General features: G+C 68.2%; 41 protein-coding genes and 4 tRNA genes (1 of these 45 running past the window's edge). 25 read left to right on the top strand and 20 right to left on the bottom strand.

Features of this window, described 5'->3' with window-relative positions; all coding sequences use genetic code 11:
- A protein-coding gene (locus ON37_RS30480; protein WP_245553583.1) for an MFS transporter crosses the window boundary here: on the top strand, nucleotides 1–289 show its final stretch. The gene continues 1,088 nt to the left of window position 1, outside the view; only the last 289 of its 1,377 coding nucleotides appear in the window; the start codon falls outside the window, past its left edge; its stop codon occupies nucleotides 287–289.
- A gap of 112 nt (nucleotides 290–401) precedes the next feature.
- Here ON37_RS30480 and ON37_RS30485 read toward each other — a convergent pair whose 3' ends face one another.
- The 7 genes from ON37_RS30485 to ON37_RS30515 form a co-directional block, all read right to left on the bottom strand.
- Complete coding sequence (locus tag ON37_RS30485; RefSeq protein ID WP_040724509.1) at nucleotides 402–1,742, bottom strand: APC family permease; 1,341 nt, start codon at nucleotides 1,740–1,742, stop codon at nucleotides 402–404.
- Between the two features lie 119 nt (nucleotides 1,743–1,861).
- Nucleotides 1,862–2,251, bottom strand: coding sequence for a DUF4186 domain-containing protein (locus ON37_RS30490; protein WP_040724513.1), 390 nt, complete (start codon nucleotides 2,249–2,251; stop codon nucleotides 1,862–1,864).
- Nucleotides 2,252–2,320: 69 nt separating this feature from the next.
- The gene (locus tag ON37_RS31415) at nucleotides 2,321–4,816 is read right to left on the bottom strand and encodes an ABC transporter substrate-binding protein (RefSeq protein ID WP_051032338.1); all 2,496 of its coding nucleotides are present in this window, start codon (nucleotides 4,814–4,816) and stop codon (nucleotides 2,321–2,323) included.
- On the bottom strand, nucleotides 4,809–5,162 hold the full coding sequence (locus ON37_RS30500; RefSeq protein WP_040724514.1) for a hypothetical protein: 354 nt from the start codon (nucleotides 5,160–5,162) through the stop codon (nucleotides 4,809–4,811). Before ON37_RS30500 ends, ON37_RS31415 begins: the two co-directional genes overlap by 8 nt.
- A gap of 173 nt (nucleotides 5,163–5,335) precedes the next feature.
- Nucleotides 5,336–5,914 carry a hemerythrin domain-containing protein gene (locus ON37_RS30505; RefSeq protein ID WP_040724516.1) on the bottom strand — a complete coding sequence of 193 codons (579 nt, stop codon included), beginning with the start codon at nucleotides 5,912–5,914 and terminating at the stop codon, nucleotides 5,336–5,338.
- 153 nt (nucleotides 5,915–6,067) lie between these two features.
- Nucleotides 6,068–6,388 carry a DMT family transporter gene (locus ON37_RS30510; protein WP_040724519.1) on the bottom strand — a complete coding sequence of 107 codons (321 nt, stop codon included), beginning with the start codon at nucleotides 6,386–6,388 and terminating at the stop codon, nucleotides 6,068–6,070.
- 1 nt (nucleotide 6,389) lies between these two features.
- Nucleotides 6,390–7,037, bottom strand: a complete 648-nt coding sequence (locus tag ON37_RS30515; RefSeq protein ID WP_040724521.1) for an FMN-dependent NADH-azoreductase — start codon at nucleotides 7,035–7,037, stop codon at nucleotides 6,390–6,392.
- Between the two features lie 94 nt (nucleotides 7,038–7,131).
- Here ON37_RS30515 and ON37_RS30520 point away from each other — a divergent pair, with 94 nt between their 5' ends.
- The gene (locus ON37_RS30520) at nucleotides 7,132–7,734 is read left to right on the top strand and encodes a TetR/AcrR family transcriptional regulator (protein ID WP_051032339.1); all 603 of its coding nucleotides are present in this window, start codon (nucleotides 7,132–7,134) and stop codon (nucleotides 7,732–7,734) included.
- 57 nt (nucleotides 7,735–7,791) lie between these two features.
- On the opposite strand, the gene ON37_RS30525 is transcribed toward ON37_RS30520, so the two are convergent.
- A complete protein-coding gene (locus ON37_RS30525) occupies nucleotides 7,792–9,171 on the bottom strand; it encodes a lipase family protein (RefSeq protein ID WP_051032348.1) in 1,380 nt (459 codons plus the stop codon).
- Nucleotides 9,172–9,330: 159 nt separating this feature from the next.
- Nucleotides 9,331–10,485: a PucR family transcriptional regulator gene (locus ON37_RS30530; protein WP_157171713.1), complete on the bottom strand. Its 1,155-nt coding sequence runs from the start codon at nucleotides 10,483–10,485 to the stop codon at nucleotides 9,331–9,333.
- A gap of 190 nt (nucleotides 10,486–10,675) precedes the next feature.
- Here ON37_RS30530 and ON37_RS30535 point away from each other — a divergent pair, with 190 nt between their 5' ends.
- Nucleotides 10,676–11,014 (top strand): DUF3140 domain-containing protein, encoded by a 339-nt coding sequence (locus ON37_RS30535; protein ID WP_040724616.1) that lies wholly within the window; start codon nucleotides 10,676–10,678, stop codon nucleotides 11,012–11,014.
- A gap of 67 nt (nucleotides 11,015–11,081) precedes the next feature.
- Nucleotides 11,082–11,906 carry an SDR family oxidoreductase gene (locus tag ON37_RS30540; protein WP_051032340.1) on the top strand — a complete coding sequence of 275 codons (825 nt, stop codon included), beginning with the start codon at nucleotides 11,082–11,084 and terminating at the stop codon, nucleotides 11,904–11,906.
- Nucleotides 11,907–11,922: 16 nt separating this feature from the next.
- On the opposite strand, the gene ON37_RS30545 is transcribed toward ON37_RS30540, so the two are convergent.
- The gene (locus tag ON37_RS30545) at nucleotides 11,923–13,050 is read right to left on the bottom strand and encodes an NADH:flavin oxidoreductase (protein WP_040724525.1); all 1,128 of its coding nucleotides are present in this window, start codon (nucleotides 13,048–13,050) and stop codon (nucleotides 11,923–11,925) included.
- Between the two features lie 102 nt (nucleotides 13,051–13,152).
- Between ON37_RS30545 and ON37_RS30550 the strand changes: the two genes are divergently transcribed.
- Nucleotides 13,153–13,587 carry a MarR family winged helix-turn-helix transcriptional regulator gene (locus tag ON37_RS30550; RefSeq protein WP_245553584.1) on the top strand — a complete coding sequence of 145 codons (435 nt, stop codon included), beginning with the start codon at nucleotides 13,153–13,155 and terminating at the stop codon, nucleotides 13,585–13,587.
- Nucleotides 13,588–13,644: 57 nt separating this feature from the next.
- Here the strand turns inward: ON37_RS30550 and ON37_RS30555 are convergent, their stop codons facing one another.
- The gene (locus ON37_RS30555; RefSeq protein ID WP_040724529.1) at nucleotides 13,645–14,400 is read right to left on the bottom strand and encodes a metalloregulator ArsR/SmtB family transcription factor; all 756 of its coding nucleotides are present in this window, start codon (nucleotides 14,398–14,400) and stop codon (nucleotides 13,645–13,647) included.
- A 64-nt stretch (nucleotides 14,401–14,464) separates the two neighbouring features.
- Here ON37_RS30555 and ON37_RS30560 point away from each other — a divergent pair, with 64 nt between their 5' ends.
- Nucleotides 14,465–14,938, top strand: coding sequence for an SRPBCC family protein (locus tag ON37_RS30560; RefSeq protein WP_040724533.1), 474 nt, complete (start codon nucleotides 14,465–14,467; stop codon nucleotides 14,936–14,938).
- A gap of 174 nt (nucleotides 14,939–15,112) precedes the next feature.
- Here ON37_RS30560 and ON37_RS30565 read toward each other — a convergent pair whose 3' ends face one another.
- Nucleotides 15,113–15,793, bottom strand: a complete 681-nt coding sequence (locus ON37_RS30565; protein ID WP_051032341.1) for a TetR/AcrR family transcriptional regulator — start codon at nucleotides 15,791–15,793, stop codon at nucleotides 15,113–15,115.
- Between the two features lie 81 nt (nucleotides 15,794–15,874).
- Here ON37_RS30565 and ON37_RS30570 point away from each other — a divergent pair, with 81 nt between their 5' ends.
- The 5 genes from ON37_RS30570 to ON37_RS30590 all read left to right on the top strand — a co-directional run bounded on the left by ON37_RS30570 (nucleotide 15,875) and on the right by ON37_RS30590 (nucleotide 21,067).
- The gene (locus ON37_RS30570) at nucleotides 15,875–17,296 is read left to right on the top strand and encodes an amidase (protein WP_040724535.1); all 1,422 of its coding nucleotides are present in this window, start codon (nucleotides 15,875–15,877) and stop codon (nucleotides 17,294–17,296) included.
- Between the two features lie 105 nt (nucleotides 17,297–17,401).
- Nucleotides 17,402–17,836: a hypothetical protein gene (locus tag ON37_RS30575; RefSeq protein WP_157171714.1), complete on the top strand. Its 435-nt coding sequence runs from the start codon at nucleotides 17,402–17,404 to the stop codon at nucleotides 17,834–17,836.
- Nucleotides 17,837–17,974: 138 nt separating this feature from the next.
- Nucleotides 17,975–19,165 carry a cytochrome P450 gene (locus tag ON37_RS30580; RefSeq protein WP_040724538.1) on the top strand — a complete coding sequence of 397 codons (1,191 nt, stop codon included), beginning with the start codon at nucleotides 17,975–17,977 and terminating at the stop codon, nucleotides 19,163–19,165.
- Nucleotides 19,166–19,299: 134 nt separating this feature from the next.
- Nucleotides 19,300–20,352: an ArsR/SmtB family transcription factor gene (locus tag ON37_RS30585; protein ID WP_245553585.1), complete on the top strand. Its 1,053-nt coding sequence runs from the start codon at nucleotides 19,300–19,302 to the stop codon at nucleotides 20,350–20,352.
- 349 nt (nucleotides 20,353–20,701) lie between these two features.
- Nucleotides 20,702–21,067, top strand: coding sequence for a hypothetical protein (locus ON37_RS30590; RefSeq protein ID WP_040724541.1), 366 nt, complete (start codon nucleotides 20,702–20,704; stop codon nucleotides 21,065–21,067).
- Nucleotides 21,068–21,410: 343 nt separating this feature from the next.
- Here ON37_RS30590 and ON37_RS30595 read toward each other — a convergent pair whose 3' ends face one another.
- Nucleotides 21,411–22,793, bottom strand: coding sequence for a hypothetical protein (locus tag ON37_RS30595; RefSeq protein WP_051032342.1), 1,383 nt, complete (start codon nucleotides 22,791–22,793; stop codon nucleotides 21,411–21,413).
- A 488-nt stretch (nucleotides 22,794–23,281) separates the two neighbouring features.
- Between ON37_RS30595 and ON37_RS30600 the strand changes: the two genes are divergently transcribed.
- A complete protein-coding gene (locus ON37_RS30600; protein WP_040724543.1) occupies nucleotides 23,282–25,117 on the top strand; it encodes a glycoside hydrolase family 15 protein in 1,836 nt (611 codons plus the stop codon).
- A 4-nt stretch (nucleotides 25,118–25,121) separates the two neighbouring features.
- A complete protein-coding gene (locus ON37_RS30605) occupies nucleotides 25,122–26,510 on the top strand; it encodes an MFS transporter (RefSeq protein WP_040724544.1) in 1,389 nt (462 codons plus the stop codon).
- A 46-nt stretch (nucleotides 26,511–26,556) separates the two neighbouring features.
- Here ON37_RS30605 and ON37_RS30610 read toward each other — a convergent pair whose 3' ends face one another.
- Entirely contained in the window at nucleotides 26,557–26,991 is a 435-nt protein-coding gene (locus tag ON37_RS30610; RefSeq protein WP_040724546.1) for a hypothetical protein, read from the bottom strand.
- Between the two features lie 150 nt (nucleotides 26,992–27,141).
- Here ON37_RS30610 and ON37_RS30615 point away from each other — a divergent pair, with 150 nt between their 5' ends.
- From ON37_RS30615 to ON37_RS30625, 3 genes are all read left to right on the top strand, one after another.
- Entirely contained in the window at nucleotides 27,142–28,239 is a 1,098-nt protein-coding gene (locus ON37_RS30615) for an AAA family ATPase (RefSeq protein WP_040724547.1), read from the top strand.
- Between the two features lie 116 nt (nucleotides 28,240–28,355).
- The gene (locus ON37_RS30620) at nucleotides 28,356–29,207 is read left to right on the top strand and encodes an SDR family NAD(P)-dependent oxidoreductase (RefSeq protein ID WP_040724550.1); all 852 of its coding nucleotides are present in this window, start codon (nucleotides 28,356–28,358) and stop codon (nucleotides 29,205–29,207) included.
- A gap of 5 nt (nucleotides 29,208–29,212) precedes the next feature.
- Nucleotides 29,213–29,707 carry a MerR family transcriptional regulator gene (locus tag ON37_RS30625; protein WP_051032343.1) on the top strand — a complete coding sequence of 165 codons (495 nt, stop codon included), beginning with the start codon at nucleotides 29,213–29,215 and terminating at the stop codon, nucleotides 29,705–29,707.
- 16 nt (nucleotides 29,708–29,723) lie between these two features.
- Here the strand turns inward: ON37_RS30625 and ON37_RS30630 are convergent, their stop codons facing one another.
- The gene (locus ON37_RS30630) at nucleotides 29,724–30,419 is read right to left on the bottom strand and encodes a DUF6875 domain-containing protein (protein ID WP_040724551.1); all 696 of its coding nucleotides are present in this window, start codon (nucleotides 30,417–30,419) and stop codon (nucleotides 29,724–29,726) included.
- Nucleotides 30,416–37,441: a non-ribosomal peptide synthetase gene (locus tag ON37_RS30635; RefSeq protein ID WP_168441291.1), complete on the bottom strand. Its 7,026-nt coding sequence runs from the start codon at nucleotides 37,439–37,441 to the stop codon at nucleotides 30,416–30,418. Before ON37_RS30635 ends, ON37_RS30630 begins: the two co-directional genes overlap by 4 nt.
- 194 nt (nucleotides 37,442–37,635) lie before the next feature.
- Between ON37_RS30635 and ON37_RS30640 the strand changes: the two genes are divergently transcribed.
- Nucleotides 37,636–38,454 carry a class I SAM-dependent methyltransferase gene (locus tag ON37_RS30640; protein WP_040724552.1) on the top strand — a complete coding sequence of 273 codons (819 nt, stop codon included), beginning with the start codon at nucleotides 37,636–37,638 and terminating at the stop codon, nucleotides 38,452–38,454.
- A gap of 315 nt (nucleotides 38,455–38,769) precedes the next feature.
- Here the strand turns inward: ON37_RS30640 and ON37_RS30645 are convergent, their stop codons facing one another.
- Nucleotides 38,770–41,394, bottom strand: a complete 2,625-nt coding sequence (locus tag ON37_RS30645) for a helix-turn-helix transcriptional regulator (protein WP_051032345.1) — start codon at nucleotides 41,392–41,394, stop codon at nucleotides 38,770–38,772.
- A gap of 563 nt (nucleotides 41,395–41,957) precedes the next feature.
- Between ON37_RS30645 and ON37_RS30650 the strand changes: the two genes are divergently transcribed.
- The 3 genes from ON37_RS30650 to ON37_RS30660 all read left to right on the top strand — a co-directional run bounded on the left by ON37_RS30650 (nucleotide 41,958) and on the right by ON37_RS30660 (nucleotide 44,438).
- Nucleotides 41,958–42,560, top strand: coding sequence for a hypothetical protein (locus tag ON37_RS30650; RefSeq protein WP_040724553.1), 603 nt, complete (start codon nucleotides 41,958–41,960; stop codon nucleotides 42,558–42,560).
- A 72-nt stretch (nucleotides 42,561–42,632) separates the two neighbouring features.
- A complete protein-coding gene (locus ON37_RS30655; protein ID WP_247609580.1) occupies nucleotides 42,633–43,106 on the top strand; it encodes an RrF2 family transcriptional regulator in 474 nt (157 codons plus the stop codon).
- Between the two features lie 81 nt (nucleotides 43,107–43,187).
- A complete protein-coding gene (locus tag ON37_RS30660) occupies nucleotides 43,188–44,438 on the top strand; it encodes an NAD(P)/FAD-dependent oxidoreductase (protein WP_051032346.1) in 1,251 nt (416 codons plus the stop codon).
- Here ON37_RS30660 and ON37_RS30665 read toward each other — a convergent pair.
- Both ON37_RS30665 and ON37_RS30670 read right to left on the bottom strand, forming a co-directional pair.
- A complete protein-coding gene (locus ON37_RS30665) occupies nucleotides 44,422–44,976 on the bottom strand; it encodes a hypothetical protein (protein WP_040724556.1) in 555 nt (184 codons plus the stop codon). The two genes, ON37_RS30660 and ON37_RS30665, sit on opposite strands and share 17 nt — an antisense overlap.
- A gap of 142 nt (nucleotides 44,977–45,118) precedes the next feature.
- Nucleotides 45,119–45,841, bottom strand: coding sequence for an SDR family oxidoreductase (locus tag ON37_RS30670; protein ID WP_040724558.1), 723 nt, complete (start codon nucleotides 45,839–45,841; stop codon nucleotides 45,119–45,121).
- A gap of 176 nt (nucleotides 45,842–46,017) precedes the next feature.
- Between ON37_RS30670 and ON37_RS30675 the strand changes: the two genes are divergently transcribed.
- Nucleotides 46,018–47,430, top strand: coding sequence for an outer membrane protein assembly factor BamB family protein (locus tag ON37_RS30675; RefSeq protein ID WP_040724559.1), 1,413 nt, complete (start codon nucleotides 46,018–46,020; stop codon nucleotides 47,428–47,430).
- 551 nt (nucleotides 47,431–47,981) lie between these two features.
- On the opposite strand, the gene ON37_RS30680 is transcribed toward ON37_RS30675, so the two are convergent.
- A tRNA-Val gene (locus ON37_RS30680) sits at nucleotides 47,982–48,053 on the bottom strand.
- 517 nt (nucleotides 48,054–48,570) lie between these two features.
- Between ON37_RS30680 and ON37_RS30685 the strand changes: the two genes are divergently transcribed.
- The 4 genes from ON37_RS30685 to ON37_RS30700 all read left to right on the top strand — a co-directional run.
- Nucleotides 48,571–48,643 (top strand) — tRNA-Gly (locus ON37_RS30685).
- Between the two features lie 23 nt (nucleotides 48,644–48,666).
- A tRNA-Cys gene (locus ON37_RS30690) sits at nucleotides 48,667–48,737 on the top strand.
- A gap of 17 nt (nucleotides 48,738–48,754) precedes the next feature.
- A tRNA-Val gene (locus tag ON37_RS30695) sits at nucleotides 48,755–48,829 on the top strand.
- A 66-nt stretch (nucleotides 48,830–48,895) separates the two neighbouring features.
- The coding region (locus tag ON37_RS30700; protein ID WP_085997425.1) for an SRPBCC family protein at nucleotides 48,896–49,349 on the top strand (454 nt) is incomplete at its 3' end.

The raw sequence follows: 49,349 nt of genomic DNA on the forward strand, positions 1-49,349 counted from the left end.
GACCGACCCGACCATGCGCGGCCGGGTGATGTCGCTGTACATGATGGTGTTCACCGGAGGCACCCCGATCGGCGGCCCGATCGTGGGCTGGCTCACCGAACAGTTCGGTCCCCGGTTCGGATTGTTCGCCTGTGGGGCGGTCTCCGCGGCGGCCGCCGCACTGATCGGTCTCATACTCGCCCGAGCGGCCGGGCTGCGAGTGCGGCTCCGCGGCGGCAGGATCTCGCTGGTCGCCCGCGAGGAACCGACGACATCCGACCGGAAGGTGACCGCCGCCGTCGCACAGTAGCCGGGGCGCCCTGGGTGGCGGCGCGACAAGCATGGCACCTGATGACGCCCGGCTCAGCCTGGAGCACCATCCCGAGGGCGAGGCGAGGACCGCGGGTGCCCGAGCGGCGATATCAGCTCGGATCGAGGACGTCCGCGCCCCGGGATCGGTCGTGCGATTGCCGGTCGGCGGAGCGCCGGGAGCGCAGGGTGTTCACGACCGCGAGCCCGACGCCCAACCCGACCAGGATCAGCCCGCGCGCCCAGATCGCGGCCTCGATCCGCGTGAACAGGTACAGACACGAGGCGAGGGCGAGCCACGGAACGACAGTGGGCGCGCGGAAGTGGTCGGTATCGACCGGGTGCCGGCGCTCGAGCAGCACCGAACAGTTCACCGCGGTGAAGACGACCAGCAGCAGCAACACCAGCGTCTCGGCCAGGACGGCGACCTCGCCGGTGAGCGCGAGCGCGATCGACACCGACGTCGTGACCACCACCGCGACCCATGGTGTGCGGCGGCCGGGGAGCAACCGGGTCAGCACCGCCGGCAGGAGTCCGTCGCGGGCCATACCGTAGGCGAGCCGGGAGGCCATGATTCCGGTGAGCAAGGCCCCGTTGGCCACCGCGACCAGCGCGATCACACTGAACAACCGTTCGGGCACCCCACCGGCCCGCCGCACCACTTCGAGCAACGGGCCGCTCGACCGGGCCAGCTCGTCGGTCGGCACCGCGGCGGCGGCGACCACGCCGACCGACACGTACACCACGCCGGCGGTGAGCAGCGCGCCGAACAGGGCGGCCGGGTACGAACGCCGCGGATCACGCACTTCCTCGGCCAGGTTCACCGACGTCTCGAAGCCCACGAAGGAGTAGAAGGCCAGCACCGTACCGGCCAGGACGGCCAGGACCGGACCGTGCTGCGGTGTGCCGATGTCGGTGAGCCGCCCGGGATCGGCGTCGCCCCGCAGCAGCAACCACGCGCCGAGCCCGATGATCAGCACCAGCCCACCGAGTTCGATCAGGCTCGCCGCGACATTCGCGGTCAGCGATTCCTTGATCCCCCGGATGTTCAGCAGCGCCAGCGCGACCAGGAAGACGATGATCACCACCGCGGTCGGCGCCGAGACCAGCGCCTGCAGATAATCACCGGCGAAGGCGCGGGCCAGCGCTCCCACCGACACCACTCCCGCCGCCAGCATGCAGAAGCCGACCAGGGACCCCGCCGCCGGGCCGAGCGCCCGGGTCGCGTAGTGCGCGGAACCGCCCGCTCGCGGATACTTCGTCGCCAGTTCGGCATAGGATGCGGCCGTCAGCGTGGCCAAGCCCAGGGCGACGGCCAACGGCAGCCACACCGCACCCCCCGACGCCTCGGCCACGGATCCGACCAGCACATAGACCCCGGCTCCGAGCACGTCACCGAGAATGAAGAAATACAGCAGCGGCGTGCTCACGGTGCGTTTCAGGGAACGAGGCATACCGGCCAGATACCCGCCGCGGGCTCGGCGAAGCGGTTATGTCGGTCTCGCCACCCCGAGGATCCGCGGCCGTGCGTCCGGCCCGGCCGCCGCCGAACCGGTACGGGTATTGCTCGTCGCTACCCGCGCACCGGCGCGTCGGTTCGACGGGCGCACTCCAATTCCACCCAGCGGCAGATGATTTCGACGACATACTCCCGTTCGCGGTCGGTCAGGTCGTGCCCCTTGGCGATGCCGTGCGTGCGCTGCAGGCAGCCGCGGCAGCACGTGCCGGTGGCATGTTGCGCGCGGAAAACCGGATGGCCACCCCAGGGTGTCTGTTTTCCGTCTCGGGCGGGATGTGCCGGTGCGAGTCGCCGGCCGATGAGATCGACCGCGTGCTCCCGCACGACCTTCATCCCGCGCAGCGCGACGAACTCGACCTCGGGTGCGCGCAGGTGGAACTTCGCCCGGAACGGGTGCCGGGCGATCTCGTTCAGGCGAGCATCGAGCTCCGCGCGATCCGACATCACGCTTCCAGCCTAGATCGGGGGTCCGACCCGGCCGGTGTACCGGACCGGCGCCGGGCCGGCCTGCCGTCAACGTGGCGGGGTCGGCGGGTTCTCGTCCGCGTCCGGAGGGCACCACGGCTCCGGGCTGCGGCGGCGACCGGGAAGTTCACCGCAGTAGGCCTGGATCTCGGGATCGACGTCGCCGTGCCGCACTCGCATGACGGTGACGGGTTTGTGCCTGGGCACATTGGGCCGGTTGGCGTCGCCGTAGTCGAAGGTGCCGGTCACCCCTTGAAAGCTCCCGAGCTTGGTGATCTGTCTGGACAGCGCGGCCGCGCTGATCTCACGCCCGTTCCGGTGCAGCTGGGTCACGGCCGCGACGTAGACCTGGGTGGCATCGAAGGTGAGCGCGGCATGCCCGTCGAGCGAGCGCTGACCGTCCTTTTCGAACGGAAACAGCGTGTTCAACCGGGCATGGAAATCGCGTGCCGGTCCCGGCTCGGGATCCGTTTCCGGAACGGGCGTGAAGGACATGAAATAGTAAGGCACGCTGGGTGTTCGGTAACGGGCCGCGGGGTCGGCCACGTGGCGGGTGACGTCGTCGCCGCCGATGACTGTCGCGTCGGTGCCGCCACAGGACGCCACCCCGTCGAGGAACGTGCCGAAGTCCGGAACCCCGCGTGCGGCGAAGAACGCGATGCCGTCGATCGAGCAGTTGTCGGCCCCCGCAGCCGCGGCATCGCCGATCAGCCGGTCGCCCGGCCGGGGCTGCTGCGCGTCGGTGCCCTGCCCGGCCGGCGTGAAAGCCGTTGTCTGCACGGTGAATCCGAACTTCTCGAACCAGTAGGCGGCGTCGTCGCGCAAGTTCGCGCTGTACAGGTCGTTGGGATCACCGGAGTAGTAGATGCGCACTCGCTTCGAGGTGCCGAGCTGGGCGGCGAATCCGGCGGCGGTCGCGGCCTCGCTCCGATCCTGCGGCGCGACCTGGACGAACAGCGGGATCCAGTCGGCGAGGTAGTCGAACGACAGCGTCGTCGCGACGGTCGGAATCCGGGCGTCGTTCAGTACGGCCACGGTGTTCTTGGTCGCCTGGTTGCTCAGATTCAAGCCGATCACGCCCACGATGCTCGGGTCTTTCCGTGCGCTGTCGGCGATCTGGGCGGCGAGCCGCGGGCCCGACTGCATGTCCCGCCCCGCGTTCCCGATCAGGACCCGGATCAACGGCGCCCCGGCTTCCTCGGCATCGAGTTGCAGATTCTGCGCGACGGCCAAGCCCTCCAGGCTCTCTCGCTCCGCGGTGAGCCCGGCCGCCGTACCGCCCTCGGGGGCGGTCAGCGCCTCGAGGTCGACGAGGGTGACGTACGGCCGGTCCGGATGTTCTCGATGCCGCTGCTCGGCCAGCCGGTTCTGCGCGGCGATGGTGTTTTCCACCGACCTGATCCGGTTCTCCACCGCCTCGTCGCGGTCGACCGGCTGGAACAGGTCGAAGGAGCCGTCGGTCAGGCCGATACATTCGGCGCCGACGCTGATCAGAGTGGTGATCTCGGTGCCGCAGTGCCCCCGCAGGTAGCCGGGATCGTGACCGGCGAAACGCGCACCGCCGCCGGTCGAGATACCGACCGCCGCCAGGACCGCGACCGCCACGGCGGCGCGCGTCAGTTGCCGTTGCCGCCGTCGTCGCTCGACTCCGGGCAGCGGTCGCGGCGGTCCGGCGGGATTGGGGAACAGCGGCGCATCGGCGAGATCGCGGCCGCCGTCCTGTTCCGGCGAATGTACTTGGGGCGCGGGCGCATCCCTGATCGACTCGAGCCGGGCCGCGATGAGCCCGCAGATCTGGCGCAAGCTCATCGGTCCCGGCCGGTGCCGGTCGCCCACCTCCAGGACGTCGATCAGGGCCCGACCGAACAGCGTGAACGAACCCTTGCCGGCCAATCGGGCGGGGTCGCGCGAACTCGAGGCGCACAGCAGGGCGACGCCGCTCGCGCTGTCGTAGCCGAGGATCCGTTCGATCTGCCCGGCCGATTCCCGTGCCCGGCGATCGAGTCTGGCTTCCTGCTCGACGATTTCGTCGACCTTGGCCGCGGCGACCTCTTCCACGGCGCCTTGGAAATCGTTGGCGGCGTGGCCGGCGAAGCAGGAATCGAGGATGACGATGCGCGCGCTCCGGGGTGCGGTACTGCGCAGGGTGTGGGCGAGTACCGTCACGCGCATACTGCTCTCCACCGGAGCCGGTTCGTGCGTTTCGCGCAGCAGCAGACAGTAGAACCGCTGGCCCTCGAAGAAGGCGCCGTGCCCGATGTAGGCCACCAGCACCAGCATTCCCCGCCCGTCCCGGCTGTGTAACCGATCCATATGGCCGAGCAGAAACGCTCTGATCCGGTCGAAGTGTTCGACCGCGGAGATCGTGCTGTCGAACAGATTCAGGATATTGCTTGCGGCCAAACCCATTCCGGCCCGGCCGGCCAGATACTGTTCGACCCCTTTCGCGGTGTTCCGGAACGCCGCATCCCCGGCGAAGCGATTCAGGTGCGGCCACTGGCTCGCACCGCAGATGATCGCGACCGTCTTGTCGGGATCATGCACGATCGTCGCCGTCGAGGAACATCCGGACCATGCGCTCGTGGCGCTGACTCAGGGGTCCTTTGATCTCGATCGTCGCCTCGGTGCCGGTCCGGCTCAATCGCAGGGCGGCGTCGTGCCGCCGTGCCGCCCACCGGGACAGTTCCCGCACGACCAGCCCCACCGTCGGCGAGGTCAGCACGATCGTCAGGACCGTGCCCAGATCCTGGTTCAACTCGTTCTGCCGGACCCGATCCGTCGAAACCTCGGGAACACTCCGGTCGAGGCTGTCGGAGAGGTCGGCGCACAGATCGTCCGCGGTCGCCAGGTCCACATCCGGGAACGAACACCGCACCAGGATCTCAGTCATCGTCGATCACTCTTGCCCCTCCCACCCGCGACCGGACAATCGAATCCCGCGACCCGCGAGTCGCCGGTACCGCACTGTATACCCGAAAACGTCGCTCGCGGAACGTCGATGGGCGACGAAGGTCGCGACCGCCGGCGGCAGATACCCGAGCCGGCGATCCGCGACGCCGGCGATCAGCTCGGCGGCGTCGGCTTGAGACTGCCGACCCCGAGCGAGCCGGGCACGCGTGGGCGCAGTCCCGCCTCCGCCGCGCGAACGTAGCCGGCCGGGTCCTTGTCGACGGACTCCACGCCCGCGTAGTTACGCGCCTCGTAGGCCGCGAAGGCAACAGCGAGCTGATGGCGTCGCGTCAATCCGACCAGCCGGCGGAAGTCGGTGAGCCCCTCGCGCTCCTCCTCGGCCATGTGATCGCTGTTGGCCAGATTGGCGGCCGCCACCGCCGCATACCATTCGTCGGTGCCGACCCGATGCCGCCCGACTTCGGCGACCGCGTCCCGGATCTCGTTGTGGTCGTGGATGGCGTCGAGCGTCTCGTCCTCCGTGCCGCTCGCCTGCCGAGCCGCCATCCCCGCCTGTAGCAACGCGGGATAGAAGATCTCCTCCTCTGCCTGGGCGTGAAGCTCGAGGAAGGCCGCCAACCGGCCCCAGATCGCGGACAACACGGCGGTCTCCCCGCGATCGATCTGCTCCAGGATCGCGAACAGCCGCCGCTGCTCGTGGTGGTCGTCGAGGATCAGCTCGGTAATGTCCACAATTCCTCCCTGACACGACATTTCAGGTAAGTACCGGACCCGGCGGCCCCGCGGCGGGACCGCGGCGCCGGATCCCGACCATAGCCCACGGCCCGGCCCGGGGCCGCGATCGAATCAACACGAGCCGGCCGCGCCGTACCGGCCCACGTCGGTCTATTGCGAGCCGGTGACCCGAGCGAGCACGATGCCGCCGACGATCATCGACAGTGCGAGTATCCGGCCGACGCTGAGCGGATCCTTGTCGACGACGACGCCGAGACCGACGGCTCCGACCGCACCGATCCCCGTGAATACCGCATAGGCGGTTCCGACCGGCAGGGTCCGCATCGCGTGCGAGAGCAGGTACACCGCGAGCGCTGCGAGGACGAAACACAGCAGCGTGGGCAGCGGCCGGGTGAAGTTGTGTGTCGGTTTGATGCTCTGTGACCAGGCGATCTCGACCACTCCCGCCAGGGTGAGAACGAGCCAGCTCATCTCAGTACCTCCCGCCCAGCTCGCGGGCGGTGGCGAGGGCGAGCGCATACGACGCGTCGTGCTCGCCGCGCCGCCGCGCGAGCGCGGGATCCTGACGCGAGTTGGCCAGCTCGGTGGTGACGAAAACCGTGTCGGTGACGCCGAAATGGCCCGCGAAGAAGTCCCGGAGATAGCGCTCCTGGTAATCGAACGCCGCCTTCGGCGTTCCGGGCGAGTAGGCGCCACCGCGGGCGCTGGCCACCACGAAACGGCGTGGCGCCAACGACATTCGCGGGAAGGTCACCTGATCGAGCCACGCCTTCAGCGCCGCCGGGATGGAGTAGTTGTACATCGGGGTGACGATCATCACGACGTCGGCCGCGAGCAGCTCGGTCAGGAGCGGTTCGACGATCCGCCACGCAGCGGCCTGCGCGGGCGTTCGCGCGAGCGTGCCCAGCCGGTCGAGGTCGAGCGCGCCGGCGGCGAGAACCGCATCGCAGATCTCGGTCCACCCGGCATCGATGAACGGCACCGGATCGGCGACCAGGTCTCGATAGACATACCGCGCGCCGGGGTGAGCGGCGCGCCAGGAGCCGGCGAACGCGGCGCTCAGCTCCCTGCTGATGGAACGGGTGCGCGCGCTCGCATCCAAATGCAACAAGGTGGGCATATCGAAACCTCCAAATAAGTGGACACCATGTCCAGTTTCATGAGCGTAGCGGCAATCTGGACATCATGTCCACTTATTGGGCTATGGTGCGGATATGGATATTCGCGCCGATCTGCTCACGCCATCGCCGACCACCGGCGCCGAACGCGCGGACGCGGCACGCAATCGGGCCAAGGTCCTGGCCGCAGCGGCCGAACTGTTCGCCGCCCGCGATCCGCGCACGGTCACGATGGACGACATCGCGAAGGCGGCAGGGGTGGGGCGCGGCACGCTGTATCGCCGATATCCCGACGTCGGCGCCATCGCGATGGCGCTGCTCGACGAGCACGAACGAGAGCTCCAGAAGCAATTACTCTGCGGGCCACCGCCATTGGGGCCGGGCGCAGCCCCCGCGGAGCGGCTCGCCGCCTTCTACGCGGCCATGATCGGCCTGCTCGACGCGCACGCCGACCTCGTGCTGGGCGCCGAGAGCGGCGAAGCACGCTTCACCACCGGCGCCTACGGGTTCTGGTCGGCGCATGTGCGGGCACTGCTCGTGGAAGCCGGTACGCCCCAACCCGATTCGCTGGTCGACGTGCTCCTCGCCCCCCTGGCGGTGGAGGTCTACCGGCACCAACGCGAGCGCGGCCGCACCTCGGAGCAGATCACCGCCGCACTCACCCACCTCGCCCACGCGGTCGTCTCGAACGGCGGCTGACCCGCTGCCGATCGGGACACGCAGACGATCACACCCGGTGCGCGACAGCGGTCACGATCACTGGCCGACCGGCTTCCCGAGCAGGTTCAGCATGAAGGGCGCGATCTGCGGGAGCAGGGTCGTCCACAATTCCGGCGCCAACAGCACCGAGCCGGCGTCCTTGGTGCCGCAGCCGGTCGGTGCCGGCACGCCGGCGAAGCGGTCGGCGAGAAATTTGATCATCAGCGGAATCGAGAACGTATCCAGGGTGAGGTGCTCGCTGAAGTGGTCGCGCAGATACTGCACGCGCGCGGTGGGATCCGCGCAGTAGGTGGCCACGAGGGTGTCGACGGGCCCGACCGGCAGCAGCCAGTCCGGATGGGAATGCAGCATGAACATCGGCATATCGGGCACGTGGTGGCCCATCTTGATCTTGTCCATCACGGCCACCGCACGCGGATCGTCGAGCGGATGCGGGATGGTGAACAGGCTGTCGTAGTTCACGAACGGCACCACCAGCGAGGTCGGCACCTGGCAGAGATTCTGTTTCGCGGCGACGATCGCACGCCCCGCCGGCGACAGATACTTGTCGAAAAGCTCTGCCAATTCCGGATATTCGCGGCTTGCACCGACCGCACCGGCGAAGATGATGCCCGCTCCGGCGTTGGTACTGCCCATCCTCAGCGCCGCACCGACATCGGCGGGTATGCCGCCTTCGGCGGCGCCGACGATATCGAGATCGGGCGCGTACTCCTGATGCAGCTCGGCGGCATGTCCGGTCGCCAGGGCACCGCCGGAGTAGCCGGTCATACCCACCTTGGTGCGGCGGCCGTCGAGTTCCATCGGCGCGAAATTCTCCGCCGCCCGGATGCCGTCGAGCGTGATCCGGCCTTCGAGTGGGCCGGCGCCGAAAGCCTGATCCGGTCCTTGGGTATCGGTGACGACGACGGCCCACCCCAGCTGCGCGGCGGCGATCGGCACCGCGAACAGACTCGTCGTCTCCGCCGAGCCGGCGAGCGGACCCAGCGATCCGACCTGACTCAGATACGAAGGGCGACAGTACTGTCCGAGCGAATCCTCGGCGAACTGGTAGGACAGCAGCGGTCGCGGCGCCGAGCTGGGCGCGTGCGGTTTCATCACCGTCGTGACCGCCGGAATCGCCCGGCCGCGAGTATCGGTGGAACGAAACGACAGCTGCCAGGCGTCCATATTGATCGGCAGCACAGCAGAATACGCGAGGTGCACCTGTCGTGCCGCGATGATCTCCCCCGGCTGCTTGCTGTCCACGATCGCCTGGTCCGGGCGGTAGAACCCGGGGTCGAGTTCGGGTGGGGACGGCGGAATCGGAAAGGGCAGCGGCGGTGTCACCGGCACCTCGAGCGGCGGCGAGGGCGGCGGTTCGGCGATCGCCACACCGGTCGCCGTCGACATCGCGGCCGCCGTCACGGCCACGATCATGATCGCGCGTCGGCACCGCGCACGAAAAGCCCGGCGTCGGTCGCGGTTTCGGGTGCTGTCGGCAAAGACCTCGTCGTCCACCCGTTCAGCACACCGCAGTGCGCACCGACGCGGTACCGGCAATCCGTCAGCCCACACCTCCCTCGTTTGGAAAAGTGCCTAATCGGCCGACGCGGCGGTGAGCCGAGCCGCGTACAGAACCATTGCCGCACGCGGATTCAGTGGGTCCCAGCCGGTCGCCTCGGCGATGCCCGCCAATCGGTAGGTGACGGTGTTGCGGTGGACACCGAGGCGGCGCGCGGTGGCGAGCTGATTGAACTGGCAGGCGAAGTATGCGTCCAGGGTTCGCAGCAGCACCGGGTGGTCCCGGAGCGCGGCGACGACCGAACTCAGATACCGCCGGGCCGACGGACCGCCCGTCAGCGCATACTCGAGCAGAACCTCCCGCACCGAGGTGACCGCCTCGGGCCGACCGGTCCGCCGGCAGATATCACTGACCGCCCGGGCCTGTCGTGCGGCCTCGGGAATGCCGGAAAGCGTTGTCGCACAGGCGATGCCGATCCACATCTGCGGCACCGAGTCGCAGCGATCGGCGGTGACCGTCCGCTGCACGGCCGACGCGACCTGCTCGACGGTGCCGTCGAGCGGAATCAGCACCGTCCAACCCGCGCTGTCCATCCGCAGAAACGCACCGTCGATCCGGTCCAGGGCCGTGCGGATGCGGGTCAGCCGCGCCGGATCGGCGGTCGTGGCCACATCGAACACCGCCACCGCATACGACGAAGCGACGGGCACGACCGCCTCCGGCGACCCGTCGCGCGGATCGCGACCCTGCAGCAGCGCGTCGGCGATCGCGCGCCGCCGATCGCGCTGCTCCCACAGCGGATCGCTCACGTGCTCGACACACGCGACGGCGACCCGGGCGGTCACGGCTGCCACGAACTCCATCAGGCCGGGACCGACCGAGGCGATCACCGCCCGCTCGGCCGGACTCGCCGACCGCTCCAATTCGGCGACCATATAGCCCGCCGCGATCCGGTACCGGGCCAGCACGCTCGCCAAGGGCACGCCTTGGCGAACGCGCTTCAAGGCCAGATCGACGACCTCGGTCATCGCCGCCGCGGTCGGCAACTCGCCGGACGACAGAAAGTCGAAGAACATCTCGACATTCAGCCGCGCGCCCCGCACGAATTCCGCCTCACTCAGCGCCGACGGCAGCTGGGAGTACGCCGGCACCTCCGGTGAGAATCCCGCGACCAGCGCACATGCCCGCTCCCGCAGCGCCCCCACCACCTCGGCATCGACGTCGCTCATGGGTCTCACCTTGGCAAATCCGCGCGACTCGCGCGCCCCTATCTCCGGTTCCGGGTGTCCGGAACGAAACAGGCGCTCGACCGGGGTCCGCGCTTCGCGCACCGCGACTCGTGTGGACGGCGGGAATACCGGGTACGCGGCCAGCACCGAAACGGTGGCCATGACGCTGTCCGACAGGGAGGTATTCGCGATGGCTGAAACCGAGGTGGACGATCAACTGTGGGACCGCTTCCACCATCTGGTCAATATGACCTCACGACAGCTCGGCGACTGGCTGCGAACCGAGGGCGCAGGCAGCGATGCCGAAACCGAACCGGACCATGCGGGCCCGGAACTGGGCAGGCAGGTACTGGCGATCCTCGGCAAACGACGTACCGATGTGAATGCCGACGACGTCGCTGTGATGCGCCGGGTGGTCGAGCGGATCACCGAGTTGCGCGGTGAGGCCGGCGACGAAGCAGCGGCCGGCGACGATCGCCGGCGCCGCGGCCTGATGTCGCTCGGCCACGATCCGCTGCAGTCGCCCTGACGGATCCGGTCGACGGCGTGTGACCGTGCGGGCGTGTGACCATGGGGGCGCTGGGTAGTCGGCGATCATGACCGCGACTACTCCGCTTCCTCGAGACCGGATCGGCGCACCGCTTCGAGCGATGGTGACCGGAGGTGATTCCGGTATCGGCAGAGCCGTGGCGGTCGCGCTCGCCGGGGGCGGCGTCGACGTCGGCATCACGTATCACACCGACGAGCCCGGCGCCCGCCGCACCGCGGAAGAAGCCGAGGAGCGGGGTGTGCGAGCCGTGGTCCGGCAGCTCGATCTCGACGATCTGCCCACCGCCGCCGCGGTCGTCGACGATGTGGCACAGCAACTCGAGGGTGTCGACGTCCTGGTGAATTGCGCGGGCACCGGCACCGCGCAGAAGGCCATGGAGATGGACTTCGACACCTGGCGCCATGTGCTGTCGGTCGACTTGGACGGGGCGTTCCTGTGTTCGCAGCGGGCCGCCAAGCACATGATCGAGGCCGGCAGGGGCGGGCGGATCATCAACATCACCAGCGTGCACGAACACGCACCCCGAGTCGGAGCGGCCCCCTACTGTGCGGCCAAGGCCGGTCTGGGCGCGCTGACCAAGGTGCTGGCACTGGAGTTGTCCGAATACGACATCACCGTGAATTCCGTTGCGCCCGGCGAAATTTCGACACCCATGACCGGGCAGGAAGACGTCGATCCTCGCGAACAGTACCGTCCCGGCCTGCCACTGCGCCGCCCGGGCCACGCCCAGGAGGTGGCCTCGGTCGTCGCCTTCCTCGCCACCCCGGCTGCCGGTTACATCACCGGCGCCTCCTACGTCATCGACGGTGGCATGCTCCTGATGGGCCCGCACTCCGGCGACCTGCAGACCGACCGGTGGCGCCAGGTATGAGCCGACTGCACCGTCATCAACTCAGGGTTTTCAGCGCGGCCGCATCGTAGGGCTTCAGCTCGTCGATCCGTCCGTTCAGGACCTTGCCCGCCCATTCCGGGTCCTGCAGCAGGGCGCGGCCGACGGCGACCAGGTCGAACTCGTCGCGTTCGAGCCGGTCGAGGAGATTGTCCAGGCTGCCGAGCTCGGCGCCCCTGCCCGTGAAGGCGTGCAGGAAGTCGCCGTCCAGGCCGACCGAGCCGACGGTGATGGTGGGCTTACCGGTGAGCTTCTTGGTCCAGCCCGCGAGGTTCAGCTCCGAGCCCTCGAACTCGGGGAGCCAGTACCGGCGGGTGGAGGCGTGGAAGGCGTCGACCCCGGCCGCGGCCAGCGGTGCCAGGATGGCTTCGAGCTCCTGCGGGGTCTCGGCCAGCCGTGCGGTGTAGGCCTCCTGCTTCCACTGCGAGAAGCGGAAGATCACCGGGAAGCCGGGTGACACGGCCGCGCGCACCGCGGCGACGACCTCGGTCGCGAATCTGGTGCGCGCCACGGGATCTCCGCCGTAGGCATCGGTGCGGCGGTTCGTGTGCGCCCACAGGAACTGGTCGATGAGGTACCCGTGCGCGCCGTGCAGTTCGACCCCGTCGAAACCGATGCGCTCGGCGGCCGCGGCAGCCTCGGCGAAGGCGGCGACGACGTCGTCGAGGTCGCGTTGCGTCATCGCCACCCCGGCGCCCTCGGTGCCGTCGACGCGAATGCCGGAGGGGCCCATGGCCGGGGCATCGGGGTAGGGCTGTTCCCCGTGATTGCGAACCATGCCGATGTGCCACAGCTGCGGCACGATGGTGCCGCCCGCCGCGTGCACATCCGCGGCAACCTTCGCCCAGCCGGCCAGCTGCTCCGCACCGTGGAATCGCGGTACCCGGTCGCTCTGTCCCGCCGACGCGTGGCCGACGTAGGTCCCCTCGGTGACGATCAGGCCCACACCTGCGGCGGCCCGGCGGGCGTAGTAGGACCGCACGTCGTCACCGGGGATGCCGCCCGGGGAGAACATGCGGGTCATCGGCGCCATCACGATGCGGTTGGGAACGGTCAGGTTGTTCAGCACAACGGGCCGGGACAGGATTTCCGCCAGGCGGGAGGCGTCGGACACGGTGACGGTCACTGATTGCTCCTCAGATTTACTTGATAATTTTGATGGTTGAGAACCTCAAGTGATTTCCACGGTAAGGTGGATAGTTGAGATGGTCAAGTTTCGGTGCGGAGGATGACGGACATGGCAGAGGTGCCGCAGATCGACACCGCCCAGCTCATGGAGTTGCTCTCGGTGTCACTGGGCGTCTACTACGGCGAATTCACCGCCGCGGCCGCGAGCGAGAACCTCACCGCCAGCCAGGGCAAGACATTGACGGTGCTGCGCCGCGGACCCGCCCCGATGCGCACGTTGGCCGAGACCCTGGCCTGTGACGCCTCCAATGTCACCGGGATCATCGACCGCTTGGCGAAGCGGGGGCTGGTCCGACGCGAGAGCGATCCGGCCGATCGGCGCGTCACCAATCTGGTCATCACACCCGAGGGCGAGCGTGCCGTCGACGCGATCCGCGCGAAGATGCACCGGACCCGCGACGGCTTGGACAAACTCGGCGCCGAGGACCGGTCCCGCTTCGCCGCCCTGCTGGAGCAGGTCTTCGTCCAGCCTTGACGCCCCCCGGAACGGAGGCCCGCCGACGGCGCGGACCGTTCGCGTTCACCGAGTGACTCACGAGTCGACGGCCCGAACAAGGTTGTCCAGCAACTGATCCCAGCCCAAGCCGACACCGGCCGCGGCCGCCTCCGAGCCCGCCGCCGGATCGGACACGTGAACCCGCAGATCCACGCGCGTGCCGCCGGCGACAGCGCTCAGTTGGAGCCGATGGTCGACCCCGAACAAGGCGACCCCCTCGGCGTCCAGCGGTGACAGTTCGAACCGGAGTCGCCGGGGCGCCCGGACATCGAGGTAGCGTCCCGCACTGCGGTACACCGTGCCGTCGCCCTCCCGCAGCACGATCGACAATTCCCCGTCGGTGACCGGCCGCAGGACGCACTCGACGACCTCGAAGTGGGCCGGGTGCCACCAGCGGCGCACCAGCTCGGGCGAGGTCCACCACTGCCACACCGTCGCCACCGGCACCGGCACGGTCCGCTCGAACGCGTAGTCGGACACGGGGGCTGCCGCGCTGGCCGCTCGATATTGGGCGAGCACCGATTCCGACGGATGATCGGCCTCGAACCCGGCCAGCCATTCCCGCAGCTGCCGCAGTGGAGCGCGGCGCAGGGCGTAGATGCGGCGCTGACCGAATGGCTCCATGACCACCAGGCCCGCGCGTTCGAGCGCCTGCAGATGCTTCGTCGTCTGCGGTTGACGCAGGTCGAGGGCGGCGGCGATCTCGCCGACCGGACGCGGAGCATCGTTCAGCAACTCCACGATCCGCATCCGGTTGGGTTCGGCCAGGGCGGCGAACAGTGCAGTGTCCATTGACCAAGCATGCCTCCTCAGATATATTCCTTTCAAGGAATATCTTTCTCCCGAGGAGCGCGACATGACCGACCGGATTCGCATCGAACACGACTACCCCACCACCGCCCAGGCCGTCTGGGAACTGTGGACCACCCCCGCCGGGATCGAGAAGTGGTGGGCGCCAGACGGTTTCACCGTCCGCGTCGACCGGCTCGACCTGCGCCCGGGAGGCGAGCTGGTCTACACGATGACCGCGACCGCTCCCGAGCAGATCGAGTTCATGCGCTCCGCGGGCATGCCGCTGTCGACCGAATCCCGCAAAACGTTCACCGAGGTCGAGGCACCCAACCGTCTGGCCTATACCTCCCTCGCCGACTTCATCCCGGGCGTGGAGCCCTACGAATTCCTCACCACCGTCGATCTCGAGCCGGGCGATTCCGGCGTCCGGGTCGTCATGACCGTCGATCCGATGCACGACGAGGTCTGGACCCAGCGCCTGGTTCAGGGCCGGGAAAACGAGCTCGCCAACCTGGCGAACGTCGTCGCCGGCAGCTAGCACCGAGCCGGCGGGCCGTCACACTGCTCGTCGCCGGCTCGACCGGTTCCACCCGGTCCGTCCGCCGGGTGCACGGACTCACCGACCGCCTCGGCAGCGGCCGGCACCCACGCTCGGAATCGGCACGGCGGTCCAGCCTCCGTCGGGGTCGCCGGCCGTGATCGAAAGTCTTTGTCAGGCAAAGGGTTCGACTGTCGACGTAGCGCCGCGGCCCGTGTCGTCGTCGGCCGAGGCTCCGCGCCGGAGCCGCAGCGCCAGTTCGACATGACCGTTGTCGAGCAGGAATCCCAGAAACAGTGCCCGGAACGCCGCATGCACCGAGTCCGGTGGCAGCGTGCCCGGCACCGCCATTTCGTGCAATGCCAGCCCGTGCGCCAGGGCCGTGAAAGCCGGTGCGGCCGTGTCGGGTTCCGGGTGGCCGGCCGCACGAACTCCTGCGGCGGCAACCCGGCGTGCGGCCTCGAGCGCTCGCGCGGCAGCATCGCGGAACTCCGGGTGCCGCGCGGCGTGCAGATAGGCCTCGAACAACGCCGGCGTCTCCGGTGAGCGCGGTGTCGCGGCCGAGGACAGCGCGACGGCGATCTCGTCGGGGGTGCTGTGCGCCTCGGCCAGCGCCTCGGCGAGCGCGACCTGGGCATCGGCGTCGGCGTCGGTATAGACCCGCAGCGCTTCCTCGGTCAACGCGTCGATCGACTCGAAGAAGTACCCGACCGTGGTCAGCGGCAAGCCGGCCTTTTCGGTAACCGCGCGGTGAGTCACCCCGGCCACGCCCACTTCCGCGGTGACCTCGACGGCGGCTCGGAGCAGGGCTTCGCGTCGAGCCAGGGCACTGGGACGGTGGCGGCGCGCGGTCACGACACCACCCTAAGCCATCTCTGTAACTTCTTACAGTTTCCCTCTGGGCAGAGTCTGTAGATTCTTCTAGACTCAGCCGCCATGACGTCGATTCACGCATTCCGCGACGATGCGCTGGCCGAGCACGATGCGGTCGCCCTCGCCGAGCTGGTCCGCAACGGCTCGGTGAGCCCGCAGGAGCTCGCCACCGCCGCCATCGAGCGAGCGCGCGCGGTCGATCCCCAGCTCCACGCCGTCGCCTGCGCGAGCTACGACGCCCCGCACTACCATTCGAGCTCCGATACCGCCCTCTACGGCGTCCCGACGTTCGTCAAGGACAACACCGATGTGGCCGGGCTGCCGACCAATCACGGCAGTGAGGCGTTCCGGGCGCGACCGGCGGCGAAGAACGGCGCTTACGCCGACCAGTACCTCGGCACCGGAATGACGCTGCTCGGCAAATCGCGGCTACCGGAGTTCGGCTTCAACGCCACCACCGAATTCATGACCGGACCGCCGACCCGCAACCCGTGGGATCTCGACCGCTCGATCGGCGCCTCCTCCGGCGGCTCGGCGGCACTGGTGGCCGCCGGCGTGGTCCCGATCGCGCATGCGAACGACGGCGGCGGATCCATCCGGATTCCGGCCGCCTGTGGCGGACTCGTCGGACTCAAGCCGAGCCGCGGCCGCCACATCGACGGCGAACAGGCGCGGCATGTGCCGATCAACATGATTTCCGAGGGCGTACTCACTCGCACCGTACGCGACACCGCAGCATTCGTCGCCGCGACCGAAAACGTTTGGCGCAACCCGAAACTCGCGCCCATCGGCGAGGTCCGCGGCCCGGCGCGACGACGGCTGCGGGTCGGGCTGCTCATGCACAGCGTCACCGGTGCCGACGTCGATCCGCCCACGCGCGCGGCAGTCGAGCACACAGCCACGTTGCTGGAGAAGGCCGGACACATCGTCGAACCGATCGCCCTGCCGGTCACCGCGCAGTTCGCCGTCGACTTCGTCCAATACTGGGCGCTGCTGGCCGATCTCGCCGTAAGCACCGGCAAACTCATCCTGGACCGATCCTTCGACGCGTCCGCCACCGACGGACTCACTCGCGGACTGCGTGCCCATCACCGGCGCAACCTGCACCGTACCCCGGCGGCACTGCGCCGACTGCGCCGCGTCCCCGCCACCTACGCGCGGATGTTCGCCCGCCTGGAAGTCGTTGTGTCCCCGGTACTCTCACATACGACACCGCCGCTGGGCCACATCGCACCGACCGTGCCCTTTCCGGAACTCATCGACCGGCTCACCCGCTACGTCAGCTACACGCCCCTGAACAACATCGCCGGCACCCCGGCGATCTCACTGCCCATGGGCCGCACCACCGAAGGCCTTCCGGTCGGCGTCCAACTGTCGGCCGCCCACGGGGACGAGCGCACGCTGATCGAACTCGCCTACCTCCTCGAAGCCGAACAGCCCTTCCCCCGCATCCGGGACCAGGTGAGGAATTCCGCACCCCGGTAACACTCCGGACCGGCGGGTCCCGGGGTCCGTTGCTGCCTATTTCCTCGGGCAGCGATGCGAGCTGCCGCCGTTGCGTGGGTCAACCGGGGAGACGAGTCTGGAAGGGTGCGAGCCCGTGACGTGGAGATCGGGCGCACCTACGTGGTCCTGGTCCCCCATCGACTACCGATCGCCCGCTACCCCGAACGCGAGCTACCGGGCAGCCCCGCATGGGTGGCAGGCCTACTCACCGGCGCCCGGTTCCGGCTCACCGTCACCAGTGTCGACCGCTCCACGGACCCCGCCACCGTGGAAGGCCTGCGCCTGATCGAACGAGCCCACACCGACCTGGCCCTCACCGACGCCCAGGCCGCCGCGCTCGGCCTGTCTCCGGGCCAGGGCTACCGGGTGGTGGGAATGCTGATCGACCGCACGGGCCGCCCGGCCCGCGTCCCCTCGCTCGAAACCCTCCGCGTGCCGGTCCGATGGCTGCGCCCAGCCGAGGATCAACGCCTGCGCCGCGACACCCACCGCGACGCCGACGTGTGGCCCTATATGTGAGCGACTTGGTCGCGGCTGTCGTTTCGGCCTGAACCGAAATGATTGAAGCACCCGTCGTCGACCGGCCAGAGTGAGACTTCGACCGGCGCCCGGAAGGCTGTCGTTCGACGAATTGTTCTGCCGCACAGAGGAGTTCCGATGACCGCGTTGGCATACCCGTTCGAGTTGAACGAGCCGCTGGGAGTCAGCCCGCTGCATACTCGACTGCGACGTGATCACGGCCTGGCGAGGATCCGGATGCCCTACGGCGGCGAGGCGTGGCTCGCGACCCGCCACGCCGACGTCCGACAGGTGCTGTCGGATCCGCGGTTCAGCCGCGCGGCTGCTGCGGGACGGGACGTGCCGCGACCGCGACCATTGCCCGACCCACCGTCGGAGATCTTCAGCATGGATCCACCCGAGCACACCCGGCTGCGCACCCTGGTTTCGCAGGCCTTCACGCGCCGGCGCGTCGAGCAGTTGCGGCCGCGGATCCGCGATCTCCTCGACGGTCTCGTCGACGACTTGACCGCTGCCGGGCCGCCGGCCGACCTGGTCCACACCGTGGCGTGGCCGTTACCGCTGGCCGTCATCTGCGAGCTGCTCGGTGTGCCCGATACCGACCGCGACACCTTCCGGTCCTGGACCGAAACGATCATCGCACTCGGTATCGCGACGAGCATCGACGAGATCCGGGCAGCTTACGAAAGCCTCAACGGCTACCTGGCGGAGCTCGTCGCGCAACGCCGCGACCGGCCATCGACCGATCTGCTCTCGGCACTGGTCGCCGCACGCGACGACGAGGACCGGCTGTCCGAGGACGAGCTCATCTCGCTCGCCCGGGCACTGCTCGTCGCCGGACACGAGACCACCGCGAACCACATCGGCAACTTCGTGTTCACCCTGCTCAGCGAGCCGAGCCGATGGCAGCGTCTGGTCACCGAACCCGATCTGGTGCCGCAAGCGGTCGAGGAGTTGCTGCGCTACGTCCCGATCGAAGCGTCGTCCGAGTTCGCGCGGATCGCCACCACCGACGTCGAGGTCGGCGGACAGCTGATCCGGGCGGGTGAAGCCGTCCTGGTGGACCGCGGCGCCGCCAACCGCGACGACCGAGTATTCGACGATGCCGAGACGTACTGCCCCGCACGCGCCGAGAATCTGCACGTCGCGTTCGGACACGGTGCGCACTTCTGCCTTGGTGCACACCTCGCGCGGGTGGAGCTGCAGGAGACAGTGCGGATCCTCACCCGCCGGCTCCCCGGGCTACGGCTGGCCGTGCCGGCCGGTGACATCGAATGGCGCTCGGACCGAGGAGTCCGCGGCGCACTCGCCCTACCGGTCGGCTGGTGACGCTCCGCCGCGGCGGCGGCCGGGAGGCGATGTTCGGTTCGAGTAGCGGATTACCAACGCATGCCGCGTCGGTCGGGGCACGATGGGAGGACCGGAAGCCGGCAACCAGTCGGTCCGAGTCGGAGGGATTGACCATGCTGCGAATCCTGTTCAGCGCGGACGATTTCGCCGCGACCCGGGTCGTACCCGAACCCGCGCCGTTGCTGGAGACCAAGCTGGCGGCGCTGGCATTGCGGACGGGAATCGGCACATCGTGGGGGCCGCGCTGGCGGCACCACGCTCTGGCGGCGTTCCCGGCGGTGGCGAAGCCGGTGTGTGCGGTCGCCGCGGGATTCCGCGGGGCGGTGTCGCCGACCACGCTCGGGTCCTTCGACGAGGCCATGGACACCGCAGCGACCCTGAGCCGGCGGCAAGCAGTGCAGGAAGTGCGGCTGTGGTACGGGAACCGGCCCGAGGCGGTGCCGCGGTTGATCCGAGCCACCGTCGACGGTGATCGCGAGGCCGCGCTGGTATTCCTGAATGCCATGCGGGCGGCATTCTCGGCGGTGGTGCAACCGTATTGGCAGGACATCTGGGCCAACCATCAGAACACGCTCGCCGAGCACGGACGCCTGCTCGCCTGCCGCGGACCCGCGGCGACGCTCACCGCCGTGCTGCCGGGCGCCCGCTGGAGCGAGAACTGCCTGCTGATCGACAGTCCGCACGAGCGCACCGTCCGGCCGGCCGGACGAGGTGTGCTGCTGACACCCACGACGTTCTGGACCGGCCCACCGATCATCGGAGAGTTACCGGATCAGCCGGTGATGCTGGCCTATCCGGCCCGAGCCGCCGCGAGCCTGCGAATCGGACCCGAATCCGACACCCTCGCCGCTGTCCTCGGGACCACTCGGGCCGCGGTGTTGCGCCGGCTGACCGCCGAGCACACCACGACCGACCTCGCGAAGCAGCTCGGCCTCAGTACCGCGTCGGCTTCGGAGCACACCACGGCGTTGCGCGCGGCCCGGTTGATCAGCAGCCGCCGCGACGGGAAAACAGTCGTGCACCACGCCACGGCCTTGGGCCTGGACCTGGTCCGGGCCAACACCCCTGTCACCGAACCCGGTTCGACAGCGGTAGCCGGTCTCCGCGAGAGGTACGCGACAACGCCGACCAGCGGAAGGGACAGCGAAAACCGTTGCCGCAGCTGAACTGTCGGCGGCGGAACCGCGGGGATTTCGATCCCGCCCGTGGTGCCGTGTTCTGTCCGGAACAGACGGTCGCCGAGCCGCGTACAGGTGAGAAATCCCGCTCGCCTGTCGAGCACGGCGACGGGACGCGTTCGACCACGTCACTCGCCGACGCTGTCTTCTCCGGTGAGGCGCTTCTCCGGTGAGGCGGCGTCACACGCGGCGTCGCCCACCGGATACCTGTGTCGCCCTGGCATCGGCGGCCCGACTCTCGGGTTTGCCCGCGATTCGTGGAGGTAGTCCGGCTACGACGAACCGCGCTCGCGCCGTACGCGTAACAACCGGCGATCACCGTCCCGAGGAGCCCGACATGGCCGCAGTATCACCGACCCGGCTGGCGCGCGCCCACGGTGTGTTCAATCTGGTCAGCGGCGCGTGGCCGCTGCTGGCCCGGCGTAGTTTCGAAGCCGTCTTCGGGGCGAAGACCGATCGCTGGCTGCTCTACACGGTCTCCGGCCTGCTCCTGGGCAATGGGCTCACCCAACTGACGGCCGAACCGACCGCGGCCGGCGTGCGCGCGGCGCGACAGTGCGGAACCGCGACCGCGCTGACCTTGCTGAGTATCGACCTGGTGTACGTCCCCGCGGGAACGATCCCGAAGACCTATCTCCTCGATGCCGCGATGGAACTCGGCTGGATCACGGCCTGGCGAGTCACCGCCCATCGTCCCGTTTGATCTGCGCCGAACGGCGCGGGAGTCTCCTCGACCGTGGCGGTGACGAGATCGGACCACCCGGTAGCACTCCGCAGCGGACGTGGACGTCGAGCGGTCATTACGGTGCGACTCCCCGACCGGACGGCCAACCCCGTGGTCCACGATCAGCTGTCCGCCCTGTTCCACCTTGACCATCCACCTGGTCCTCCCCCGCGTGCAGTCACCGCTGCATCGGCGCATTCGCGCCGTCGCCGAAACCCTGGCACACGAACTGCACTGGCTACCGGACTGATCCCGGCAGGTCCTGGCGGTTGTCCTCCATAACCGCCTCGACGGGGCCGCCAGTTCGTCCCGGCCCGCCTGATCACGCACTCGCCGGCGGAGGCTCGGTCGTTGGGGATTGCGTTGTGTCCGTGGCCTTTTCCGCTGCCAACGCCGGCCTGGCCAAGACCTCGACGACAAGCAGGAGCACTCCGGCGATCAGCACGATTCCGATGACGACCAAGCCGGTGGCGTAGGGCCAGAGAACCAGAGCCAGCACGGCACCGGCGAGAACCGCGAGCCGCAGCGGAATCCGGTACCGCGCGGCGAAGGTCTCGACCACGGTCGGTGGACGTTCGCGACGGCTACGCAGGGAACCGAGAACGCTGTCGAATCCGGAACGCACCGATCGGGCCGACCGGGACGGCCCGATCAGATAGCCGACAGCCGCCACGACCAGACTCACAACGGCGACCGCGCGCAGGGACACGCGCAGTGGGTGGATCACCGTGTCGAACAGCGCGGCGGCAGCGGGTGGCGACAACGCGTCGCTGGGAACGGAATCCAGGTACACGCTGCGGGCGATCACCACGGCGACGGCCAACAGCACCATCGCGATCGCACCGGTGGCGCCGACGAGAGCGAACGCGCGCAGGCGTCGTCCGCCGGGAGCCAGCCACACCGCACCTGCCGCCGTGGCCAGCGCGATCCACGGCAGTATGTTCGCCATGCGGTCGAGCGTTCGCAACCATTTCTGGTACTTCGGCAGTTCGGTCGCATGGAACAGGACGAACTGCGCGTCCACATCCGGGATTTTGTCGGCGAAGCTGATTCCGCGAGCATCGAGCCGTTCGCGCACTGTCGCCAGGATCGGCTGCAACGAGATGCTGACCGTACCGTCGTCGCTGACCTGCACCCCAGGTCTGGTCTCACCGTCGACCACGCGCACCAGCGCGTCGTGCGCGCGTCGGTTGGCTGCGTCCCACACCTCCACGAACTGATCGCTGGTCACTACCGACGTCGCGGCCTGGTGGATGTAATTCTCGGCTTGGGACGCCACCAGCGCGGGGAGACTGTTCAGTGCCGCCACGGCCCGCGGCCGGTCGGCCAACCGGTCGGCATTCTCGGTCAGCGCGGCGACCGCGTCCGCGGTGAATGCCTTGATGTCGACCCGGCCGACGATCGCGTCGGTGATCTTGTCGGCCAATTCGTTCCGAATGGCCGGATCGGTGGCCAGCGGGGCCACGGTCGTGACATATCGATCGGTATCGAAGATCTCGCTGCGGACGAATCTCGTCGTCACCGATCCGATCATCAGGATCGCGGTGACTACCAGCAGTACCGTCACACCCGTCCAGCGCCACACATGGCGGCGATCGGTCCGCGCGGCGACGTATGCCCGCAATCGCTCCAGCTCGGCGCGATCACCAGCCGACAGCGGTTGCTCCGACCGACCGAGTGTGGCATCCCCGTGATTGCTGGACATCGTTTCTCACATCCTGAGTGACTCCGATTGTCGGAGCGAGACGCTTTCAATGCCGTGCGGCGATCGGCCCCGCCGTCGGCCGGTGCGGCAGGCGGTGGCGCGGTAACGCGAACGCGGCCGAGGAGACGACCGGACATTCAATGATTCGACGCCGACACTCGTACGGATACATTCGCCGGCGTGCCCGCTCGAGGGCTGCGGCTGCCGCGAGCCGGTCCCGGGACCGGGAACTACCCGCCGATCCGAGACGACGCTGTTCGACAGTGGAGCGCGGAACTCGTCGAACCTCGTGTGGGCCATGCCCTTTCGCTTGTTCGAGCCGATTTTCGACACCATTCACGGAAGTGCCAGTTGCTGAAATTTTGCCATAACCATCGAAACGTGCCTGTCCGCGGCGCATAATGAGAAATGAATACGCCCCAGGTCGACCGGCACGAATATCCGGCCGAATCGTTGCCAGCTGGTTTCCGTACCTTCCGGGAGGCCCGATGGACGCGTATCCTCCGATCGCTGAACACGGAATTGTGGGCGATCTGCAGACTGCCGCGCTGGTGTCGTCGGCCGGCACGGTGAATTGGTGGTGCACACCACGGTTCGATTCACCCAGCCTCTTCGGCGCCCTGCTCGACCACCGGCGGGGCGGCTACTGCCGTGTCGCGGCAGATTTGCCAGAGGACGAAGTTACCGTCCGCCAGTTGTACATGCCGGACACCGCGGTGCTCGTCACCCGCTTCATGGCGCCCGCGGGAGTCGGCGAGGTCGCCGACTTCATGCCGCCGATAGATACCGAGGCACCGACGGATCGCCATCGGCTGATCCGGATCGTGCGGGTGCTGCGTGGCCGCGTGCCCTTCGTCGTGTCCTGTCGCCCACGCTTCGACTACGGCCGTGCCGAACACCGCACCGTGGCACACGATCCCGAGTGGGTCATGTTCGAAAGCCCGGAAACCACACTGCATCTGCAAGCGTCCGACCCGATCGTGCTGCAGGTCGAGGATACGGACGCGACCGGCAGCTTCAGCCTCGAGGAGAATCAGACGGCGTTCCTCGTGTTGACCGCCACCGGTGCGGGCGGGGAATTTCCGGCGTCTCCGCGGCGCAGCGAGGTAGCCGCCGAATTCGCGCACTGCCGCGAATGGTGGCAGGCATGGCTGCGGAACTCGACCTACCGCGGCCGGTGGCGCGATATGGTCAACCGTTCCGCGATCACCCTCAAACTGCTGACCTACGCACCGACCGGGGCGCCGATCGCCGCTCTCACGATGGGGCTGCCCGAACAACTCGGCGGCGAACGCAATTGGGACTATCGCTACACGTGGTTGCGCGACGGCTCCCTCTCGGTTCGGGCGCTGGTCGATCTCGGATTCACCGACGAGGCCTACGCCTTCCGCCGCTGGCTACGGGAACGACTGGCCGGGACCACCCCGTCGGGTGAACCACTGCAGATCATGTACCGCATCGACGGTGACCCCCGCCTCGATGAGCAGATCCTCGACCACTGGGAGGGTTACCGCGGATCGTCGCCGGTACGCGTCGGCAACGCCGCCGCCGACCAGCTGCAGCTCGACATCTACGGTGAGGTCGCCGATGCGCTGGCACAGACCTCCGATATCGGCAGCGTATCCGGGTGGCGGGTCTTCGCCGAACTTCTGGACTGGCTGACCGACCACTGGGATCGCCCGGACGAAGGCATATGGGAAACCCGGGGCGGCAGAAAGGATTTCACCTACAGCAGGCTGATGACCTGGGTCGCGTTCGACCGAGGGATCCGCCTCGCTACCGAGCACGCGCGACCGGCGGATCTGGGCCGCTGGACCCGCGCGCGCGACGCCGTGTTCGACCAGATCCTCGAGCGCGGCTGGAACGAGGAGCGACGCGCCTACGTCCAGAATTTCGAGTCTCCGGTCCTGGACGCGTCGCTACTTCTCATGCCGCGCATGGGTTTTCTGTCCCCGCGCGATCCGGACTGGCTGAGCACCCTGGACGCGATGGACGAGGAGCTGGTCGACGACAGCCTGGTCTACCGATACGATCCCGCCGCCTCACCGGACGGGTTGCGCGGCTCCGAGGGGACATTCAACCTGTGCAGCTTCCTCTACGTCGAGGCGCTGGCCCGGGCCGGGCGCGTCGACCGTGCCCGTTACGCCTTCGACAAAATGCTCACCTACGCCAACCACGTCGGGTTGTTCGCCGAGGAAATCGGCCCCTCGGGTGAGCAATTGGGCAACTTCCCGCAGGCATTCACCCATCTGGCGCTCGTCGCGGCCGCGATCGCACTCGACGACGAACTCGACCGTCTCGAATCCGGCACCGGAAAGCCCTGAGACGATGAGCGACCGGAGCGCTCCCGCCCGCCCCCGCGGTGTGCTGGCGCCCCTGGCACTCGCACAATTCATCTGCAGCTTCGCCGGCACGAACATGGCGGTGATGATCACCGACATCAGTCACGATCTGAACGCCGACGTATCCGGCGTGCAACTGGTGATCACGCTGTTCCTGCTGATCATGGCGGCGTTGATGATCCCGGGCGGCAAACTCACCGACCGCTACGGCCGCAAACGCTGCTTCACCGTAGGCCTTTCGGTCTACGGCATCGGCGCGATACTGAGCGCGCTCGCGCCGGGACTGGGCGTGCTGGCGCTGGGCAACTCCGTGCTCGAGGGAGTGGGCACCGCGCTGTTGATCCCGCCGGTCTACATCCTGACCACCCTGCTGTTCACCGACACCACGGCACGCGCGCGAGCCTTCGGAGTGGTGATGGCGATGGGCGGAATCGGCGCCGCCGCCGGGCCGCTACTCGGCGGACTGATCGCCTCGAGCCTCGGCTGGCGAGCGGCATTCGCCTTCCAAGCGCTGGTCGTGGCGGCCATCCTGGTGTCGACACGCCGCGTACACGACCCACTCCCGCCCGACCCCACCCGCACCCTGGACATCACCGGCACCATCCGGTCCGCAGCCGGACTCGTCCTCCTCGTACTCGGAATCCTCGCCGCCGACAACGATTTACGGTGGAGCGCGATCCTGATCGTGCTCGCGATTCTGGTGCTGGCCGGATTCTTCCTGCACGTGCGCGCCACCGAACGATCGGGCGGCGACCCCCTGGTATCGACCAGCCTGTTCCACAGCCGGGCATCCAATTTCGGGCTGGCCACTCAACTACTGCAATGGCTCATTCTGATGGGAACCTCCTTCGTCGTCTCGGCCTACCTCCAAGTCGTCCGTGGCTACGACCCCATCCGCACCGGCATCATCTTCACCGCCGCCACCGCCGGACTGCTCGTATCGTCGCTGTCGGCCGCCCGCCTGGCAGCACGTTTCGCCCAGCGAACACTGGTCATGACCGGATTCGTCGTGGTCGCCGTCGGCATCGTGGTACTCATCGCCATGGCCGGACGCAGCCTCGACCCATGGGCGTTCGTACCCGGACTCCTACTGATCGGCCTCGGACTCGGCTCCATGCTCACTCCCTCGGTCAACATCGTGCAGTCCGCCTTCACCGAGGAACGCCAGGGCGAAATCTCCGGCCTCTCGCGCTGTGTATCGAACCTGGGCTCCGCACTCGGCACCGCCATCGCCGGCACCATCCTCGTCGCCGGACTCAGCAGCCACGCCTACGCCATCGCTATGCTCGCGCTCGGCGCAGCCGCCGTCATCGGGCTCCTCGCGGCGGCCGCACTTCCCCACCGCACACGGGCCGGGAAACCGTCATCACGGTGAGCGACACCGCCGTGTGCCGGCCCGCCCGTAACCGAAACGGCAGCGATCAGCCGTGCATGACGACTTCGAGACGCGAGGCGTCGGGGAAATGGGTACCGAGTGTGGTCAGCTCGATCGCGATCCGACCGGGGCCGGGGGCGAAGGATATCGAGTTGGTCTCGTTGCGGAACATGTGCCGGGACACGCTACCGACGCCACCACTGTCCAGATTGCGCCACTTGACGACCGCGACGAGAGACGACCCGCATCCGGCGCTGCCGGTGCCTGCGACGTCGACGGTCTGGTAGCCGATGGAGACCTGGTTGCTGTCGTCGAAGATGTTGGCCTTGGCGTTGACGGTCGTCGCGCACAGGCCGCCGTCGAACTGGGCGAACAGCGTCGGCATACCGGTGTGCGACTCGGCTGCGGCCGGCGCGGCCTGCAGCAGCGCGCTACCGAGGGCGGCCGTAGCGAGAACGGAAACAAGGGCAGGAGCGTGCATGATGTCCTCTCGAAAGTCGAGCCCCACACGCTAGCGACCCACGGGCCCCGGTTCCACGCCGACTCGCTCGACATCGCGGCACGAAAAAACCATTGAGCGGCAATGCAGTTCGGGGCACGATGGTCGAAAATCGGTGTGTCTGGAAGGATTATGGCGGATCCGGTATCGGTGTTGTGGCTCACGGGTGCACCCGGGGTCGGTAAGTCGACGGTCGGCTGGATGCTCTACACCCAGGCGCGAGAACGGAACCGGCCCGTTGCTCACGTCGATATCGATCAACTGGGCCTGCTCGCGCCCGCGCCGGCCGACGACCCGGGTTGTCACCGGCTGAAGACCACCAACCTCGTCGAGGTACTCGATACGTTCCGCCGCTACGGAGCCGAACATGTCATCGTGTCCGGTGTCGTCGATCCACAGCACGGAATCACCCCCTACCTGCCCGAGGCAAGCGATTTCGAGTTCACGGTGATCCGCCTGGGGTGTACCCGCGAGGAATTGCGGCGGCGCTACCTGGCGCGGGGCTTGTCCGGCGAGCGCGTCGACGAGGCGATGGCGTTCGCCGACAGCCTGGATCGCAACGCTGTCGGCGAACCACTGGACACCACGGCACTGTCCCCGGTCGACGTCGTGGACCTTCTGGCGGATCGGCTACGTCCGCAGGAACGTTCCCGCCCGACCGCGTCCGCTTCGGCGCCGGCGAGGCCGGCTGCATCCGCACCGCTTCCGGTGTTGTTGCTCGTCGGCCCGACCGCGGTCGGCAAGTCGACCGTCGGCTGGGAGGCGCTGCGGATCCTCTGGGGCCGCGGTATCACCGCCGCCTACATCGACGCCGACCAGCTCGGGTTCTTCGACGCGGATTCGGCACCGAATATCAAGGCCGACAATCTCCTTCGAGTCTGGCACGGGTATCGCGGGGTCGGTGCGCGGGCACTGGTCGTCGTTGCCAGAGGGACGCCGCACCGATACCGGCAAGCGCTCGCCGGCGAACACGTCACCACCGTATGCCTGCGGGCATCCGAAACCGAGCTGGCCGAGCGGATCGAGCAGCGCAGCCGCGGCGATGGGCCCCGTCTGCCGGGCGACTCACTTGCCGGAGCCTCGGTCCGGCATCAGCGGCATCTGCTGTCCCGCGCCGCCGCCGAAACAACGGCCCTCCGACGATCCCGCGGTGGCGCCACCGTCGTCGACACCGACAGACGAGCAAGCGCGGCGATCGCGGCGGATCTGGTCGAGCTGCTCGAACTCTGACCACAACGGCCGGGCACCTCGACCCCGGCCACGAATGCTCGCCCGCAGGCGGCGCTGCGTCGAGGACGCGAACCGGCCTTGCTTTCGAGCGCGCTCGAAGCTCTATCGTCGCCGCCATGACGAACACCCGTGACTTTTCGACATGGTTGATCACCGGCGCGTCGCAGGGCTTCGGCAAAGCCCTCACCACCGAGGTCCTCGGCCGCGGGGAGGACGTGGTAGCGGTGGTCCGTGACACGGAGACGCTGGCCGACCTCGCGTCGAAGTATCGCGACCATCTGACTGTGATCTCGGCGGACCTGCGTGTCGCTCAGGACGTCGACAAGGTCGCCGCGGTCGTCGAGTCCCGCGCGGTCGATGTCCTGGTCAACAATGCCGGACGCGCGATCATCGGCGCGGCCGAGGAGATCGACATGGTCGAGCTGCGTGAGCAGCTCGAGCTCAACTTCTTCGCTGCCGCGGCGCTCACCCGGGCAGCGCTGCCCGGGATGCGAAAGCGCCGCGGCGGCACCATCATTCAGATGAGCAGCCAGGGTGGGCGACTGTCGTTCCCCGGAGTCGGGGCGTACTCGGCGAGCAAGTTCGCTCTGGAAGGGTGGTCCGAAGCGCTTGCGGCCGAGGTCGCCGATTTCGGCATCCGTGTCGTGCTGGTCGAGCCGTCGCGGTTCCGCACCGGGTTCAACACCCCCCACTCGCTGCGTCTCGTCGATGCGACAAGCGCCTATGCGGCGGTCGTCGATCCCGTGCGCGCGGATCTGACCGGAATCGATGGACGTCAGGAAGGAGATCCCGCCCGGGCGGCGGTCATCTTGGCCGACCTCGCCCACGCGACCGACGTACCGTTGCGGCTTCCGCTCGGCGCCGAAGCCGTCGACCGGCTCACCGCCGCCTATGATGCCGGATTGACCGAGCTGCGAGCCTGGTCGAGTGTGGCGCGATCCGCCGACTTCCCGGCTCAGGAGGTATGACGCCCATGGCCACCGATGACCTGATGGCACGGATACTCGAGGAAATCGGTGACTTCGCCGACATCGACGAAACCATCCCCGTGGAGACCATTCACCGTCTGGTCGACACGGGCGAGGACCCGGCACCGATGTCCATCGCCGAGGTCGCCGACATGCTCGACCTCTCCCCGCATTCGATTCGCTATTACGAACGAGCCGGTCTGATCTCCGTCACTCGGGACAGCCGCGGCTACCGGGTCTACGACGCCGAGGCACAACGACGCCTGGTGTTCATCACCCGCATGCGCTTGTCCGGCATGCCGATGCGCGACCTGCACCATTACATCCACCTGGTGGAAGCGGGTGACGACTCGATCCCCGAACGACTCGACATGCTGCTCGAACACCGGGACACCATCCGCCGGCGGATCCGCGAACTCAACCTCTCCCTCGCCGCCACCGAATACAAGATCGCCACCTACCGGCACCATGGCGAGGTATGGGGCGGCACCGATGTCTGAATACCTCTTCTCGCCGTCAGCGGGCGTACTCGGATCCGATGAGGGCGTGGTTGGCGGTGATGTCGGCTATCGCGTCCCCGTGATCGCACAAATCGTCGGCCAGACGACGTCGGAGGGCAGTGGGCAGCGCGGGGGCGAAGGTTTTGAAATAGGCCCGCAGCCAGTCGGGTCGAGCGATCAGGAACGGCAGGTCCGTTGTCATCATGTTGCGGGCCACGATCATCGGCCACGGCGTGTCCAGCGGGTGAAAGTCGTGATTCCACAGCCCGGGATGCGAGCAGCCGGGGTAGAACTGCCCGAGCATGAACCCGTGCTCGACGAACTGTGTCTTCCGGGCGGCGTGGACCTCGTCGATGACGGTGTGATCGGAAAGCTCCGCGAGCACCGTGATCAGGGCATGCGGGCGCTTCCAATCCGAGGTCGTCGTGAGGTGGACGAACTGGTCGTACATATCGTCGACCAGAACGTCGAGTGTCGGTACGCCGACATCACCGTCCACGAAGGTCGCCCATAACAGGCACTTCGCGATCGCCTGGCTGATGAACGGGCACACCGCGCCCGGTCTGCCGAGGTCGTCGTGCGGTTGAGTGAGGTACTCGCGAGACCATTGCGTCAACCGAGCCGCGCGGGGGTCCGGCCGTTCCGGGGCGAAGAGGTTGAGCCATTCGGCGCCGGAACGCGCTCCGGTCAGTGTGGTAGTCGGCGTAGTCATGGTGTCTTCCCGGAGTCGAGGCCATCGCCACGATGTGCACGGCGCGGCAGGTACATCCGTAGCCGCGGTCCGATGACTTCCAAGGCTGCGGCACTTGTCATTTCGTCATGGTCGGCGGGAACGCGCAGTGTGGTGATGGTTCCCTCGATGAACGGCCGCCACGAATTCACGCCGAGATCTGCGTCGGGCCCCCTTGCGGCGCCGAAATAGAGAAGATCACCGGGGAAGCGCGCCGGATGGTAGCGCCGGGCCATGTCGATCGTCCGCACACCGGCGCGACAGAGCTGGTCACGATGGCGGGCATCCAGCGATTCGGCGGGTACTGCGAACCGGTTCAGCAGGCGTCGAATTCGCGCGCCGTCCGGTGCGTCGTCCGCGAAGGCGTCGTGGGTCAGCGCCGCACTGTCCAACATTGCCAGCAGCGCAACCGACTGCCCCTCGGCCCGTAACCGGACGGCGATCGCATGCGCTATCGAACCGCCGACCGACCAGCCCAACAAGCTGTACGGCCCACTGGGCTGGTGCGCCCGAATCCGGGTCAGATAATGGTCGGCGAGCTGTTCGATGGAGTCGAATTCCGCAGCGGGATCGGTGAGTTGGGGAAGTTGCAATCCGTAGATCGGTGTCTCGGGATCGAGGTGACGGGTCAGGCCGGCGAACGACCACGCGAGACCGGTCGCGGAGTGGATACACCACAATGCCGGTAATGTCCCCGCCGCACGGATCGGCAGGACGGTGCGCAGTGCGGCATCGGGGTCGGCCGCGCCCGATGCCGCCCCACCTCGATCGATATGTGCGGCAAGCGATTCGGGTGTGGGATGGGCGTAGATGTCCCGCACGGTGATCGGCGCCACGGTTCGCGCGCACAGGAGGCCGGCGAGTTCGGTGGCGGTGAGCGAATGGAGGCCGAGCGCGAAGAGGTTGTCGTTCGCGGCGACGTCGTCGACGCCGAGTAGCTCGGTGACAGCCCGCACGACAAGTTCCTCGGAATCGCCGGCCGCGGGCCGGCGCGACGACGCGGGTGCGGGTGCGGGCAGGGCCGCGCGATCCAATTTTCCGGCCTGATTCGTCGGCAAGGCGGCAACCACGCACGCACTGGCGGGAACGAGGTGGCTCGGTAGCAACTCGCGGACCCTGGCGAGCACGTCGTCCGAATCGACCGCGCCGTTGGCGGGGACCAGATACGCGACCATTCGCGCGTCGGGAAGCCCTTGGTGGTACACCGCGACCGCGGCGCGCGAAACCTGGGGGTGGGCGGCGAGCAGGGTTTCGATCTCTCCCGGCTCGATGCGGTGCCCGCGCAGGTTGATCTGACCGTCGACCCGCCCGTGGTAATCCAATCTTCCGTCGTGCCGGCGGCATACGAGATCACCGGTTCGATACATGCGGCTGCCCGGCGGGCCATACGGATCGGCGACGAAGTGTGCGGCCGTGGCGGCGGCGTCGCCGTGGTAGCCGCGGGCGAGGCTGGGGCCGGCCAGATACAGCTCTCCGGGCACATCGGGCGGGCGCAGGGCGAGCCAATTGTCCAGTGGCAGGGCGCTGACGCCGGGTATGGGTGCCCCGATGGACACCGGCCCGTCCGGTGTGAGCGGATCGGTCTGGGTGGACACCACGGTCGCTTCTGTCGGTCCGTAACTGTTGATCAGGCGGCGTTGCGGGTGTGCCCAGCGGGTGATCACCCCGGTGTCGACGGGCTCTCCTCCGGTGACCACCGTTCGAAGGTCCGTCAGTTGTCCGGCGTCGAGACTGGACAGCACGACCGGCGAGGACAGGTAGTGGGTCACACGTTCGCGCGCGAGCAGCCGGGTCAGCTCGGCACCGCCGACGATGCCGGGCGGAACGACGATCACGGTTGCGCCGCAACCGAATCCGGCGAGCAGCTCGAGCAACGAGGCGTCGAAGACGGGTGCGTGCGCGTGCGCTATCCGGGCCTCGGCTCCGACGCGATAGCGGTCGGTCAGGTGTGCGGTGAGGGCCGCGAGCCCGCGATGGGTGACCGTGACTCCCTTAGGCCGTCCGGTGGTGCCGGAGGTGAACGTCACGTAGGCGGGATGATCGACGTGCAGTGGCACCGTGCGTTCGGCGTCGGCCACCGCGTCCGAGGACCGGCCGGCGATATGCGACCTGGTCTCGGGATCGTCGAGGACCACCCAGCCGCGGGCAGGTTGTGGCAGATCCACGACATGGCGTGCGAGCGTGACCCCGGATACCGGTCGGGCGTCGCTCATCACGGTCGCGATCCGCCCGCGGGGCTGGTCGGGGTCGATCATCAGTGTTGCGGCACCGGTCATCGTGACGGCCCACCAGGCGAGGACCGATTCGAGGCTGCGGGGAATCGCGATGGCGGCGATCTGCTCGGGCCCTACGCCGAGTTCGATCAGCTCGCGCGCCAAGCGGGCTGCCCGCGATTCCAGGGCGCGGTAGGACAGCGCGCGGTCGCCGTCTCGAATCGCGAGCCCGTCGGGGTTTCGGTGGGCGCCGGCGGCGAGCAGTTCGGGCAGTGTCCGGGCCGCAGGCGCGGGAGCGGGTGGTGTGACCGGCGGTGCGGCCGGTGCGAGGCGGCCGAGCTCCGTGTCCGGGTCGTCGGCCAGCATCGTCACCAGCGTCGAGAACATGCGGGCGTACGCCTCGGCGGTGCGGCGGGTGAAAAGGTCTGCGGCATAGCCGAATCGCGCGTCGACGCCGATCAAGGTCCCGGCGGCGTCGCGCCGCTGGGTCAGTGTGACGTCGAGGTCGAACCGCGCGACGGACAATTCGAGAGGAACCTCCGTGAGCTGCAGCCCGGGAAGCGTGGGTTGCGTGCTGATCGCCGTTTCCACGATCAGCATCGTCTGTGCCGGCGGCATCTCGGACGCGCCGATCGCCGCGACGACCTGTTCGTACGGAACGTCGGAGTGCGCGAAGGCGGCGACGTCGAAATCCCGGACTCGCGACAGGATGCGGCGAAAACTGTCGCGGGGGTTCACCTGCGCGCGCAACAGAATCGTGTTGACGAACATACCCACCAGCGCGTCGAGCCGGCGATCGCCACGACCGCTGGTCGGTGTGGCGACGACGGTGTCGCCGCCGCCGGACAGGCGCTGCAGCCACACCGCGGTCACGGCCTGGTAGGCCATGAAATCTGTCGCGCCGACGGCGTGCGCGACGCGGCACAGTCGCTGACAGGCCACCGGGTCCACCGGGACTGTGATGTGGTCACCGCGAGCGGTGCGACGGATCGCGCCGGGACGGGACGGCGGCACGCGCTCCGGTGTCAGGCCCGCCAGTCGCTGCTGCCAGCCCCGGATCTGCTCTGCGCCAAGGGAATCGGGGTTCGACGGATCACCGAGGACATCGGTGTGCCAGAGGGCGTAGTCGGCATAGGTGACCGGTAGCGGGGACCATCCGGGCGGGTCCCCGGCACTGCGAGCGGCGTATGCGGCGCCGAGATCGCGGGCCAGCGGACCCATCGACCAACCGTCGGCCACCAGGTGATGCAGGACGAGCACCAGCACGTGCGCGGAGGGCGCCAACCGCAGCAGGGTGACCCGGAAACACGGCTCGACCGAAGTGTGGAAACCCGCCGAGGCCAGCGCCTCGAGCCGTGCGTCGAGTTTCTCGGGTTCGATCGGCTGAGGGGACAGGTCGAGCTGTCTCTCGTCGACCGGCAGGACCCGCTGGGTCGGCCCGTGCGCATCGGCGGGGAATACCGTTCGTAGCGGTTCGTGTCGTTCCAGCACATCGCGCAGCGCATCGGTCAGCGCGCCGGTGTCGAGCGGGCCGTCCAGCCGGACCGCGAACGGCATGTTGTACGCGGGGCTGTCCGGATCCAGTTGGTTGGCGATCCACAACCGTCGCTGTGCGGGCGCGAGCGGGATGCGTCCCGGACGCGGCTCTCGCCGGGTGAGTTTCACGAGCGCGGCGCCCTCGGATCCCGCATCGATCCGACGTGCCAAGGCGGCGACGGTCGGATGCTCGAAAACGTCGCGCACCCCGATCACCACCCCGGTGGATTCGGACAGCCGGGACGCAAGTTGCGTAGCGGCCAGCGAGTGGCCGCCCAGGGCGAAGAAGTCGTCGTCGAGCCCTGCCCGCACGATGCCGAGCAGCTGCGCGACCGTCGACGCGACCGCCTCCTCGGTGGGGGTCCGCGGCGCACGGTGGCGCGCCGGGGTCAGGTCCGGAGCGGGCAGCGCGGCGCGATCGAGTTTGCCGTTGGCGGTCCGAGGCAGTTCCGGCAGCACGATCGCAGTGGTCGGTACGAGTGGTTGCGGCAGCGCCTGCCGTACCCGCGAAAGCACCGAATCGGCGGCGAGTTCGGCGCCGGCGGGGACGAGGTAGGCGACGAGCACGTCACCGGAGGGACCGGGATGGATGGCCACCGCCGCGCGAGCGACCTGCGGGTCATCCGCCAACGCGGATTCGATCTCGTGCGGTTCCACCCGAATACCCCGCAGGCTGATCTGGCTGTCACCACGGCCCTGGTAGTCGAAGGCTCCGTCGAGACGCCGCCGTGCCAGGTCGCCCGTGCGATACATCCGGCTCCCGGCCGGGCCGTAGGGATCGGCGACGAAGTGGGTGGCGGTCAGGGCCGGACAGCGGTGATACCCCCGGGCGACGCCGGGGCCCGAGACATACAATTCGCCGCTCGCTTCGCGCGGCTGCCGTTGCAGCCGCCGGTCCAGCACAACCACTTTCGCACCCGCGGCCGGTGTGCCGATCGTGATCGGACCATCGATGCCGAGTGGTTCGGTCTGGGTGGCGATCACGGTGGTCTCGGTCGGACCGTAGCTGTTGATCAGCCGGTGTCGTTCGCTCCACGCCGCCGCGATGGTTCGTGGGCACGCCTCGGCGCCGGTGACGACCGTCTCCAGTTCGGGCAGCGCGGCCGGATCCACGGTCGCGAGCACCGCCGGGGTGGACAGGTAATGGGTTATCCGCCTGTCGGCGAGCAGCCGGGTGAGTGCGCTGCCGCCGATGACGTCGGACGGACAGACGACCATGGTGGCACCGGCGCCGAACGCGGCGAGCAGTTCGAGCAGTGCCGCGTCGAAGCCCGGGGCGTGCGCCAGCAACACGCGTGACGATGGCCGGACCCGATAGTGCTCCACGACGTATCGAGTCAGATTCGCCAGTCCGCGGTGGGTGATCGACACGCCTTTGGGCGAGCCGGTGGTCCCGGATGTGTAGATCAGGTAGGCGGGGTGGGTACTGCGCAACGGGTGGGTCCGCTCCGAATCGAGAACGGGCGAGGCCGCACGCGCGCTGACCCGGGCGGACGTTTCCGGGTCGTCCACGACGAACCACCGGAGCCCGCCGGATGGCCGACCGGCGTAGTCGCCGACGGTGAGCCCGGCTATCGGACGAGCGTCCGCGAGCATCCGAGCGACCCGGTCATCCGGGGTCGCGGGGTCGATCGGCATCCACGTCGCGCCGGTCTTGGCGACGGCCCAGAACGCCAGCACCGAAGCGAACGACCGATCGACGAGCACCGCCACCACAGTTTCGGGTCCCGCCCCCACCGCGATGAGCTCACGGGCCCATTGCGAGGACCGGCTGTCGAGTTCGGCATACTCGCACCGAACGCCCGCCGCCTCGACCGCGGCCGCGCGTGCGTGTGCCGCGCCTTCGGCGAGGATGTCGGGAAGTAGTGCAGCAGAAGATGTTTCGTCGTACTCGCGCGCGCGATCGTGCAGGTTCGCCCGGTCCGAGGGCGTGAGCAGCGGCAGGGAGCACACCAACGTATCGGGCTCGGCCGCCACGACCGCATCCAACAGCGTCAGAAGCCGGGCCCGGTGGGCGGTCAGCACGGCGTCGGTGTAAAGGGCCGGATTACCCGACAGGTCGATGCCCAACGGAGCGTGCGCGCCGAATCGGTACACGTGCAATGCCACATCTTCGACACCACCCGCGGGGAGCACCTCCACGCCGGCGGGCACGCCACCGAACCGCAGCGGTTCATCGACGAGCATCAAGTTGATCACCGGCCCGAGAGCACCACGACCGGCGAGCGCCGGCCCCAGGTCGCGCCGGATGTCCTCGAGCCGGTAGTGCTGGTGACGAAGCGCCCCGGTCACCGCCAGACGCACCTGCCGAATCAGATCCGCCACCGTCGTGTCCGAACCGATGTGTGCGCGCAGGGGGACGGTATTCGCCACCATGCCCGCCGAGCGACGCAATGCCGCGGTGGTCCGGGCGGCGACCGGGAGCGAGACGACGACGTCACGCGCCCCGGTCATCCGGGCGAGATACGCCAGCGCAGTCGCCACGACGAGCACGGGAATCTGCGCATCGAAGCGAGCGGCGGCCACCGACAACGCGTGATCGGAATCGGCGGGCAGTACGCCACGCGCCGCGAGCGGAACGGCGCACGGCGGGGCGACCCGGCCACTGAGCGAGGGCACCGCGCGAAGGCCGGCGAGGCACTCCTGCCAGTAGATACGGTCACGCTCGGCACGTGCGGAGCGACGGTAGGCGCACTCGCCGTCGACGATCTCCGGCAGCGCGAGGGCCCCCGATGGCCGAGCTTCGATCCCGGTGCACGCCGCGGAATACAGCTCATCGGTGCGGCGCAACAAGATCATCGCGCCGATCCCGTCGATGCCCACGTGATGTGCGCGCGAATACCACCAGTAATGGTGGCGGCCGACTCGGAGCAGGTGCGAGCACCCCGGCTCATCGATGAGGAGGTCGATGGGCGTGCGGAGGTCGGCGTCGATCCATTTCCGGGCGGCTGCCGCTGGGTCGGGACGGTCGCTGAAATCGTCGATCCGAATCGTGCGCGGCAGGCTGTGGTCCACCCGCTGGACGATCCGGCCGTCGTGGCGCAGGAAAGTGATGAACGGTGAGCCCAGCTCATGCCCGGCGACCAGGGCGCACCGTTGCAGGAGTGCCACATCGAGCTCGGCCTCGATATCGAGAACGTGAGCGACGCACAGCGGCACCGACGGCAGGAGTTGCTGGGCATGCCACAGCCCGGCCTGGGCCGGTGACAGCTCGAAGGCACCCGGGGGCAGAGCGGACGCGGTCACCGAGCTCACAGTCGAATCCTCGCAGGTCATGCGCTCATTCCTTCGCTTCGGAACGTGCACCGCCCCGAGGTCGCGCCGTCAGCGAATGTGGAATACTCCGAAACACGCCGACGGAAGTACCGGAGCGTGCCCCACCGTTCCGGGCGTTGTGTCTCCCGAATCCGCGACATATCCGACGGCCTGCTTGCACCAGCGAGGAACTCATGTCCGAACGCAAGGTGACGGTGACACTCGATCAGGTCTCGGCGACGACCCTGTGGACGTTGCGAGACCGCGCACAGGAGGCGATGCGGCCGCGACCGCTGATCGTCGATCCGGTGGCGATTCGGGCGTATCGGCGAATCGACTACGACTTCAGTGGGTTCGGGCGGATACGGCAATCGCACGCGCTTCGGGCACGCTGCTTCGATCGTGCCGTCGCCGACTTCGCCCGCCGGCATCCGCGCGGTGTCGTCGTGGCGCTGGGCGACGGTCTCGAAACCGGATTCTGGCGTAGCGACTCCGATTCGCTGCGCTGGCTGTCGGTGGATCTGCCCAGCGTCATCGAGGTCCGTCAACAGGTCATGCCCCAGGACGCTCGAGCCGAGGTCATGGGGTGCTCGGCACTCGACGCCCGCTGGATCGGCCGCGTCGATGCCGAGGACGGGATCTTGATCACCGCTCAGGGGCTGCTGGGGTACTTGCAGCCCGCGGAGGCGCTCGGCTTGATCGATGAGTGCGCGCACGCCTTTCCGGGCGGGGAGATGGTCTTCGACACGGTTCCGGGCTGGTTGCGCAGGCGCTCCCACCACGACACGGACTCCACCCGGCCGCCCATGCCGTTCCACCTGACGGCGCGTCAGGCCGCGCGCCTGCCACGCCACAACCCGGCGATCAGCGCGGTGACCGAGTTGCGGCTGCCGGCCGGTCGCGGACTGTGCGGTCCGATCCCCTTCGCACTCGCCTACCACGTCCCGCTCGGTTCGCTCGTGCGGCCGACCACCACGCACGCGCAGTTCGCTCGGGCCCCCGCGCAGCGGTAAGCCACAGCGCAGCGGTAAATCACAGCGCAGCGGTAAATCACAGCGCAGCGGTAAGCCACAGCGGCGACGCGAAATGATCCTTTCGGGCAAGGGCGATCCCTCCGGACACTGAACAAGGGGACGTTGACGACACCGGCCTCCATGCAGGTGGCGGTTGAACCGATACCCCGACGACCCGTCATCCACCACGGGTGTCACCGTTGATTTTCGACCCGGCCGACAACAATGGCGCACGTAGTGGACTACCTCAGCGACGGCAGCGCGGTACCCGACTTCGTTGGCGCCCAGGAGTCGACCGTCCCCGGCGGTCGGTCATCACCGCCCGCAGACGACGGCGGCGAGCGCCTCGCGGGTATTGACGCCGAGTTGCCGCCCGGCGCGATAGATATGGCCTTCCACGGTGCGGACCGACACGATCAGCCGGTCCGCGATCTGCTGATTCGTCAGGCCTTGTCCGATGAGCGTCGCGATTTCGCGCTGCCGGTCGGTGAGCCGGGCGTCGAGCCCCGCAATTGCCCGGATGGCGGGCGTGTGCGCCCCGCACGCGGTCGCTATCCGGCGGGCGCGGGCCGCCGATGCGAGCGCCGAAACCCGCATCCCGCGGTACGCCTGGGCCCCCGCTGCCTGCGCCGCGCAATCTGCTGCGGCCAGCAGGTCGCCGTATCGTTCGAATTCCGCCGAGATCTCGTCCAGCGCGGCACCGTCGCGTTCGCTCAGCGCCGCGGCCTGACGAGCCGCGGCCGGAGCTCGTGGACCGTCCACCGTGCTCGCCAGGCGCGACAGCCGCTCGGCGCAGGCGATATCGCCGAACTGGACTGCTGTGTGCAGCGCGAGGACTTCCAATGCGAGCTGGGCGTTCTTCGCGGCCAGGTCCGCTGCCTCGTGCGCGATGGCGATCGCCACGGCGCTGGGCTGCTGCCCCGCGGCCACCACCCAGGCCCGTACCCGAATCAACTCGGGGTCGAGGAACGAGTACCCGGGGTGCCGGGCGGCCTCCGCTGCCGCCAACGCCTCCGCCGCCTCGTCGGCGTCACCGATGAGTGCGAGGGTCTGTGCGAGCGCGACGCGACAGGCATATCGCATTCCGAACGCGTCGCGCCCACCCAGGCCGGCGGTCGCCTCGCGAAGCGCGCGCAGTGCCTCGGCGAGGCGGCCGGAGCGCAGGGCGACCCGCCCGTCCACGAACATCGCCGCGGTCCGGATCGGGGCCGGCGCGTCGGCGGCCATTTGACGCACATCGGCGGCCAATTCCTGGGCGCGGTGCAGATATCCGGCGTTGACCAGGGCATGAACATGCTCCATATGCACCGCGATCGGCAAAATGCTCGTATCGTGACTGCGCGCCGCGACGGCGCCGCGCTCGGCCAGGGGACCGATCCGGTCTGTTTTGCCGAGGACCCCGAGCGCACCGACAAGGGCATAGCACGCCGGTGCGACGGCGGCAGGGTCGGCGCAGCCGCTGTCGAGAACTCCGCGCGCCGCGCGGGCCGCGACGCGCGGATGGCCACGGCACAGATCGAGAACGGCGCCGAGCGCGATCAAGCTCTGCTGTGCGTCACGATCGGTGATCGACGACCGCGCCCGCGCTTGGATCAGCCTCGCGTCGGCGACCCGGCCCAGGCTCCAGAACATGTTCGTCACGCGGTCGATCGCGACCCGCGCACGCTGCGCCTCGTCGCCCACATCCGCCAACGCCGCCAGCTCGTGCTCTGCCTGTGTGCCCTCCCCGTTCATCGCCAACGCGTGCGCGCGCAACCATCGCGCCGGAAGACCACTCCCCGCGGTCGCCGCCGCACCGGCGAGCTGCGCACACAATTTCGCGTCCCCGCGGCCCAGAGCGATGCGCGCGCCGTCCATGAAGAGCTGCGGTTCGGGTGGGAGGTCGGACTGCATGGTCAGTACGGCCGCCCGCAACCGGGCGGCGGAGGTGCACGGCGGCCGGGTGAGAGCCCGCGCGACTCTTCCGCGCAGGCGAATGGCATGCAGTGTCCCCGTCCGATCGCGCCGGACCTCGCCGTACAGCGGGTGGGCAAGGCGCACGGACATGCCTTGCCCATCCCGCAGTTGCGCCGTCACCAGCCCACGTTCCTCGGCCTGTTCGATCGCTCGGCGTCCCACGAGTTCTTCCAGAACGCTCAGGGTGAGCGGTTCCTCGATCGCAAGGATGTCGACAACCTGGCGGACGAGCGGGTCGAGGGCGCCCATCTGTGCTTCGATCAGACAGGTCAGGGTGGTGGGTAACCCCACGTCACCGGACCATCGCCAGACACCGGACTCCAGCCGCAGCCGGCCCGCCTCACATTCGGCGGTGACGAGCAGCCGCAGAAACAAGACGGTGCCGCCGGCGAGCCGCCACAGGCGCTCGGCGCTCGAACGTTCCAGTTCGCCGCCCAGCACGGTTTCCAGCAGCGCGGTGACCTCCCGCAGCGATAGTGGGCGCAGGTCGAGCCGTTCCAGATACCCGTCCTTCCACAGCGATGTGATCGCATCCGGAGCGCTGTCGGTGGCTCCGACGGTCATGACCACGGGCGTCGTGCCCGTGAGGACCAGCTGATGCACCGCCATCGCGGATTGTTCATCGAGCAGATGCGCGTCGTCGACACCGACGACCACCCGACGGCCATCGATGCGTGCGGCCAGTGCGCGTGCCGCGGGAAGCGCCGGCCTCCCGGACTCGCTCGCCGCACCGTCTTCCTGCAAATGTCTGGCCAGTGCGCCGAGCGGTACCGACCGACCGGACTTGGTGCCGACCACCCAGCGCTCCCGGGCACCGCTGCGGACGGCCTTGGCCAGGGCCTCGCGGGCCAACCGGGTCTTACCGACACCATGGGGCCCGGCAACCACCACTCCGGGTTGCGAATGGTCTCGGCCCCGCATGGCCGCCGAGATGAACGCCAATTCGGCATCCCTTCCGACCAACGGCCACTTCCACACCACCATGTTCTCGACCCTTGTTACGGAACGAAACCTCTCTGTCGACTGATCGGCGTCCATACGCCGATGGCAGCGAAAACGGACCAGAGGTGTTCCCGGATCGCCGAATCCACATCAACCGAAGCAGATTCGATCCGAACGACTGCCGATGACATCGGCTCGACCCGCACCCAGCGGTCTATCGCCCGAACAGCCGCGGCCTCGATGCCGGACTGTCCCGCTCAGCCACATTTGCTCGCCACCGACCCACATCGATTACACGCCCCGGCGGCGATCGTCGCAAGACAGGTACGCCCGCACCTCGAGAGGAGTAGTCGGCTACGTGCGCGTGGGGCGCGACGCTCCAACTGGAGCGACTGATGCGACTGCCCGCTCTGCAAGCACCCTCCCCGAACTGCGCCGCGGCTACCCGGTGGCATCGAAAAACTGATCACTTTCGTGCGCGTCCGCCACCTCGAGGGACGGGCGCTACGTAATTTGAGCACATGGAAGACGAGACCCCGACACCGAGGATTCCCCCGGAATCCGCAGGTCCGGCCGAACCATCGGCCCCAGCGTCCTCGTTCGATTTGGCAGCACTTCGGCGCGATCTGCAGATCGCGACCCGGAACGGGCGCTACGCGCTGGTCACCGCGGTCGCTGCGGCCGTGATCTCGGCTGGGATATCGGCGTGGGCATCCATGAGTGTGAGCAACTCCGAGATGAGCCGACAGGAGCACATCACCGCAGCGCAGGCGGTGCGCAAGGATCGGCGCGAGGTGTACACGGAGTACGTCACGTCCTTCATGGACCTCGAAGGCCAGCTGGGGACGATCAATGCCGCATTGAGCGCCCATCCTCCCGACCGTGCCACCATCGCAGCGGAACTGAACAAACTTCCGCAGCTCGTGCAATCGAATATGCGCGCGGAAGCCGCCGTGCGGATCGTCGGCAGCGAGATGGGTCCTCTCCTCGCCCGCCGCGACCGCGCGTTGACAGCCTTGGTGTCCGAACCGGGCTCCTCCTTGCTGGTAGTTCGAAACTACCTCGATGATCATCCGAACACGGTCTCGGACGACGACGAGTGGCACCGAGTCGCGACCGTGGGGATCACGGCGATTCAGAAGTTCGTGAACGACACCAGCATCGACGAGATCGCGGAACGGGCGCGGGCAGACCTGGGATCCGGATGACCCGATGACGGGGGCATCGTGCGCCTTCCCTTCCCTTTTCTAATGGGGACATCTAATATCCCTATTGTGAAGATGGGCGAGGGCGTCGAGTGGAGCCTGCACTGCTGCGTGACGCTGGCCTGGCTGCAGGATCAGTGCCCGGTGCCGATCGCGCGGCTGGCGGCCTGGTTCGACCTGCCGGTGGAATATTTGAAGAAGCGGCTGCAAGCGTTGGTCCGCGCCGGGATCTTGACCTCGACCCCGGGGGTGGGGGGCGGGTTGAGCCTGGCCCGCCCGCCGGAGCGGATCACACTCCTCGAGGTGGTGACCGCCGTCGAAGGCGGGGTGGATCCGTTCCGCTGCACCGAGATTCGCCGCCGCGGGCTCAGCGGTGCGACGGCAGACAAGGAGTTCGCCCACGCGTGCGGTATCGCGGTGGCGATGCGACGCGCGGAACTCGCGTGGCGGCGTGAACTCGCCGCGCAGACCATCGCCGATCTGGTGGCGGCCGCACCGGCGAGTTCGGGGACACGCACTAGGCGCGGTTTCGAAACCATGAACCCCTAGCCGGTCGAGAACATCCACCGGCAAAACCGCCATGGCAAAAAAGGGGATATTTTGTATCCCGAATACGGAAGGAATAGCTTCGTGTCCAAGATTCTCGTGGTAGGCAGCGGTTTCGCCGGTGTCTGGAGCGCGGCGAGCGCGGTACGACTCGCCCGCGCACACGGCGCCGAAGACGTGTCGGTCACCGTGGTAGCCCCCGGGGACGACTTGGTGATCCGGCCTCGGCTCTACGAGGCCGGCCCCGACCGCATGCGCGTACCGCTGGATCGAATCCTCGGTCCCGTCGGTGTGCGCCGGATACCCGCGATCGTCACCGGCATCGATACCGATCGGAGAACGGTCACCGGGGTCGGCTCGGACGGTCGTAGCATCCGATCCGATTACGACAAACTGATTCTCGCCACCGGGAGCCAGCTGAGGCGGCCGCGGATACCGGGCGCCGAGTTGGTGCACGATGTGGACACCTTGCCCGCCGCGGCGGCGCTCGACGCGCACCTGCACCGGTTGCCGGAGATCCCGCCCGCGGACGGGCGTTTCACCGTAGTCGTCGTCGGCGCAGGCTTCACCGGTCTGGAGATCGCCACCGAACTGGTGGACCGGCTCCGGCCGATCGCCGAGCGCGTGCCGGGTGAGGTTCCCCGGATCGTACTGGTCGAGCGGAGCGACGAGATCGCCCCCGAACTCGGCCCCGGCCCCCGCCCGCACATTCTGAAAGTTCTCGCGAGACTCGATGTGGCGCAACGGCTCGGCGTGAGCGTGGCCGCCGTCGATCGCGGCGGTGTCACGCTGTCCGACGGGAGCCGGATCGCCGCCGCCACCGTGGTCTGGACCGCCGGAGTGCAAGCCAGCCCGCTCACCGCCGACATCCCGGGTGATCGCGACCGGCTGGGGCGGATTCACGTCGACGAATATCTGCGCGCACCGGATGCGCCGGGCGTATACGTTGCCGGCGACACCGCCGCGACGCCCGCCGACGAGCGCACCCGAGTCCTGCAATGTTGCCAGCACGCCCTGCAACTGGGTAAATACGCCGGCCACAACGCCGTCGCCGAGGACCTGGGCCTCCCGCTCGTCCCGTTCGTGGGCGAACCCTACGTCACCTGCCTGGATCTCGGTTCCACCGACGCCATGTTCAGCAACGGCTGGGACCGTCGGGTGATCGCCACCGGAGCTGCCGCCAAGGCACGCAAGCAGAGGGTGAACGAGCTGTTCATCTACCCGCCCACCGACGATCCCGACGAACTGCTGCGCCAGGCCGATTATCGGTTTTCGGTGCGGCAGCTCGCTCCGCAGCCCGAGAATCTCGATTCTGTCGTCAACGAGGTTCGATGAAGCGGGCCCAACCAGGAACTCGACCGGAATCCAGCTCTTGCATGATTTCCAGTCGTTCACGCAGCCGCGCAACGTCGGGTGTCAGGGCGCGAAACCAGAAAGACACTGTGCCCCATCGCTTTTCGGACCCTTCTCGCTCGGTGACGAGCCAGACCGGTGGATCCGGCAGGTCGAGATCCGCGCCGTCCACCACGTGGAAGGTGTACGACTGATGGTCCACCAGCACCAGCGCGCCCTCGGGATCGACCAGCGGATCACCCAGCGACGGCAACGTCGCCACAAGGTGGTTCTTCGCCTGCCGCTGCACGGCGACCACGCCGAGCGAGCTACCGGCCAGCCAGAGCCCATGGTCGCGTCCGAGCAGCCGGAGCACTTCACGGACCGCGGCAGGCACCGCGCGAGCACCCTGCCCCGTCGCCCATGCGTCGATCTCGGCATCGGAAGCCCCGCTGACCGAGTCGCCACGCAGACCATCCGCCACGGCTGCGGCGAAGATCTGGCGAATCCGCCCGACGGGATCGGCGCCGAGTTCGATCACTCGACCGAGCCCCGATCCCGATCGACGAACTCGGTGAGGCGCTTCGGATTTTCGAGCTCCACGGTGACATCCTCGCACGAGTCGCGGACGGTCCTGGGCGGTATCCCGGCCGCCACCGACACGTCGTACGGCATGGGTCCGATCAACGTCCTCCCAAGCTGCCGCCGCCATCCACATTCAGCACTTGGCCCGTGATGTATCCGGCCTCATCGGACAGCAGGAAACATGTGGCGGCGGCTACGTCGGCCGGAGTTCCGAGCCGACCCACCGGAATCGAGGCGAGCGCACGGGCTTCTGCTTCGCTGCCACGCGGGCGGGACCGGTAGAACAGCTCGGTGCCGATCGGCCCGGGTGCGATCGCATTGGAAGTGATGCCGTCGGGGGCAAGTTCCAGTGCCCAGGTGCGGGTGCAGCCGACCAGCGCGCTTTTGGCGGCCGCGTAGGCCGTGCGGTCGCGGGCCCCGTAGATCGCGCGCGAGGCGATGTTCACGATCCGGCCGAAACCTCGGGCACGCATCCCCGGCACCAAACCCTGCACAAGTTGCATCGACGCGCGCACATTGACGTCCCAGACCCGCTGGGCGACAGCCATATCGAGCTCGTCGAGCGATTGCGGTTCGGCGATGCCGGCGTTGTTCACGATCCGATCGACCGAGTACCGCTCGACCACCGTCTTTACGGCCCGCGCCGTCTCGGCCTCGTCGGCGAGATCGCACACCAAGAACTCACCCGGGAACTCCGATCCCGGCGCCCGCCGTGCGAGGCCGATGACGCGATACCCCTCGGCGGACAGCCGCCGGGTGATTTCCGCACCGATCTCACCGGTCGCTCCTGTGACCAAAACATCGGATGTCGCAGCGCACATACACCAACTTTCGCATCCGCCCCGCGAACATCGGCTGCCGGCTTCGAGCTGCGCGAAACCACCAGCGATGGGGCGTGCTCGCGATCGCAACCCTGCAACGACGGCTGATACCTTGCAGATTCGCCCAGTTCGGCCAGTTCTCGGTCCGGATAGATGTATGAAGGAGACCCCTCCGCATGAACACGGCTGCACAGTGGTTCACCGGTCCGCACCGGCGTCGAAGTTGGATCGCGGTGCTGGTCGTCGCCGTCGTGGTGAGTGTCGCTGCGGTCGGCTGGGCGGACCGATCCCCACGGCAGTCCCAGCAACCGCCACCGGTGGTCGGTGGCAAGTTTCGTATCGAGCCCGCTCTAGGTTCCGCACCCACTCCGCGCTGGACGGTGCGCGCCGCCGATCTGTCCGCTGACCCCGGCGCTGTTCTCCTGTCCGCTCCGCACAGTCTGAACGTCTACTACGGAAACGGCACGCCGATGGATGCCGGGACCACGATCGTGGCGGCCACCGCGGTGCCGGACAGCGCGGGCGACGGGGTCGGGCAGCCGGTCAGCGCGGTGCGACTGCACGGGATCGACCCCGACACCGGAAAACCCCGCTGGGCCATCGATGTCGGTGCGATCGCCGGCTGCGCCGAGCAGGTGTTTCAGGGCCTGCTGAGCTGTTGGGACACCCATCGGGTCCTGATCGTCGACAGCGCGACGGGCACAGTGCTCACCGACCACATCACCGATTTCGAGGTGGCGCAGGTCGATGCTCGCGACGGCGTCGTCACGGTGGCCGGGCGAACCGCGGACTGGCAGACCGCCGTCCTCACGCGTGGAACCGTCTCGGATATCGCTGCGAGCTGGCGTAAGACTTTTCCGGCGGTGGTTCCCGGAGAGCCGGTCAGACCCGTCATCAGCGCACCGCACTACTTCCGGAACGGGCGCTACGGCAACATTCGTGTCTACGATCTGCGCACCGGCGAACCGCTTTTCACCGGACCGGTCGGCTATGTCTTCGACGGCGGCATGATCGCCTCGCAGGTGATCGATCGCAACGGCACCGCGGGACAGGTCGCGTTGCTCGGCCGCGACGGACACCGCATCACCGACGTCGCCAATGCCGGCTTCATGCTCGAGTGGTACCCGGTCGCCACCGCGTCGCCACTGCCGATCCTGACCGGTGAAAGCGCCTACGACCGCACCACCGGTGCGATCTTGTGGACCAATCCCGAGATCGGCATCGACGACACAGCCGGGCGCAAGGACGCGATCGAGGGTGTGGTGCGAGACACCGTGATCGTCCGATCACTCGACGGCACAACACTTTCCGGGCTCGATCTCACCGACGGGCATCGAATCTGGCAGCGGCCCTCGCCGTTCGAACACGCCACGAAATTCACAAACTATGACGGCATCACCGACGCGACCCATCTCATCCTGACCGACGGAGTCACCGTGCAGGCGATCGATGGCGACAACGGAACTCCGGTGTGGTCGATGCTGTTGCCGCCCAGCGGCGACCCCAGACTCCACTCCCAGGTGCGGGCGATGGGCCGTCGCATGGTCACCGTGACCGCGCATGAATTCACCGGATACGCCGCGACATGATGCCGAGAACAGTGGCCATCGAGGCCATTCGCGCACCCGGCTACGGTCGCCCGCCCGCGGGGTGGGTGGCCGATGCGACACACGTTCACCAGCGAAGCGGCGCACCTGCGTGACCGCCGCGTCGACTGCCGCACCAGCAGGGCCGCCCAGGCGGCGATCGCGCTGACAAGTCGTTGCACCGCTTGATATTTCGCCGGCGGCTGCCCGTATCGCCGGCGGTCGGAACGTGACCGGGACAGCGATCGACAGCTCTCCATACCGCCACAACTCTGCAGTGACCCGAGTCGGTGCGCCACGCCAAAGCGTGCGCCGCGAGAACATCCATGCGACCCGCAGGAGGAAATCACCACAACTGAATCGTGCAACGGGTCCGGTAGCCACAAGCATCACTTCTGCCACACCTGCAACAAAAGAGGCCAAACACCCAGCTGGGTTCGAAATAGGAAAACTACGACATTCCGCAGTTCAGAGGACTACACAGGCAAGAAGCCAACCCTGAGACAACGAAAGACCAGAACCCGAAAAGACCCTGACCAGGAATTACATAATTGTGGTCCCAGCTGGGTTCGAACCAGCGACCTCTCGCGTGTGAGGCGAGCGCTCTCCCACTGAGCTATGGGACCGTGGGAATTCGGGGCGGCTGGGGTGCCGTTCCGAACGAGATGGAACCTTAACACGCATCACCGGTGTCACACCAAATCGGGGGCTGAGCTGGAGGAATCGCCGGGGGTTGCGGGGCGTGGGACAGGAACGGGCGCAGGGGGTGTGGCGCCCCGGGGCCGGCAGGTGGGCGATGGGCGGCCGGGCTCGCGAATCGAGGCCCATGACGCCTGCTGTGGCCGGCGTCATGGGGGGTGTGCGCGGATCGACGGCGGGAGCTGGCGACCGATACGGATGTCGTGGGGTGGCACGTTCGGTGGCCTCGAGACCGGATGCGTCTGCAGCACCCTTCCCGCCCACGCGGACCGCTCCACGATCCCGCCCCGGCCACGACGTCCCCGCCCGTCGCACCGTCACCCTCCAGAACCACATCCTTGTCATTTACCCCCGTTTACCAGCCGATTTGTTGACCGCGCGGGTTGTGGGCTAATGTTCTCTCTCGCAGCCGGAAGGGGCCGAAACGCCCCGGAGAAGCAGCGTGCGGATGTAGCGCAGTTGGTAGCGCATCACCTTGCCAAGGTGAGGGTCGCGGGTTCGAATCCCGTCATCCGCTCGAAGGCCAACCCGGCCTTGGTTGGCGGTGTGGCCGAGTGGTGAGGCAACGGCCTGCAAAGCCGTGCACACGGGTTCGATTCCCGTCGCCGCCTCTGAGTAGGCGAACCACGCGCGATTAGCTCAGCGGGAGAGCGCTTCCCTGACACGGAAGAGGTCACTGGTTCAATCCCAGTATCGCGCACCAACGACATACAGGTCAGGCACCCTTTCGAGGGTGCCTTTCTTGTTGGGCGTTCGGAGAGGAGACGCGGTGCGCGATTCGGTGACCGTTCATATGGCGGCCTCCCCCGCGGCGGTCTGGGATCTCGTCAGCGATATCACCCGGATCGGCGAGTTCAGCCCGGAAACCTTCGAGGCCGAATGGCTCGGTGGCGCAACCGGTCCCGCTGTCGGAGCGACCTTCCGCGGACATGTGCGGCGCAACGAGGTGGGGCCGGTGTACTGGACCACGTGCCGAGTGGTCGCATGTGACCCCGAGCGGGAATTCGCCTTCGTCGTCCTCGGTCCTGGCGGGTCGACCGTCAATCGCTGGAGCTATCGGCTCGAGCCGCGGGACGGGGGTACCGCTGTCACCGAAGCCTTCGAGCTGGCGGCGAGCGCGCCGCTGCGGCTGTACTGGATGCTGCTCGGCTGGGCGCGCGGCCGCCGCAACCGCAACGATATGACCAGGACGCTGAATCGGATGAAGGCGATCGTCGAAGGCG

The sequence above is a fragment of the Nocardia veterana NBRC 100344 genome (genome assembly GCF_000308855.1).
Taxonomy (GTDB): Bacteria; Actinomycetota; Actinomycetes; order Mycobacteriales; family Mycobacteriaceae; genus Nocardia; species Nocardia veterana.

What these genes read in the sequence shown, in the direction of transcription:
- ON37_RS30485 (WP_040724509.1), bottom strand. Translation starts at nt 1,742, where the DNA reads ATGCCTCGTTCCCTGAAACGCACCGTGAGCACGCCGCTGCTGTATTTC.
- ON37_RS30490 (WP_040724513.1), bottom strand. Translation starts at nt 2,251, where the DNA reads ATGTCGGATCGCGCGGAGCTCGATGCTCGCCTGAACGAGATCGCCCGG.
- ON37_RS30500 (WP_040724514.1), bottom strand. Translation starts at nt 5,162, where the DNA reads ATGACTGAGATCCTGGTGCGGTGTTCGTTCCCGGATGTGGACCTGGCG.
- ON37_RS30510 (WP_040724519.1), bottom strand. Translation starts at nt 6,388, where the DNA reads ATGAGCTGGCTCGTTCTCACCCTGGCGGGAGTGGTCGAGATCGCCTGG.
- ON37_RS30515 (WP_040724521.1), bottom strand. Translation starts at nt 7,037, where the DNA reads ATGCCCACCTTGTTGCATTTGGATGCGAGCGCGCGCACCCGTTCCATC.
- ON37_RS30520 (WP_051032339.1), top strand. Translation starts at nt 7,132, where the DNA reads ATGGATATTCGCGCCGATCTGCTCACGCCATCGCCGACCACCGGCGCC.
- ON37_RS30525 (WP_051032348.1), bottom strand. Translation starts at nt 9,171, where the DNA reads ATGATCGTGGCCGTGACGGCGGCCGCGATGTCGACGGCGACCGGTGTG.
- ON37_RS30530 (WP_157171713.1), bottom strand. Translation starts at nt 10,485, where the DNA reads ATGAGCGACGTCGATGCCGAGGTGGTGGGGGCGCTGCGGGAGCGGGCA.
- ON37_RS30535 (WP_040724616.1), top strand. Translation starts at nt 10,676, where the DNA reads ATGGCTGAAACCGAGGTGGACGATCAACTGTGGGACCGCTTCCACCAT.
- ON37_RS30540 (WP_051032340.1), top strand. Translation starts at nt 11,082, where the DNA reads ATGACCGCGACTACTCCGCTTCCTCGAGACCGGATCGGCGCACCGCTT.
- ON37_RS30550 (WP_245553584.1), top strand. Translation starts at nt 13,153, where the DNA reads ATGACGGACATGGCAGAGGTGCCGCAGATCGACACCGCCCAGCTCATG.
- ON37_RS30555 (WP_040724529.1), bottom strand. Translation starts at nt 14,400, where the DNA reads ATGGACACTGCACTGTTCGCCGCCCTGGCCGAACCCAACCGGATGCGG.
- ON37_RS30560 (WP_040724533.1), top strand. Translation starts at nt 14,465, where the DNA reads ATGACCGACCGGATTCGCATCGAACACGACTACCCCACCACCGCCCAG.
- ON37_RS30570 (WP_040724535.1), top strand. Translation starts at nt 15,875, where the DNA reads ATGACGTCGATTCACGCATTCCGCGACGATGCGCTGGCCGAGCACGAT.
- ON37_RS30580 (WP_040724538.1), top strand. Translation starts at nt 17,975, where the DNA reads ATGACCGCGTTGGCATACCCGTTCGAGTTGAACGAGCCGCTGGGAGTC.
- ON37_RS30585 (WP_245553585.1), top strand. Translation starts at nt 19,300, where the DNA reads ATGCTGCGAATCCTGTTCAGCGCGGACGATTTCGCCGCGACCCGGGTC.
- ON37_RS30590 (WP_040724541.1), top strand. Translation starts at nt 20,702, where the DNA reads ATGGCCGCAGTATCACCGACCCGGCTGGCGCGCGCCCACGGTGTGTTC.
- ON37_RS30595 (WP_051032342.1), bottom strand. Translation starts at nt 22,793, where the DNA reads ATGTCCAGCAATCACGGGGATGCCACACTCGGTCGGTCGGAGCAACCG.
- ON37_RS30600 (WP_040724543.1), top strand. Translation starts at nt 23,282, where the DNA reads ATGGACGCGTATCCTCCGATCGCTGAACACGGAATTGTGGGCGATCTG.
- ON37_RS30605 (WP_040724544.1), top strand. Translation starts at nt 25,122, where the DNA reads ATGAGCGACCGGAGCGCTCCCGCCCGCCCCCGCGGTGTGCTGGCGCCC.
- ON37_RS30610 (WP_040724546.1), bottom strand. Translation starts at nt 26,991, where the DNA reads ATGCACGCTCCTGCCCTTGTTTCCGTTCTCGCTACGGCCGCCCTCGGT.
- ON37_RS30615 (WP_040724547.1), top strand. Translation starts at nt 27,142, where the DNA reads ATGGCGGATCCGGTATCGGTGTTGTGGCTCACGGGTGCACCCGGGGTC.
- ON37_RS30620 (WP_040724550.1), top strand. Translation starts at nt 28,356, where the DNA reads ATGACGAACACCCGTGACTTTTCGACATGGTTGATCACCGGCGCGTCG.
- ON37_RS30625 (WP_051032343.1), top strand. Translation starts at nt 29,213, where the DNA reads ATGGCCACCGATGACCTGATGGCACGGATACTCGAGGAAATCGGTGAC.
- ON37_RS30630 (WP_040724551.1), bottom strand. Translation starts at nt 30,419, where the DNA reads ATGACTACGCCGACTACCACACTGACCGGAGCGCGTTCCGGCGCCGAA.
- ON37_RS30640 (WP_040724552.1), top strand. Translation starts at nt 37,636, where the DNA reads ATGTCCGAACGCAAGGTGACGGTGACACTCGATCAGGTCTCGGCGACG.
- ON37_RS30645 (WP_051032345.1), bottom strand. Translation starts at nt 41,394, where the DNA reads ATGGTGGTGTGGAAGTGGCCGTTGGTCGGAAGGGATGCCGAATTGGCG.
- ON37_RS30655 (WP_247609580.1), top strand. Translation starts at nt 42,633, where the DNA reads ATGGGCGAGGGCGTCGAGTGGAGCCTGCACTGCTGCGTGACGCTGGCC.
- ON37_RS30670 (WP_040724558.1), bottom strand. Translation starts at nt 45,841, where the DNA reads ATGTGCGCTGCGACATCCGATGTTTTGGTCACAGGAGCGACCGGTGAG.
- ON37_RS30675 (WP_040724559.1), top strand. Translation starts at nt 46,018, where the DNA reads ATGAACACGGCTGCACAGTGGTTCACCGGTCCGCACCGGCGTCGAAGT.